This window comes from Dyella lutea (assembly GCF_024158035.1).
Classification (GTDB): Bacteria; Pseudomonadota; Gammaproteobacteria; order Xanthomonadales; family Rhodanobacteraceae; genus Dyella_A; species Dyella_A lutea.
Window position 1 is genome coordinate 112,830 of the sequence record NZ_JAMZEK010000001.1, and the last position, 55,244, is coordinate 168,073.

Annotated in this window: 59 protein-coding genes and 1 tRNA gene (2 of these 60 cut by a window edge); 25 read left to right on the top strand and 35 right to left on the bottom strand. The window is 68.7% G+C overall.

The features are described 5' to 3' along the window. The 8 genes from NC595_RS00500 to NC595_RS00535 form a co-directional block, all read right to left on the bottom strand. On the bottom strand, positions 1–413 hold the 5' portion of the coding sequence (locus NC595_RS00500; RefSeq protein ID WP_253564176.1) for an RNA polymerase sigma factor. 85 nt of this gene lie to the left of the window's left edge; the window shows 413 of its 498 coding nt (coding positions 1–413); its start codon is at positions 411–413; the stop codon falls past the left edge of the window. 6 nt (positions 414–419) lie between these two features. Then, entirely contained in the window at positions 420–1,160 is a 741-nt protein-coding gene (locus tag NC595_RS00505; protein ID WP_253564177.1) for a hypothetical protein, read from the bottom strand. A 101-nt stretch (positions 1,161–1,261) separates the two neighbouring features. Next, positions 1,262–2,290 carry an HlyD family secretion protein gene (locus NC595_RS00510; protein WP_253564178.1) on the bottom strand — a complete coding sequence of 343 codons (1,029 nt, stop codon included), beginning with the start codon at positions 2,288–2,290 and terminating at the stop codon, positions 1,262–1,264. A gap of 11 nt (positions 2,291–2,301) precedes the next feature. Continuing rightward, on the bottom strand, positions 2,302–2,502 hold the full coding sequence (locus NC595_RS00515; RefSeq protein WP_017463341.1) for a DUF1656 domain-containing protein: 201 nt from the start codon (positions 2,500–2,502) through the stop codon (positions 2,302–2,304). Beyond that, positions 2,492–4,600, bottom strand: coding sequence for an FUSC family protein (locus tag NC595_RS00520; protein ID WP_253564179.1), 2,109 nt, complete (start codon positions 4,598–4,600; stop codon positions 2,492–2,494). Before NC595_RS00520 ends, NC595_RS00515 begins: the two co-directional genes overlap by 11 nt. 6 nt (positions 4,601–4,606) lie before the next feature. After that, positions 4,607–5,101, bottom strand: a complete 495-nt coding sequence (locus NC595_RS00525) for a MarR family transcriptional regulator (protein WP_253564180.1) — start codon at positions 5,099–5,101, stop codon at positions 4,607–4,609. 89 nt (positions 5,102–5,190) lie between these two features. Continuing rightward, positions 5,191–6,561 (bottom strand): sigma-54-dependent transcriptional regulator, encoded by a 1,371-nt coding sequence (locus NC595_RS00530; protein ID WP_253564181.1) that lies wholly within the window; start codon positions 6,559–6,561, stop codon positions 5,191–5,193. A 2-nt stretch (positions 6,562–6,563) separates the two neighbouring features. Then, the gene (locus tag NC595_RS00535; RefSeq protein WP_253564182.1) at positions 6,564–8,333 is read right to left on the bottom strand and encodes a sensor histidine kinase; all 1,770 of its coding nucleotides are present in this window, start codon (positions 8,331–8,333) and stop codon (positions 6,564–6,566) included. Between the two features lie 269 nt (positions 8,334–8,602). On the opposite strand from NC595_RS00535, the gene NC595_RS00540 reads away from it, so the two are divergent. The 7 genes from NC595_RS00540 (at position 8,603) to NC595_RS00570 (ending at position 14,736) form a co-directional block, all read left to right on the top strand. Beyond that, a complete protein-coding gene (locus NC595_RS00540) occupies positions 8,603–9,712 on the top strand; it encodes a hypothetical protein (RefSeq protein WP_253564183.1) in 1,110 nt (369 codons plus the stop codon). Positions 9,713–9,721: 9 nt separating this feature from the next. After that, a complete protein-coding gene (locus NC595_RS00545; protein WP_253564184.1) occupies positions 9,722–10,216 on the top strand; it encodes a type 2 periplasmic-binding domain-containing protein in 495 nt (164 codons plus the stop codon). A gap of 167 nt (positions 10,217–10,383) precedes the next feature. Beyond that, the gene (locus NC595_RS00550; protein WP_253564185.1) at positions 10,384–11,118 is read left to right on the top strand and encodes a thermostable hemolysin; all 735 of its coding nucleotides are present in this window, start codon (positions 10,384–10,386) and stop codon (positions 11,116–11,118) included. Beyond that, the gene (locus NC595_RS00555) at positions 11,118–12,608 is read left to right on the top strand and encodes an AMP-binding protein (RefSeq protein ID WP_253564186.1); all 1,491 of its coding nucleotides are present in this window, start codon (positions 11,118–11,120) and stop codon (positions 12,606–12,608) included. Before NC595_RS00550 ends, NC595_RS00555 begins: the two co-directional genes overlap by 1 nt. Then, on the top strand, positions 12,595–13,257 hold the full coding sequence (locus tag NC595_RS00560) for an iron-containing redox enzyme family protein (protein WP_253564187.1): 663 nt from the start codon (positions 12,595–12,597) through the stop codon (positions 13,255–13,257). Before NC595_RS00555 ends, NC595_RS00560 begins: the two co-directional genes overlap by 14 nt. A gap of 3 nt (positions 13,258–13,260) precedes the next feature. After that, positions 13,261–13,914 (top strand): tetratricopeptide repeat protein, encoded by a 654-nt coding sequence (locus NC595_RS00565; protein WP_253564188.1) that lies wholly within the window; start codon positions 13,261–13,263, stop codon positions 13,912–13,914. Positions 13,915–13,932: 18 nt separating this feature from the next. Next, positions 13,933–14,736: an SDR family oxidoreductase gene (locus tag NC595_RS00570; RefSeq protein ID WP_253564189.1), complete on the top strand. Its 804-nt coding sequence runs from the start codon at positions 13,933–13,935 to the stop codon at positions 14,734–14,736. A gap of 28 nt (positions 14,737–14,764) precedes the next feature. Here NC595_RS00570 and NC595_RS00575 read toward each other — a convergent pair whose 3' ends face one another. Together NC595_RS00575 and NC595_RS00580 are read right to left on the bottom strand one after the other, a co-directional pair. Continuing rightward, complete coding sequence (locus tag NC595_RS00575) at positions 14,765–15,175, bottom strand: DUF4156 domain-containing protein (protein WP_253564190.1); 411 nt, start codon at positions 15,173–15,175, stop codon at positions 14,765–14,767. A 95-nt stretch (positions 15,176–15,270) separates the two neighbouring features. Then, complete coding sequence (locus NC595_RS00580) at positions 15,271–18,132, bottom strand: M16 family metallopeptidase (RefSeq protein ID WP_253564191.1); 2,862 nt, start codon at positions 18,130–18,132, stop codon at positions 15,271–15,273. Between the two features lie 261 nt (positions 18,133–18,393). Between NC595_RS00580 and NC595_RS00585 the strand changes: the two genes are divergently transcribed. From NC595_RS00585 to NC595_RS00620, 8 genes are all read left to right on the top strand, one after another. Next, positions 18,394–18,609, top strand: a complete 216-nt coding sequence (locus NC595_RS00585) for a hypothetical protein (RefSeq protein WP_063673216.1) — start codon at positions 18,394–18,396, stop codon at positions 18,607–18,609. Between the two features lie 52 nt (positions 18,610–18,661). After that, positions 18,662–19,135 (top strand): tRNA (cytidine(34)-2'-O)-methyltransferase, encoded by a 474-nt coding sequence (locus NC595_RS00590; RefSeq protein ID WP_253564192.1) that lies wholly within the window; start codon positions 18,662–18,664, stop codon positions 19,133–19,135. Between the two features lie 211 nt (positions 19,136–19,346). Next, positions 19,347–19,994, top strand: coding sequence for a ubiquinone biosynthesis accessory factor UbiJ (locus NC595_RS00595; RefSeq protein WP_253564193.1), 648 nt, complete (start codon positions 19,347–19,349; stop codon positions 19,992–19,994). After that, positions 19,991–21,637 carry a ubiquinone biosynthesis regulatory protein kinase UbiB gene (ubiB, locus tag NC595_RS00600; protein ID WP_253564194.1) on the top strand — a complete coding sequence of 549 codons (1,647 nt, stop codon included), beginning with the start codon at positions 19,991–19,993 and terminating at the stop codon, positions 21,635–21,637. The genes NC595_RS00595 and ubiB overlap by 4 nt, the downstream gene beginning before the upstream one ends. A 44-nt stretch (positions 21,638–21,681) precedes the next feature. Beyond that, complete coding sequence (locus NC595_RS00605) at positions 21,682–22,383, top strand: pseudouridine synthase (protein ID WP_253564195.1); 702 nt, start codon at positions 21,682–21,684, stop codon at positions 22,381–22,383. A 77-nt stretch (positions 22,384–22,460) separates the two neighbouring features. Further along, on the top strand, positions 22,461–22,883 hold the full coding sequence (arfB, locus tag NC595_RS00610; protein WP_253564196.1) for an alternative ribosome rescue aminoacyl-tRNA hydrolase ArfB: 423 nt from the start codon (positions 22,461–22,463) through the stop codon (positions 22,881–22,883). Next, positions 22,880–23,476, top strand: coding sequence for a 1-acyl-sn-glycerol-3-phosphate acyltransferase (locus NC595_RS00615; protein ID WP_253564197.1), 597 nt, complete (start codon positions 22,880–22,882; stop codon positions 23,474–23,476). The genes arfB and NC595_RS00615 overlap by 4 nt, the downstream gene beginning before the upstream one ends. Positions 23,477–23,480: 4 nt before the next feature. Next, the gene (locus tag NC595_RS00620; protein ID WP_253564198.1) at positions 23,481–24,110 is read left to right on the top strand and encodes a LysE family translocator; all 630 of its coding nucleotides are present in this window, start codon (positions 23,481–23,483) and stop codon (positions 24,108–24,110) included. A 12-nt stretch (positions 24,111–24,122) separates the two neighbouring features. Here NC595_RS00620 and NC595_RS00625 read toward each other — a convergent pair whose 3' ends face one another. After that, entirely contained in the window at positions 24,123–25,169 is a 1,047-nt protein-coding gene (locus NC595_RS00625) for a LysR family transcriptional regulator (protein WP_425493035.1), read from the bottom strand. 120 nt (positions 25,170–25,289) lie between these two features. On the opposite strand from NC595_RS00625, the gene aceB reads away from it, so the two are divergent. Then, positions 25,290–26,882, top strand: coding sequence for a malate synthase A (aceB, locus tag NC595_RS00630; protein WP_253564200.1), 1,593 nt, complete (start codon positions 25,290–25,292; stop codon positions 26,880–26,882). A gap of 40 nt (positions 26,883–26,922) precedes the next feature. Further along, positions 26,923–28,212 (top strand): isocitrate lyase, encoded by a 1,290-nt coding sequence (gene aceA / locus NC595_RS00635; protein ID WP_253564201.1) that lies wholly within the window; start codon positions 26,923–26,925, stop codon positions 28,210–28,212. 53 nt (positions 28,213–28,265) lie between these two features. Here aceA and NC595_RS00640 read toward each other — a convergent pair whose 3' ends face one another. The 3 genes from NC595_RS00640 to NC595_RS00650 form a co-directional block, all read right to left on the bottom strand. Beyond that, on the bottom strand, positions 28,266–30,062 hold the full coding sequence (locus NC595_RS00640; RefSeq protein WP_253564202.1) for a cation:proton antiporter: 1,797 nt from the start codon (positions 30,060–30,062) through the stop codon (positions 28,266–28,268). 224 nt (positions 30,063–30,286) lie between these two features. Next, positions 30,287–31,792 (bottom strand): YifB family Mg chelatase-like AAA ATPase, encoded by a 1,506-nt coding sequence (locus tag NC595_RS00645; RefSeq protein ID WP_253564203.1) that lies wholly within the window; start codon positions 31,790–31,792, stop codon positions 30,287–30,289. A 142-nt stretch (positions 31,793–31,934) separates the two neighbouring features. Next, the gene (locus NC595_RS00650; protein WP_253564204.1) at positions 31,935–32,192 is read right to left on the bottom strand and encodes an accessory factor UbiK family protein; all 258 of its coding nucleotides are present in this window, start codon (positions 32,190–32,192) and stop codon (positions 31,935–31,937) included. Between the two features lie 189 nt (positions 32,193–32,381). On the opposite strand from NC595_RS00650, the gene glnK reads away from it, so the two are divergent. Continuing rightward, the gene (gene glnK / locus NC595_RS00655) at positions 32,382–32,720 is read left to right on the top strand and encodes a P-II family nitrogen regulator (protein WP_017463314.1); all 339 of its coding nucleotides are present in this window, start codon (positions 32,382–32,384) and stop codon (positions 32,718–32,720) included. A gap of 7 nt (positions 32,721–32,727) precedes the next feature. Here glnK and NC595_RS00660 read toward each other — a convergent pair whose 3' ends face one another. Further along, positions 32,728–33,264, bottom strand: a complete 537-nt coding sequence (locus NC595_RS00660; protein ID WP_253564205.1) for a CcdC protein domain-containing protein — start codon at positions 33,262–33,264, stop codon at positions 32,728–32,730. Between the two features lie 108 nt (positions 33,265–33,372). Then, the gene (gpmA, locus tag NC595_RS00665; protein ID WP_253564206.1) at positions 33,373–34,116 is read right to left on the bottom strand and encodes a 2,3-diphosphoglycerate-dependent phosphoglycerate mutase; all 744 of its coding nucleotides are present in this window, start codon (positions 34,114–34,116) and stop codon (positions 33,373–33,375) included. 176 nt (positions 34,117–34,292) lie between these two features. On the opposite strand from gpmA, the gene NC595_RS00670 reads away from it, so the two are divergent. Then, on the top strand, positions 34,293–34,955 hold the full coding sequence (locus NC595_RS00670; RefSeq protein ID WP_253564207.1) for a DUF4097 family beta strand repeat-containing protein: 663 nt from the start codon (positions 34,293–34,295) through the stop codon (positions 34,953–34,955). A gap of 90 nt (positions 34,956–35,045) precedes the next feature. Here the strand turns inward: NC595_RS00670 and hemF are convergent, their stop codons facing one another. Continuing rightward, on the bottom strand, positions 35,046–35,948 hold the full coding sequence (hemF, locus tag NC595_RS00675) for an oxygen-dependent coproporphyrinogen oxidase (protein ID WP_253564208.1): 903 nt from the start codon (positions 35,946–35,948) through the stop codon (positions 35,046–35,048). A 52-nt stretch (positions 35,949–36,000) separates the two neighbouring features. Then, positions 36,001–36,702: a YdcF family protein gene (locus NC595_RS00680; protein WP_253564209.1), complete on the bottom strand. Its 702-nt coding sequence runs from the start codon at positions 36,700–36,702 to the stop codon at positions 36,001–36,003. 114 nt (positions 36,703–36,816) lie between these two features. On the opposite strand from NC595_RS00680, the gene NC595_RS00685 reads away from it, so the two are divergent. The 4 genes from NC595_RS00685 (at position 36,817) to NC595_RS00700 (ending at position 41,217) form a co-directional block, all read left to right on the top strand. Then, on the top strand, positions 36,817–38,022 hold the full coding sequence (locus NC595_RS00685) for a beta-ketoacyl-[acyl-carrier-protein] synthase family protein (protein ID WP_253564210.1): 1,206 nt from the start codon (positions 36,817–36,819) through the stop codon (positions 38,020–38,022). Further along, positions 38,019–38,813 carry a beta-ketoacyl synthase chain length factor gene (locus NC595_RS00690; RefSeq protein ID WP_253564211.1) on the top strand — a complete coding sequence of 265 codons (795 nt, stop codon included), beginning with the start codon at positions 38,019–38,021 and terminating at the stop codon, positions 38,811–38,813. The genes NC595_RS00685 and NC595_RS00690 overlap by 4 nt, the downstream gene beginning before the upstream one ends. After that, positions 38,810–39,556 (top strand): glycosyltransferase family 2 protein, encoded by a 747-nt coding sequence (locus NC595_RS00695; protein WP_253564212.1) that lies wholly within the window; start codon positions 38,810–38,812, stop codon positions 39,554–39,556. Before NC595_RS00690 ends, NC595_RS00695 begins: the two co-directional genes overlap by 4 nt. A gap of 71 nt (positions 39,557–39,627) precedes the next feature. Next, on the top strand, positions 39,628–41,217 hold the full coding sequence (locus tag NC595_RS00700; RefSeq protein ID WP_253564213.1) for an NAD(P)/FAD-dependent oxidoreductase: 1,590 nt from the start codon (positions 39,628–39,630) through the stop codon (positions 41,215–41,217). Between the two features lie 17 nt (positions 41,218–41,234). Here NC595_RS00700 and NC595_RS00705 read toward each other — a convergent pair whose 3' ends face one another. The 4 genes from NC595_RS00705 to NC595_RS00720 all read right to left on the bottom strand — a co-directional run bounded on the left by NC595_RS00705 (position 41,235) and on the right by NC595_RS00720 (position 43,593). Further along, on the bottom strand, positions 41,235–41,681 hold the full coding sequence (locus tag NC595_RS00705; protein WP_253564214.1) for a hotdog family protein: 447 nt from the start codon (positions 41,679–41,681) through the stop codon (positions 41,235–41,237). Positions 41,682–41,768: 87 nt separating this feature from the next. Continuing rightward, complete coding sequence (locus tag NC595_RS00710; protein WP_253564215.1) at positions 41,769–42,722, bottom strand: lysophospholipid acyltransferase family protein; 954 nt, start codon at positions 42,720–42,722, stop codon at positions 41,769–41,771. After that, entirely contained in the window at positions 42,719–43,015 is a 297-nt protein-coding gene (locus tag NC595_RS00715; protein WP_253564216.1) for an ApeI family dehydratase, read from the bottom strand. Before NC595_RS00715 ends, NC595_RS00710 begins: the two co-directional genes overlap by 4 nt. Before the next feature lie 308 nt (positions 43,016–43,323). Further along, on the bottom strand, positions 43,324–43,593 hold the full coding sequence (locus NC595_RS00720) for a phosphopantetheine-binding protein (RefSeq protein ID WP_253564217.1): 270 nt from the start codon (positions 43,591–43,593) through the stop codon (positions 43,324–43,326). A gap of 148 nt (positions 43,594–43,741) precedes the next feature. On the opposite strand from NC595_RS00720, the gene NC595_RS00725 reads away from it, so the two are divergent. Next, a complete protein-coding gene (locus tag NC595_RS00725) occupies positions 43,742–44,677 on the top strand; it encodes a chorismate transformation FkbO/Hyg5 family protein (protein ID WP_484489112.1) in 936 nt (311 codons plus the stop codon). Positions 44,678–44,702: 25 nt separating this feature from the next. Here the strand turns inward: NC595_RS00725 and glmU are convergent, their stop codons facing one another. The 13 genes from glmU to NC595_RS00790 all read right to left on the bottom strand — a co-directional run bounded on the left by glmU (position 44,703) and on the right by NC595_RS00790 (position 54,653). After that, entirely contained in the window at positions 44,703–46,073 is a 1,371-nt protein-coding gene (gene glmU / locus NC595_RS00730; protein WP_253564219.1) for a bifunctional UDP-N-acetylglucosamine diphosphorylase/glucosamine-1-phosphate N-acetyltransferase GlmU, read from the bottom strand. A 137-nt stretch (positions 46,074–46,210) separates the two neighbouring features. After that, positions 46,211–46,639, bottom strand: a complete 429-nt coding sequence (locus tag NC595_RS00735; protein ID WP_253564220.1) for a F0F1 ATP synthase subunit epsilon — start codon at positions 46,637–46,639, stop codon at positions 46,211–46,213. Positions 46,640–46,695: 56 nt separating this feature from the next. Then, a complete protein-coding gene (gene atpD, locus NC595_RS00740) occupies positions 46,696–48,108 on the bottom strand; it encodes a F0F1 ATP synthase subunit beta (protein ID WP_253564221.1) in 1,413 nt (470 codons plus the stop codon). A 73-nt stretch (positions 48,109–48,181) separates the two neighbouring features. Further along, the gene (gene atpG / locus NC595_RS00745) at positions 48,182–49,075 is read right to left on the bottom strand and encodes a F0F1 ATP synthase subunit gamma (protein WP_253564222.1); all 894 of its coding nucleotides are present in this window, start codon (positions 49,073–49,075) and stop codon (positions 48,182–48,184) included. Between the two features lie 78 nt (positions 49,076–49,153). Then, entirely contained in the window at positions 49,154–50,704 is a 1,551-nt protein-coding gene (gene atpA / locus NC595_RS00750) for a F0F1 ATP synthase subunit alpha (RefSeq protein ID WP_063673245.1), read from the bottom strand. Positions 50,705–50,763: 59 nt separating this feature from the next. Then, positions 50,764–51,297 carry a F0F1 ATP synthase subunit delta gene (locus NC595_RS00755; protein WP_253564223.1) on the bottom strand — a complete coding sequence of 178 codons (534 nt, stop codon included), beginning with the start codon at positions 51,295–51,297 and terminating at the stop codon, positions 50,764–50,766. A 3-nt stretch (positions 51,298–51,300) separates the two neighbouring features. Continuing rightward, positions 51,301–51,771, bottom strand: coding sequence for a F0F1 ATP synthase subunit B (locus NC595_RS00760; protein ID WP_253564224.1), 471 nt, complete (start codon positions 51,769–51,771; stop codon positions 51,301–51,303). A gap of 95 nt (positions 51,772–51,866) precedes the next feature. Continuing rightward, a complete protein-coding gene (atpE, locus tag NC595_RS00765) occupies positions 51,867–52,160 on the bottom strand; it encodes a F0F1 ATP synthase subunit C (protein ID WP_063673248.1) in 294 nt (97 codons plus the stop codon). Between the two features lie 52 nt (positions 52,161–52,212). Further along, entirely contained in the window at positions 52,213–53,016 is an 804-nt protein-coding gene (gene atpB / locus NC595_RS00770) for a F0F1 ATP synthase subunit A (RefSeq protein WP_253564225.1), read from the bottom strand. Between the two features lie 3 nt (positions 53,017–53,019). After that, positions 53,020–53,385, bottom strand: coding sequence for a hypothetical protein (locus NC595_RS00775; RefSeq protein WP_253564226.1), 366 nt, complete (start codon positions 53,383–53,385; stop codon positions 53,020–53,022). Positions 53,386–53,612: 227 nt separating this feature from the next. Then, a complete protein-coding gene (locus NC595_RS00780) occupies positions 53,613–54,002 on the bottom strand; it encodes a phasin family protein (protein WP_063673250.1) in 390 nt (129 codons plus the stop codon). Positions 54,003–54,156: 154 nt separating this feature from the next. Beyond that, entirely contained in the window at positions 54,157–54,519 is a 363-nt protein-coding gene (gene queD / locus NC595_RS00785) for a 6-carboxytetrahydropterin synthase QueD (protein ID WP_253564227.1), read from the bottom strand. A 57-nt stretch (positions 54,520–54,576) separates the two neighbouring features. Continuing rightward, positions 54,577–54,653: transfer RNA gene (locus NC595_RS00790), tRNA-Met, on the bottom strand. 178 nt (positions 54,654–54,831) lie between these two features. Here NC595_RS00790 and NC595_RS00795 point away from each other — a divergent pair. Continuing rightward, positions 54,832–55,244 carry the 5' portion of an RNA pyrophosphohydrolase gene (locus NC595_RS00795; protein WP_253564228.1) on the top strand. The gene runs 133 nt beyond the window's last position, so only the first 413 of its 546 coding nucleotides appear in the window; the start codon lies at positions 54,832–54,834; its stop codon lies off the right edge, out of view.

Below are 55,244 nucleotides of genomic sequence, written 5' to 3' on the forward strand. Positions count from 1 at the left end.
GCATCGGCGATCTCCGCATGGCTGAAGCCCTCCAGCGCCAGCGTCACCGCCTGTCGCAACGCCAGCGGCAGCGCGCGTACCGCCGCCTGCAGGCGGGCGCCTTCCTGCCGGGCATGGGCGTGCTGCTCCGGCGCGATGCCGGGGTCCGGCAGGTCCTCCGGCAACGCTCCCGGACGCGGCCGGCGCTGCTCGCCCAATACGTGGCTGGCACCGCGGTTGTGCGCGATCCGCGCCACGAAGGTGCGCAGGCCGGCCTCGCCGCGCCAGCCCGGCAACGCCCGCCACAGGGCCAGCGCGATCTCCTGCAGCAGGTCGTCGCGCAGCGCCGGATCGGCCTCGTAGCTGGCTGCGATGCGCGACATCAGGCCGCCGTGGGCCTGGAGCACTTCGGCGAACCGATTGCGTGCGCCCACGCCGCCTCAGCCTGCCGGCGGCGCACCGGCCAGGTCGCGCCAGGCGGCGTAGGCCAGCAGGGTGCCGAGCGGCATCAGCAGAAGCAGCAGCGGCATCGCCCACGGGGAGGACAGGGCCACGGCGAACAGCACAAGCTGCGGCAGCAGCGCCAACGTGAAGGCCACGGCGTGCACCGCCACCCGCCGCAGGCTTCCGGCCAGCGCCGCCAACACACCCTCGCCTCGGAACAGGAACAGCGGCGGCGCCAGCGTCAACAACGTCGCGGGCACCAGTCCGGGCAGCAGCAGCACGAACTCCAGTCGGCGCGTCTGCAATGCGGGGTGATGCAGCAGGTGGCCGAGCACGACGGCATCCCAGACCGCCGGGCCGTACACCGCTGCGGCCGCGGCCACCTGTACGGCAAACACGATCAGCCCCACGGCAGCGGTCAGTCCCCACAGCGCGGGCCAGCGCGGATGGCGCCAACCGGACAGCAGGCAGGCGAAACGCAGCGGTTCGCCGCGCGCGAGCCGGTCCAGTCCGATCCAGACGCCGACCGCCAGCATCGGCACCACGGCCTTGGAGAGAACGGTGCCGGCCAGCGGCACCAGTTGCAGCAGCACCTCGGCGACCATGCAGGCCAGACTCAACCCGACCAGCCGGAACGGCGCACGCCGCCACAGGCGAAAGCCCTCGCGATACCAGCCTGCGGCGCGGGCCAGCGAGGAAGGAGGAGGCAGGGAAACCGAGGATGCTGCGGTCGACATGGTCATTCCTTGAACAGGGTGGCTATCCGGTAGTCCACCGCCGCGGGGAAAACCTTACATGCCATCGGCGAGGCCACCATCCCGACCCGCCAAAGGGCTGCTCAGCGCGCGTCGGCCAGCGCGGCTCCGGTGTCGCGGTGCGGGTGCACCACCAGCGTCGCGGTCATGCCGGCGGACAACACCGTGCCGGATGGCAGGTGGTCGGTATCGATCGCCACGCGCACCGGCACACGCTGGGCCAGGCGCACCCAGTTGAAGGTGGGGTTCACGTCGGCCAGGCCGTCGGCCCCGGCAGGATTGTCGGCGTCGGTAATGCCGCGCGCGATGCCGGTGATGGTGCCCGGCAGGTCGGCGCCACCGGCCATCAGGCGCACCTCGACCGGATCGCCCACGTGCAGCTGCGGCAGCTTGGTCTCCTCGAAGTAGCCGTAGACGTAGTAGCTGTGGCTGTCGACCAGGGCGAGCCGCGCAGCGCCGGCAGCGGCATAGTCGCCCGCGCGCAGATCGAGGTTGGTGACGTAGCCGTCGACCGGCGCGCGCACCTCGGTACGGGCCAGATCCAGCTCGGCACGATCGAGCGCGACCTGTGCCTGCTCGACCGCGGCCGCGGCCTGCTCCTTCGCGGCACTGGCCTGGTGGCCGCTGGCCTGGGCCTGCTGCCAGGTGGCGCGTGCCGCGCTGGCGGTGGCGGCGGCGTCGTTGCGGTCTTCCTGCGAGATCACGTTGCCGATGCGTTGGCGCCGTTCGGCCTGGGCCGCGTACATCTCGTACTCGGCATGGCGCGCGGCGGCGCCGGCCGCCGCGGCGCTGATGCTGGCGCCGGCCGCACGTGCGGCGGCCTCGGCGGCGGCAAGGTTGGCCTGCGCCTGGTCCACCGCATTGCGGAAACGCGCCGGGTCGACCACGAACAGCACGTCGCCCTTGTGGACGAACTGGTTGTCGCGCACGGCGACCGCGCTGACCAGACCGGACACGTCCGGCGCCACGCGCACCACGTCGGCACGCACGCGGCCGTCACGGGTCCACGGCGCATACAGGTAGTGCTTCCACAGCGCGTGGCCGAGCACGAGCGCGAGCACGACGACGACGGAGGTGAGGGCGAAGCGGAACAGGGCGGGGGCGATTTTCATGGCGGCGATACTCAGCGGACCAGCAGCAGCCCCGCGCCGCCGAACAGGCAGACGAACAGGGCCAGACGAAACAGCGAGGCATGCCAGACGTGCCGGTACAGCCCGATCCGGCTGAGCAGCAGGTCCAGCGTCACCATCAGCAGCAGGCAGCCGACGAACACCGGCAACAGGCCGGGCATCAACGTGCCGTAGAAGGCGATTTCACGAGGCATGGGCGGGCTCCTGCGTGGGCATCGCATGCACGGCGGCGAGCAGCGGCGACTCGTCGTCGCGCAGCGCGCTGCGCAACTGGTGGAGGTGGTTGCGGGCGCGGCCGGGGGCCAGCGCGATGGCGGTGTCGACCGCACGGTCGGCCGCTTCCCATGCCGGCAGGCCGGGCTCGCGGTAGAGCGCGCCGACCGCCTGCACGGCGAGCTGGCAGGCGTCGCGTGCGGTGACCGGAAGCTCGCCGGCGGCGACGTCCCGGCGCAGCTCGATCAGCGCGCGACCGGTCTCCTGCACTGCCAGCGACCAGGCCAGCAGGGTGCGCGACTCGGTGCTGCGCGGACGGGTGTTGGCGACCGCCTGCAGCAGCAGGTCGCGGCTGCGGCTCTCGAAGCGCCAGAGCAGGCCGTCCAGCGACTCGGTGGCTGCGGTCCAGACCAGCTCGCGCAACCGACGCAATTGCCGGCGGCGCTGCCAACCGGTGCCGGACAGCCCGGGCAACAGCATGAACGCGGCGCCGGACAGGCCGAGGCCGGCGAGCTGCGCGATGGCGTCGTTGAAGAAGTGCTCCGGCGCGTAGACCATCGGGTTCTTCAGCGCCAGGATGTAGACGAAGCCCAGCGTGTAGCCGGCGCCCACGCCCGGCAGCGTGTCGCGGGTGGACAGGTAAGGACCGATCAGCAGCAGCGGCAGGGTGCTGGCGACCAGCATGGTGAAGCCGTCGCCGCCGGGCATCAGCACGAACACGGTGATCGCCGCACCGAGCATGCCGGCGGCGTAGCCGACCAGGGTGTGCAGCACCGAACCGATCGGGTTCGGCGAGGCCGCCATCAGGCCACTGAAGATCGCCGCCAGCAGCATGGCGTTGGCGCCGAAGGTCCAGCCGCTGGCCAGCCAGAACACGCTGAGCGTGGACATGGTCAGGAAGGTGCGCAACACCGCCACGCCGACGCTGGCCAGGTCGCTGGAGCGGCTGAAGTGCACCTTCTCCACGCCGCCCTTCACCGGGATGCCGGTGCGCAGCGCGTGCTCGGTGGTGACGAAGATCGCCAGTTCGTCGACCAGCCGGGCGAGCAGGGCCGCGCCGGTGTCGAACTCGCGGCAGGCCGCACCGTTGAGCTCCTGGCGCAGCGCCGCCGCACGCCCGGGCAGCGCCCGGGCGCACGCGTCGAGCTGCGGCGGCAGGGCCTGCAGATCGTCATCGCCGGCGTGCCCCGGCGGCGGCGTCAGCGCCGCCGCCAGCGGGCGGTAGAGCGCGATCAGCGCGGTGGCGGCGGCCTCGCGCCCGCCGCGCTGCAGGCGGTTGATCAGGTGGTGCAGCGACTGGAAGCTGGTGGCCGCGGCCATGTAGCGCTGGTTGAGCAGGCGCATCCGGCGGCTGCGCAGGCGCACTTCCGGGTCCTCGAAGATCACCGACGAGCGCAGGTCCTCCAGCTGCACCGCCGCACGCACCGAAGCGAGCTGGGCGTCCTGCATCGCCTGTCGCGGGATCCGCCCGGCGGTGCTGTTGCGCAGGAACGCAATGAATTTCGCAAAGTGCGCGCGGGCCTCGCGGCGCAGGATCGGCCGCAGCCGCTCCGGCAGGACCAGCTCGCTGACCAGCGCCGACACGCCGATGCCGAGCAGCACCTCGCTCACCCGCATCACCGCCGAATCGAACACGCCGTAGGGGTTGGCGATCGCCGGCAGCGCCACGATCGCCGCGGTGTAGCCGGCCAGCACGAAGCCGTAGGCCATGAAGTTGCGGTAACGCAGTGCGCCGCCGGCGCACAGCGCCACCCACAGCGAGAGGCTGAGCAGGAACAGCTCGCGCTGCTGCGGGAACGCCGACATCAGGGCCAGGCCGACCAGGCTGCCGACCAGGGTGCCGATCGTGCGGTAGAAACTCTTCGCCAGCACCATGCCGCTGTGCGGGTGCATCACGATCGCCACCGTGATCATGGTGGTCGACGGCTGTTCCAGCTGCAGCCACATCGCCAGCCAGGCGCCCAGGTAGATCGCCAGCACGCTCTTGCCGACGAACAGCCAGGCGTGCGCCTCGCCGGCCAGCAGCTCACGCAGCCAGGGACGGTCGGCAGTCGATACAGCGGAGGGAACGGCGGCCATGGCGCATCAGCCCTGCTCGAGCCCGTCGAGGAATTTCTTCAGCAGCTTTTCCAGCTGCGCCAGTTCGCGCGGCTGCAATGTGGCGGTCTGGTGCGCCAGCAGATCGCAGATGCCCGGCAGGAAGCTCTTGATCATCGCCAGCCCCGCGTCGGTGAGGGTGAGCGCGACCTTGCGGCGGTCCTCGTCGCTGGTGGTGCGTTCGATCAGCCCTTTCGCACACAGACCGTCGGTGAGCCGGGTGATGTTGGCCGACTTCTCCCCGGCCGCCTCGGCCAGCTGCGAAGGATTGAGCGTATACCCCTCGGTGCCGTACAGCATCATCAGCAGGTTGTACTCGGGATGGTTGATGCCGAACGGCTTGAGCAGCGCATTGGCGTCGTCGTGCACCCGCTTGTGGATGTGCTTGACCAGGCGCACCACCACCGCCGGCTCACGGGGAAACGCCGGGTACTGCCGGCAGGTGACGGCGAGGCGCTGTTCGGTGGGGGCAAAGCTGCTCATGGCGGGCTCCATCGAGGACGACCCGGCAAGTATTACATAAATGTACTATCTATTTATGAATGAAACATCGGCGGCCGGCGGATCCGCCCTCACAGCCCGTAGCGCTTGAGCTTGTACCAGAGCGCCCGCTCGCTGATTTCCAGCAATCGCGCGGCGGCCGCCTTGTTGTTGCCCGAGCGCTCCAGCGCCGCGCGGATCAGCCGGGACTCCAGCGCTTCGACGTGTGATTTCAGCGCGAGGTCGGTGGGAGCCGCGATCGTTTCTTCCGCCCCGGCGACAGGCGCAGCCGGGCGCGCGCCGGCGATCTCGCCAGGCAGGTGCTGCAGCGTGACCTCGTCGCCCCGGCACAGCACCACGGCGCGCTCCATCAGGTTTTCCAGCTCGCGCACGTTGCCCGGCCAGGCGTAACGCTCGAGCCGGGCCAGCGCCGGCTCGCCCAGCCGTGGCGCGGGGCGGCCGAGTTCGCGCGCATATTGCTGCAGGAAATGCGCGGCAAGCAGCGGGATGTCGCCATGCCGGTCGCGCAGCAGTGGTACGTCGATCCGCACCACGTTGAGCCGGAAGTACAGGTCGCGGCGCAGCAGTCCCTCGTCCACCGCCGCCTGCGGGTCGCGGTTGGTCGCTGCGACCACGCGCAGGTCGACCGCGATCGAGGCGTTGCTGCCGAGGCGTTCGATCACGCCCTCCTGCAGCACGCGCAGCAGCTTGGCCTGCAGGGCCAGCGGCATCTCGGTGATCTCGTCGAGGAAGATGGTGCCGCCGGAAGACAGCTCGCACTTGCCGACGCGGTCGCGCAGCGCGCCGGTGAAGGCGCCCCGGGCATGGCCGAAAAGCTCGCTTTCCAGCAGCTCGGCGGGGATCGCCGCGCAATTGATCGGCACGAACAGCCCGCTGCGCCCGGACGCCTCGTGCAATGCCCGCGCGACCAGCTCCTTGCCGGTGCCGGTCTCGCCGACCACGAACACGTTGCTGCGCGCCGGCGCGACCTGGCCGATCAGCTCGTACAGCTGGCGCATCGGCGCACTGATGCCGATGAATTCGCCCCAGCCGCGCGCCAGCTCGTCGCGCAGGAAGCGGTTCTCCAGCTGCACCGCGCGCATCGCCAGCACGCGCGAGACCGCCAGCTCGATCGTCTCGATCTCGAACGGCCGCAGGATGTAGTCGACCGCGCCGAGCTTCATCGCCGCCACCGCGGTCTCGATCGTGCCGTAGGCGGTCAGCACGATCACCGGCACGTCCTCGCCGCGCTCGCGCAGCGCTTCCAGCAGCGCGATGCCGTCCATGTTCGGCATGCGCAGGTCGCTCAGCACCAGGTCGAACGCACCGCGCTCGATCGCCGCCAGCGCCTCGCGGCCGTCGCCGGCCTGCTCCACCTCGTGGCCGAGGTTCTTCAGCGACAACTCGAGGATGCGCCGCATCTTCGGTTCGTTGTCGACCACCAGGATCCGCTTTGCGCTCATGGTCACCTGTTCTGGGGGGAAGGGAATCGGATGTTGAATGCGGCACCGCCCCAGGCGCTTTCGCCCACCGAAATCTCGCCGCCGTGCACGTGCACGATCTGCTGCACGATGGTCAGGCCCAGGCCGATGCCGCCCTCGCGCCGGCTGAAGAACGGATCGAAGATGCGCTCGCGCAGGTCCACCGGCACGCCCGGCCCGTTGTCCGCCACGCTGACCCACACCGAGTCCTCGTCGCGATGGGTGCTGACCACGATGCTGCCGCCATGCGGGACGAAAGACAGGGCGTTGAGCACGAGGTTCAACAGCACCTGCATGATCTGCTCACGGTCGCAGTCGAGCACGATCGCCGGTTCCGGCAGATCCGTTCGCAGGTCGACGCCGGCGCTCCCGGCGCGCGAGGCGAGCAGGCCGAGCACGCCCTCGATGATCGCGTGCAGGTCGTGCGGACGAAACTCCGGCGGCGACGGCCGCGCGCATTCCAGCAGCATCGTCACCAGCCGGTTGAGCCGCTCGGTCTCGCTGAGGATGAAGCCGACCAGCTCGTGCTCGCGCGCACCGAGTCCGGCCTCGCGCTGCAGCAGCTGCGCGGAGCTGCGCAGGATGCCCATCGGCGTGCGCACCTCGTGCGCCATGATCGCCGCCATCTCGCCGACCACCGCCAGCTTGCCGGCCCGCACGATCTGCTCGCGCGAGCGCTCCAGCGCCTCGATCATCTCGACGTAGGCGCGATGCAGCTCCACCACTTCGGTGATCGTGGTCGCCGGCATCGGCGGGGGCTGCGATTCGCCCTGGCGGAAGCCGCGCGCAAACCCGGTCAGCGCCACCACCGGCCGGGCGATGCGGTCGGCCAGCCGGGTGGAGATCCACACGCCGGCCAGCACGGTGAGCGAGAGCACGCCGAGCAGGGTCCAGAACAGCCGCCACACTGGACGGAACGACACCGAGGTCGGCTCGACCATCACCAGGTGCCAGCCCAGCCCGGCAAACTGCTGGTAGCCGGCCGACGTGGCCGCGCCGACCAGCAGGTTGCCCAGCCCGAGTGCGCGGCCGTCGTGCTGGTAGGACGTCGCCTGGCCGGCCGGCGGCAGCGGCCAGCCATCCAGCTGTACCGCGCGGTTGGCCGCCGCGCCGCGCAACGCCCGCGACCGTGCGATCACGGAGCCATCCGCGTCCAGCAGCAGCACGTCGCGCGTGGTGTCGCGGGCCGCCTCGTCCAGCAGGCCCTGGATGGCGCGCCAGTCCAGCCACACGTAGAGGTAGCCGATGTCGCCGCTGCCGAACGCATTGGGAATGCGCGTGCGCAGCAGCGCGCGATGGTCGTCGCCATCGGTATCCACGGCGATCTGGACGTCACCACCCGCCCCGCCCGGCAGCGCCCGCCAGACGACGGTGCGCGGCGCGGGCTGGCCGATCAGCGCCGGGTCGCTCGACGCGATTACCCGGCCGTCCGCTCCGGTACACAGCAGCGCCCGGTAGATCTCGGCCTGACGCGCGTGCAGATCGGAGAGGAAATGGGACAAACGCTTGTCGACGTCATCGACACGGATGTCCTGCATGACCTCCACCGAGCGCCACACGCGGAGGTTCTCCACCCGCGCGGAGAGGAAGGTATCGATGCGTTCCATCACGGTGCTGGCGCCGAACTGCAGGTTGCCCGCGATCTCGTTCTGCAGCGCGCCCCGGAACTCGTGGAAGGACAGCCCACCGACCACCACCACGGTGCCGAACAGCATGCCCAGCAGCAGGCGCAACAGCAGCCGCCGGGTGGTCATGGGCGGCCGGGTCGATCGATGAATAGGGCACCGCAGGGCATGGTTGAGCGGTTCGTACGCTTGGCTTGGCCGTCGTTTTCGAGTGTGGCCGATGGCGCGCGGCAACGGCAAGATCCATGCTGGAACGCTTTGCCGGTGCCGGTGCGGATGGCCCAGAATCGCTGGACACGAACGGGTCCGGGCGGCTGTGAGCCAGGCGAAAGCCTGCCTGCACGATCCTTCGCCACCCTCGGTCCGGTTCGCCGCGACATGCCCACCAGGTGTCCATGATGAAGAACCCAGACATGCCGCCCGCGCGGCGCGCCCCGCTGACAGCCGCCCTGCTCGCCGGCTGCATGCTCGTCGCGACGGCAGGGGCCCATGCCGCCGATACCGACGCCTGGTCCACCGCGCCTTACTCGCTCGGCCAGGGCCTGTATTTCCCGGCCCAGGGCCTGCGCCTGGGCGGATACGCCAACCTGCAGTACTACGACGTGGCCAATGAGCCGCCCACGTTGAACACCCGCGACATCAGCCTGTTCGTCACCAAGGACCTGGGATCGCGCGCGCAGCTGTTCACCGAGCTGGACGCCGGCGACGCGGTCCAGCTCGGCGGATCGCACTCGAACCGGAAGCACGGCGAGCTGGACGTCGAGCGGCTGTACGTGGACTACCGCGCCAATCCGTGGCTGAACCTGCGCTTGGGCAAGTTCCTCACCCCCGTCGGGCAGTGGAACCAGGTGCATGCCGACCCGCTGACCTGGACCGTATCGCGCCCGCTGGCCACCTCGTCCGCGTTTGCGCGCCACGCCGCCGGAGCGATGGCGTTCGGCACCGTGACGACGCACGGCCACGATCTCGACTACTGGCTGTTCGCCGACGACAGCCGCGATTTCGACATCGGCCCCGACCAGGATCGCGCCTACGCCGCCTCCGGCACGGACCTGCCCAACCGCAACAATTTCCGTCATGCCTTCGGCGGGCGAGTGCTGTGGCACGCCCGCGGGGACCGCTTCACGCTCGGCATGTCGGTGCTCGGCTACCGGCTCGATGCGCCTCGCCAGAGCTACCGCCTGGTGGGGCTGGACTTCGGCTGGAGCGGGCGCTACTTCAGCCTGGACGGGGAAGGGATCTACCGTGAAGGCGGCAGCCCGGGACAGCCGGCGGAGACCGGCGGCTTCGTCGAGGCAGAGGTGCCCCTGGTCCGGCGGCTCTATCTGGTCGGCCGGCTGGAGCGCTATCGCACATCGGCGCCGGCGCAGACGGTGACCCTGCGCACGCTGGCGCTCAACTTCCGGCCGGTGCCGGGGCTGGTGTTCAAGCTCGAACATCGCGACGGCAACCGCAGCACCGAACTGGCGCCCCCCGGCTGGTTGGCCTCGTTCGCGGTGCTGTTCTGAGCGATGCGGATGCGTTCGCACCGGCTGGCCTGGATCGCAGCGCTGACCCTGCTGCCGCTGGCCGCGTCGTGTCCGGCAGCCGGCACGGACGCGGTGCACCTGGTGGTCATTGCATCCGCCAGCCAGCCGCTGAAGCTGGCGCCGGACCGAGACGACCTGCGCAACATCTACCTGAAGAAGATCTTCATCGACGACGACGGCCGGCGACTGATCCCGGTGAACCTCCCCCCCGGTACGCCGCTGCGCGCGCTGTTCGCCAGCCGGCTGATCGGCATGGGCGAGGCGCAGCTCGCGGACTACTGGAACCGGCAGTACTTCCAGGGCGTGAGCCCACCCTACGTGCTGGCCTCGCAGCAGGCCGTGGTCCGTTTCGTGGCCACCACGCCGGGGGCGATCGGCTATATCGCCTCATGCCATCTCGACGATCGGGTCCGGGTGCTGCTGGTGGTCGATCCGGCGATCGATCCCGCCGCCGCCGGCTGCGGGGAGCCGGCCGCGCACTAGCGCCGCCCGATCCGACAATCCGTGCAGACATTTTTTGCGCACTGCAAGCTTTGCGCTGTGCGGGAGTCACCCCGAATCGCCGGAAATTCCCTTTTGCATCAGCGGACTGAGCCGATGGCACGGGACTGGCAAAGAAGCACCCGACCGTTCCCCGCCGGCGAGTGCCCATGCCCCGATCCGAGCTCCCCGCTCCTCCCGAACCGTGCATCCTGGACAGCGTCCAGCCGCTCCTGCTCGAACTGAAGACGTCCGTCCGGGCCGAGGTGGTCACCGTCGACCACCCCGGCCGCGCGGCATGCGAGGGCTTCGTGCACGGCGTGTTCGCGGCCCGCTACCGCGCCGACGTGCAGTCGTTCTATCCGGACCTGCTGGAATACCGCGACGACGAACGGCAACGCGCCGTGGTGGGTATGCGGCAGGCCTCCGTCGGGCCGCTCTTCGCCGAACGGTATCTGGGCATGCCGGCCGACGAGGCGATCGGCGAACGCTTCGGCCAGGCCATCGCCCGTGACGGGCTGGTCGAGGTCGGCAACCTGGCGCTGGAGAACCCGGGCGACGCACGCTGGGTGATCGCCGCGACGATCCAGTTCCTGCACGAGGCCGGATACCGCTGGGTGCTGTTCACCGCCACCCGCGTGCTGGTGAACACCTTCCAGCGGCTGGGCATGCGCCCGATGCCGCTGGCCGCCGCCCGTCCGGACAGCCTCGGCCCGCAGGCGCTGCAGTGGGGCGACTACTACCGCACGGCGCCGCTGGTCTGTGCCGGACCGATCGCTTCCGGATTCCGCAAGCTGCATCGGCCCGGTGCCACTTCACAGCCCCGCCTGGACGAGCTGCTGGCCGGCATGACGCGGCTCGCGCGGCGGCGGCGTGACCAGGATCGGCAGCGGGAGGAAGGCTGATGCGCGGGATCCTGCGCCGGATCGGCGAGCACGCGATCGCCCGCCCCCTGCACGTGGCGCTGCAGGACGAGGACACCACCCTCACCTATGCCGAGCTGACCCAGGAGATCGACCTTGCCGTGGAGGCCATCGGTGGCGGGCGGGTCGCGCTGTGGATGGACAACAGCTGCGCATGGGCGGTGATCGATCTCGCCCTGGCCCGCCAGGGCGCGGTGGCCGTGCCGGTACCGCCGTTCTTCTCCGCCGGGCAGGTTGGACATCTGCTGGCCGATGCGCGACCCGACCTGCTGGTGACCAACCAGCCGGACCCGGTCGGCGCGATGCTGGGACGACGACCGGCGCGACGACTGAGCATTGCCGGACAACTGGTCTCCGTCTTCGAGCTGGCCGTGGCAGCGCCTCCCGCGTTGCCGCCGGGCACCGCCAAGATCACCTACACCTCCGGCACCACCGGCCAGCCGAAGGGCGTGTGCCTGTCCGCCGAGGCGATCGGCCGCGTCGCGCAGGCGCTGGGCGAGGCGGTGGGCGGCACGGCGGCGGATCGCGCGCTGTCGCTGCTGCCGCTCTCCACGCTGCTGGAGAACATCGGCGGCCTCTATGTGGCGCTTGCCGCCGGCGGCACGGCCTGCGTGCCGTCGCTGGCCAGCTGCGGCTTCGAGGGCTCCAGCTCGGTGCGGGCGGAACGCTTCGTCGCCGCCCTGCACGGCTACGCGCCCACTGCGACGATCCTGGTGCCGCAGCTGCTCAAGCTGCTGGTCGAGAGCGTCGCCGCTGGTGCGCCCGCGCCCGCCAGCCTGCGCATGCTGGCGGTCGGTGGTGCCCCCTGCGCCCCCCACCTGATCGAGCGGGCATGGGAGCTCCGCCTCCCGGTGCATGAGGGATACGGACTGTCCGAATCGGCCTCGGTGGTGAGCCTCAGTCCGCCGGGCGCGCTGCGGCCGGGCAGCGTCGGCCGGGTGCTGCCGCACGTGCAGGTGCAGCTGGCCGACGACGGCGAGATCCTGGTCGCGGGCAACCTGTTCGAAGGCTACCTGGGAACCGCCGCCACACCGCCGTCGCCCTGGCCCACCGGCGACCTCGGCTACCTCGACGACGACGGCTACCTGTACCTCACCGGGCGCAAGAAGACCGCCTACGCCACCGCCTTCGGCCGCAACGTCGCCCCCGAATGGGTGGAGAGCGAGCTGGTCGCCAGCGGCGAGATCCTGCAGGCCGCGGTGTTCGGCGAGGGCCAGCCGCACAACGTCGCGCTGCTGGTACCGCATCCGGCCACCACCCCCGCCCGCCTCGCCGCAGCCGTGGCCCGCGCCAATACCGCGCTGCCCGACTACGCACGGGTCGCCGGCTGGCGCGCGCTCGATACGCCGTTCACCCCCGCCAACGGCCAGGCCCGCCCCTCCGGCGGCCTGGCCCGCGATGCCATCGCCCGCCATCACGCCCCGCTCCTGGAAGCCCTCTATGCAAGCGAAGCCCGACATGAACGTGCATGACCGCCTGGTGCTGGAGACCGAAACCAGCCGCCAGGCCTTTCTCGCCATCCCGATCATCCGACGCGCGCTGGCCGGCCAGGTCAGCCGCGAGGAGTACCTGCGCTTCCTGCAGCAGGCCTACCACCACGTGCACCACACGGTGCGGCTGATGATGGGCATGGGCTACTTCCTGCCCGAGCGGCTGCACTGGATGCAGCCGGCGATCGCCGAGTACATCGCCGAGGAGATCGGCCACGACCAGTGGATCCTCGACGACATCGACGCCATCGGCGGCGACGGCGAGGCGGCCCGCCGCAGCCCGCCCGGCGCGGCGGTGGAGCTGATGATCGCCTCCGCCCACGACACGCTGCGCCGCGGCAATCCGGTCGGCTTTCTCGGCATGGTGTTCGTGCTGGAAGGCATCAGCGCGGCGCTCGCCAGCCGGGCCGCCGACGCGATCCAGCAGGCGCTCGCGCTGCCCAAACGGGGATTGCGCTACCTGAGCTCGCACGGCGCGCTCGACCAGGAGCACGTCGGCTTCTTCGAGCAGCTGGTGAACCGGCTCGAGGACGCCGCCGACCAGGCTGCGCTGATCCACGCCGCCAACCGCTTCTACGCGCTGTACGGCGCGATGTTCCAGTCCATCGACCAGCCGACCGCCGGGAGCTGAGCCATGACCGCCAAACCCCTGTTCCTGCCTTTCGTGGTGATGCTCGCGCTGGCGATGGTGCCGACCTGCGTCACGGCCGCCCCGCTTCCCGCCGATCTGCGGGACATCGCCCACGCCTGGGCCCACGTGACCTACGAGGTCGCGCCCGGCGCCCAGGACGACGCCTACCAGGCGCTGGAAGCGCGCGCCGAAAAACTGGTGCAGACCAATCCCGGCGACGCCGACGCCAAGGTGTGGCTGGCGATCATCCTCAGCACCCACGCCGGCGAACACGGCGGTCTGGGCGCACTGGGCATGGCCAAGCAGGCGCGCGCGCTGCTCGAGCAGGCGCAGGCGATCCAGCCGGATGCGCTGGACGGCTCGATCTACACCACGCTGGGCAGCCTGTACGACCACGTGCCGGGCTGGCCGCTCGGCTTCGGCGACAAGGACAAGGCCCGCGCACTGCTGCTCAAGGCATTGCAGGTCAATCCCGACGGCATCGACTCGAACTATTTCTACGCCGACTTCCTGTACCGCCACGGCGATCGCGCCGGCGCGCTGGCCGCGGTGAAGAAGGCACTGGCCGCGGCCCCGCGCCCGGACCAGCCGCTGGCCGACCGCGGCCGCCGCGCGCAGGCGGAAAAGCTGCTGCAGACCATCCAGTCACACTCCTAGGCCGACGAGGTTCAGATCATGCAACTGAGGGACAAACGGATCCTGCTGACCGGTGCGGGCGGCGGGATCGGCAGGGAGCTGGCGCCGCTGCTGCTCGACGCCGGCGCCAGGCTCTGCCTGACCAGTCGCAGCGACGCGTCCGCGGCAAGCATGGCCCACCACGTCCACACCCACTGCGATCGCGTGCTGGTGGTGCGGGCGGACGTGACCTTCGCCGCCGATCGCGAACGCCTGGTCGAGCGCATGCGCGCCGAGTTCGGCGGCATCGACATCCTGGTCAACCTGGCCGGCGCGCTGGATTTCGGCCTGTTCGCGGACGCGCAACCGGCGATGATTCCCCGGCTGCTGGCGGTGAACCTGGAAGCGCCCATGCAGCTGGCCCACGCGGTACTCCCCGCGATGCTCGCGCAGGGCAGCGGCCGGATCGTCAACATCGGCTCGATCTTCGGCAGCATCGGCTACCCGGGCTTCGCTTCCTATTCGGCCACCAAGTTCGCCCTGCGCGGGTTCTCCCAGGCGCTTCGCCGCGAACTGCACGGCTCGGGCGTGTCCGTCAGCTATGTCGCACCACGCGCGGTGCGCACCGCCTTCAACCCGGTCGAACTGCACCTGATGGCCGCCGATGGACTCATGCACATGGACGATCCGCTGTGGGTCGCCGAGCAGATCGTGCGCGCCATCGAGTCCGGACGGCCCGAGGTCTACCTGGGCCAGCCGGAGTCTTTCTTCGCCCGGCTCAATGCCCTGCTCCCCGGCATGGTGGACCGGGGCCTGCGCAAGGTCGTGCCGTCGATCGCCAGGTTCGCCCGCGGCGCCGCCTGACGCCGCCTAAGCGATCGCGTCCGCCGGCTCAGTGACTCTTGATCGGGTAGCTCTGGAAGCCGGCGGCGGGGACCGTCTGCGGTGCCGACGCCGCGTTGGCCGGGGCGGTACCGGCCGGCGCGCCTGCGCTGCCGCAGCGGTACGCGCCCCACGGCTGCGAGCCGTCGGCCGGCTCGGCCAGCGGCTTGATCGTGTCGGCGTTCATCTTGGCCGCCTCGTTGCGCGCCATCACCTCGAGCTCGTCACGCACCTTGATGTCGTTACGGTCGATCGGACCGACGTGATCCATCACCGACACGGTGACCTTGCCCAGGTCCTGGCATTGCGAGACATCGCCGTTCCATGCCGTGCGCACGGCCTTGCCGGCGTCGTCGAGGTTGATGCCCCAGGTGCACGCGCTGAGCAGCACGACGGGGACGAGCAGCAGGGTCTTGCGCATGGAGGGCTCCGCGGTGGATGTCGAAAGGGCCGGGCAGTTGCCTGCCCGGCCCCAGATCGTACCGCGGGAATGCCACCGCATTCCCCAACCGCGGCTTACTTGCCGCCGGCGACCGGCTTGCCGTCGGCGTCCAGCACCTGCATCGCGCCCAGATCGAGCTTCTCCAGCGGCCCGCGGATCTTCGACAGGTCGCCGACGATCACCCAGGTGAGCTGGCCCGGGTGGATGACCTCCCTGGCCGCATCGTTCACCTCGGCATCGGTCTGCGCCTGGATACGCGACTTCAGCGTCTGCACGTAGTCGTCCGGACGGTGGTACAGGGCGATGTTCTGCAGCGCCCCCATCACCGCGGCCGTGGTCTGGTAGCTGCCCGGCAGCGAGCGCACGTCACCCACCTTGATCTTGTCGATCTCGGCCTCGGTCAACGGCTTGTCGCCGACCACGCCGCGGGCTTCCTTGAGGATCTCGCCCACCGAATCGGCGGTCTTGTCGGTCTGCACCGGTGCATACATCAGGAACGGGCGCTGGCCCTTGGCTTCGCGCAGGAAACTGAAGGCGCCGTAGGCCCAGTGCTTGTCCTCACGCAGGTTCATGTTCAGACGCGAGGTGAAGGTACCGCCGAACGCGCTGCTCATGGTTTCGATCGGCAGGTTGTTCGGTGCCTCGGTGGACGGCGCCAGCTCGCCGGCCAGGATCAGGCTCTGCTGCGCCCCGGGGCGGTCGACCAGGAACACGCGCGGATGGGCCGGCGGCGCCACCTTGCCGAGATAGCGCGGAGGCACCTTGCCGCTGGCCTTCCAGTCGCCGAACACCACGTCGAGCTGCGGGACGATCTTGTCCAGCGTGGTGTCGCCGGCCACCAGGATGGTGACGTTGTCCGGGCGGATGTAATCGGCCATGAAGGCACGCATGTCGGCGGCGGTCAACGACCTGATCGACGCCTCGGTGCCCGAGCCGGTGAACGGGATCGCATACGGATGGCCCTCGCCGTACAGCAGCGGCGGCAACGTGCGCAGCGCGATGCCGACCGGCTGGCTCTTCTCCTGCGCGATGCCCGCGAGCCACTGGCCGCGCACGCGGGCGACGTCGGCGTCGCGGAACGCCGGATGGCGCACGATGTCGGCGAACAGGTCGAGCGAGGGCTTGAGCTGGTCGTCCAGCGCGTTGAGCGAAGCGGTGCAGGCATCGAGGCTGCAGCCGGTGTTGATCATCGCGCCCAGGCGCTGCTTGCGCTTGGCGATCTCGACCGAATCCAGCGACCGGGTGCCTTCGTCCAGCATGCCCATGGTGAAACTGGAGGTGCCGAGCTTGCGCCCGTGATCGGCGGCATAACCACCGGCGAACTGCATGGCGATCTGCACCGCCGGCACCGCATGTCGCTCGGCCAGCACCACCTCGATGCCGTTGGCCAGCTTGCCGCGCTGCAGGGCCGGGAAGGTCAGATCGGGGAAACGCTCGACCTGCGGCACGCCCTTGGCGCGATCCACATCGCTCTTGACCACGTGGTAGTCGCCCTTCGGGCTCAGCTTCGGCGCCGGCGCACCGGATGCGGCGGGGCGACCGGCGACGGTGGCCATGTCGGCGGCATCGATCTTGCCCGGCACCACGGTGAGCGTGTAATCGCCGTGGCTGATCCACCGGTCCGCCGCGGCCTTCACGCTGGTCGGGGTGGCTGCCATCAGCGTCCTGAAATCCTTCTGGTACTGCCCCGGGTCGCCCGAATAGAGCTGCCCCTGGGCCAGGATCGTGGCCTGCGTGTTCACCCGCTCCAGCCCACGCACGAAGGAGGCGCGAACCTCGGTCTTCACGCGGGCCAGTTCGTCGGCAGTGGGGCCATGGGCCAGGAATTTGCTCCACTCGTCGGCGATCGCCGCTTCCACGCGCGCCGGATCGACGCCCTTCTTCACGTCCACCTGCAACTGGAACATGCTCGCCAGCACGTGCTGGTCGATGTCCACCGACACGCTGTCGGCCAGCTTGTCGCGGTAGACCAGGCGCTGATACAGCCGCGAGGTCTTGCTGCCGCCGAGCACGGACGCTGCCAGCTGCAGCTGGTTGAGTTCGTCGCTGGTGCGCGAAGGCACGTTCCATTCGCGGTAGATGCGTGTCTGCGCCACGTTGTCGGTCATCGTGCCGCGGGTCGACTGCTGACGCGGCGCCACCCACACCTGCGGCCGCGGGACCTGCGGGCCCGGGGCGATGTCCCCGAAATACTTCAGCGCCTTTTCCTTCGCCTGCGCCGCGGTGATGTCGCCGGACAGCACCAGCACGGTGTTGGCCGCGCCGTAGTAGCCGCGGAACCACTGCTTCACGTCGTCCAGCGAGGCGGCGTTGAGGTCGGCCATCGAGCCGATGGTGTCGTGATGGTACGGATGATTGGCGGGAAACGCCTCGGCCTGGATCAGCTCGCCGACGCGACCGTAGGGCTGGTTTTCGCCCTGGCGCTTCTCGTTCTGCACCACGCCGCGCTGCTCATCGAGCTGCGGCTGGCCGATCGCGCCGAGCAGATGGCCCATGCGGTCCGACTCCATCCACAGCGCCATGTCCAGGGCCGTGGTCGGCACCGTCTCGAAATAGTTGGTGCGGTCCAGCCAGGTGGTGCCGTTCATGTCGGTGGCGCCGGCCAGCTCGAACGGTTTGAAGTACTCGTCCTTGTGGTTCTCCGAGCCCTGGAACATCAGGTGCTCGAACAGGTGGGCGAAACCGGTCTTGCCCTTCGGCTCGTAGGAGGAGCCGACGTGGTACCAGATGCTCACCGCCACCACCGGCGCCTTGTGATCCTCGTGTACGACCACGGTCAGACCATTGGGCAGGGTGAAGCGCTGATAGGCGAGCTGCGGGATCTGTTCGGCGGCGGATGCCGCCGCTACGCCATCGGCCGCGGCACGCAGCGGGAAGGCGCCGGCGCTCAGGCTCAGCAGTCCGGCGATCAGCAGGGCAAGCGGGGTTTTCGTCACGGCATCGGCTCCTTGGCGCAGGCGAGCGATCGAAGGTAATTGCGAGGCAACCGGGTCGCAAATGACGAATGGCAGGGGGGTGTCCGCGTCCGCCGCGTTGTCCGCTGCCGGACGGGCGGTGTCCGCGGACAGCGCTACGGATTCGCCGCAACCGTGACAAATGTCAACGCATCAATGGGTTATCCGCGACTGCCGGGATGGCACGCCCCTTGCCACAGTAGGGGCACGGACACTCAACCCTGTCACGCAAGGAGACACCCCATGAAACTCGAATCGCTTCTGCTCCGCGGCCTGTTCGTTGCCTGTCTCACCGTGTGCGGCCTGATCGTCGGCGCCATGCTGCTCAAGGCCCCCGCGGCCGTCCGCCTGGCCAACGACGCCGCCGTCGCCCCGACCGTGGGCACTGCCCTGGTCGTACCGGCGAGCCAGTGTGCGTTGCCGCCGGATGGCGTGGTCTGCCCGCGCCAGGCCAGCTGACCCGATCGCGGGGAATCACCCCGCGGCCGGTTCTGCCGGCGATAATCGCCGGATGCTGCACGTCATCCTGTTCCGCCCCGAAATTCCGCCCAACACCGGCAACGTGATCCGCCTGTGCGCCAATACCGGCGCCGCGCTGCACCTGGTGCGCCCGCTCGGCTTCGAGCTCGACGACACCCGCCTGCGCCGCGCCGGGCTGGACTACCACGAGTACGCCAGTGTGGCGGTGCACGACCACCTGGACGCCTGCCTCGACGCGATCGGCCGCCCGCGCGTGTTCGCCTTCTCCACGCGCGGCCGGGTGAGCCACGTCGGGGCCCGCTTCGAGCGCGGAGACGCCCTGCTGTTCGGCTGCGAGACCGCCGGCCTGCCGGACGAGGTGCTCGACGCGATCCCCGTGCCGCAGCGCCTGCGGCTGCCGATGCGTCCGGACAGCCGCAGTCTCAATCTTTCCAACAGCGTGGCGGTGGCAGTGTTCGAGGCCTGGCGGCAGCTCGGCTTCGAGGGCGCCGCGGCGCTGCCGTAGACCCGCGGCCTGCATGGGGCCGCGTCGCGGCAGGCCTCGCCCGAAATCCACCCTCCAAGGGTAGGAGCCCGCTCGCGGGCGATGCTCCTGGATGTGAATCCCCATCCGAAACGAAAAGCATCGCCCGCGAGCGGGCTACTACCGATCCGGCGGCGGAAGCTTTGTCGCGCGTGGCTGCCGGGGCTCGGGTCGCGACCGCTACAATCGCCGGATGAACGCCTCCACTCCCAATACCTGGCTGCCGCAGCCGCTGCGCAAGCTCGCCGGGCGCGCGCTGGAAACCGCGCTCAACCACACGCTCTCGCTCGATCCCGACACGCAGCAGAAGCTCGTGGCCCTCGACGGCCGTAGCGTGCAACTGCACCTGCGCGGCCCCGAGGTTGCACTGGCGGTGACCGTCGAACAGGGCCAGCTGCGCGTGGGCCCACCGGCGGAGGACAGCCAGCTGCGCGTGGCCGCGACCCCCGGCAGCCTGCTCGGCATGCTGCTGCGCCGCGGCGACGACGGCGTGGCGCCGGGCAAGGTGGAGATCGCCGGCGATGCCGACCTGGCGCGACGACTGGAGAAGCTGGCCAGCACGTTCGCACCGGATTTCGAGGAAGCCTTCGCGCGCACCTTCGGCGACGTGCTCGGCGTGCCGATCGCGCGGGCGGTACGCCAAGGGCTGGCGCATGCGAAGGAGAGCGCCAGCCACCTCACGGAGGACGGCGCCGACTGGATCCGCGACGAGGCGAAGCTGGTGATGGGGCCGGGCGAGGTCGACCGCTTCCTCGACGACGTCGACACCCTGCGCGAACGCACCGAAAGGCTGGAGTCGCGTCTGGCGCGCCTGCAGCAGCGCCTGGGGCGTGGCGCATGAGGTCACTGACTGTGGTGCCGCGCCTGATGCGGGTCGCTTCCGTGCTGCTCGCCTGGCGACTGGATGAGATCGTCGAGACCGCCCACCTGTTCCGCCCGCTCAAGCTGGTCCGGCCGCTGTTCGGCAAGCCGCGTCCGGACGTGCGTTCGATGTCGCGCGGCGCCCGCCTGCGCGGTGCGCTGACCGAACTGGGGCCGATCTTCGTCAAGGCCGGCCAGGTGCTCTCGACCCGGCGCGATCTGGTGCCGGCCGACATCGCCGACGAACTGGCCCTGCTGCAGGACCAGGTGCCGCCGTTCCCCGGCAACGAGGCGCGCGCCCTCGTCGAGCGCGAGCTGAAGCAACCGGTCGTCACGCTGTTCGCCCGCTTCGACGAGACCGCGCTGGCCTCCGCCTCGATCGCCCAGGTGCACGCGGCCACGCTGCACGACGGTCGCGAGGTGGTGGTGAAGGTGCTGCGGCCGGACATCGAGCGGCGCATCGCCCGCGACGTCGCGCTGCTGCGCTCGCTGGGCGAACTGGCCGAACGCTGGCATCCGGCGGCAGACAAGATCCGCCCGATGGAGGTGGTCGCCGAAGTCGAGAAGATGCTGGAGAACGAGCTGGACCTGCAGCGCGAGGGCGCCAGCGCCAGCCTGCTCAAGCGCAATTTCGCCAGTGGCGTGGATCTCTACGTACCGGCGGTGGAGTGGGACTACACCACCGAGCGCGTGCTGGCCCTGGAGCGCGTCTACGGCGTGAGCTGCGACGACGTCGAGGCGATCGACGCGGCCGGCGTCGATCGCAAGGCGCTGGCGGTGAAGGGCGTGCGAGTGTTCTACGAACAGGTCTTCCGCGACAACTTCTTCCATGCCGACGCACACCCGGGCAACGTCTGGGTGGACCTGACGCGCACGCAGGAGCCGCGCTTCATCGCGCTGGACTTCGGCATCATGGGTTCGCTGCCCGAGGCCGACCAGTACTGGCTGGCGCAGAACTTCATCGCGCTGTTCGAGCGCGACTACCAGCGCATCGCCCAGTTGCACGTGGATGCCGGCTGGATGCCGTCCACGGTGCGCGTGGACGAGCTCACCGCGGCGGTGCGCACGGTATGCGAGCCATACTTCACCCGGCCGCTGTCGCAGATCTCGCTGGCCGAGCTGGTGGTGAAGCTGTTCCGCACCGCGCAGAAGTTCCAGCTGACCCTGCAGCCGCAGCTGATCCTTCTGCAGAAGACCCTGCTCAACATCGAGGGTGTCGGTCGCCGGCTCGACCCGGACATCGACATCTGGGCGGTGGCGCACCCGGTGCTCGAACGCATCCTGCGCGAACGGTACAGCGTGCGCCGCACCCTGCGCGACGTGCGCAAGCGATTGCCGGAGTGGATCCACGCCGGCCCGCAGTTTCCCGAGCTGATCCGCGACGCGCTGCGCCAGGTGGCGAGCGGCGAGCGGCGCGAGACGCCCGACCCGGCCGCGCTGGCGTTGCAGGTGGAACTCGCCCGGCGCCATCGCCGCGCGCTGGTCGCCGGCCTGCTCGGTGCCGCCCTGACCTGTTGCGCAACCCTGCTGTGGCTGGGGCGACCGATGTTCGGGCCAGTATGGCCGGCCGCGTTCGTCCTCGCCGGCGCCATCGGCGCTTTTGCCTACGGCGCACGGCGCTGAGTTGTCGCCGGGTGTCCGATGCGGACGCCCGGCCGGATCCCCGCATGCTCGAATTGCTCTACCAGGACGACGCCCTCATCGCGGTGAACAAGCCCGCGGGCCTGGCCGTGCACCGCTCGAAGATGGTCGGCTACGCCGAGAGCTTCCTGATCGACGAGCTGCGCGCGCAGGTCGGCGACACCGTGTTCCTCGCGCACCGGCTCGACCGCGCGACCAGCGGCGTACTGCTGGTGGCGCGCTCCAGCGAGGTGGCCGCCGCGCTCGGCGAGCAGTTCATGGGCCGCGATGTGCACAAGGACTACCTGGCCGTGGTGCGCGGCTGGCCGGAGCCCGCCGAGGGGCTGGTCGACTACCCGTTGCCCGGCTCGCGCGACACCGGGCCGCGCCGCGAGGCGCGCACGCAGTACCGGCGGCTGGCCACGGTCGAGGTGCCGATCCCGCTGGGCCGCTATCCGCAGCAGCGCTACGCGCTGGTCGCCTGCGCGCCGGAGACCGGCCGCTTCCGGCAGATCCGCAAGCACATGGCGCACATCCATCACCCGATCATCGGTGACTGCCAGCACGGCCGCAGCGACCACAATCGCCTCTACAAGCAGTACTTCGGCTGCCACCGCATGCTGCTGCACGCGCACCGCATCACTCTGCGGCACCCGGTCAGCGGCGCGCCACTGGTGATCGAAGCGCCGCTGGACACGGCTTTCTCCGCCCTGCTCGACCGCTTCGGCTGGTCGGTCGAAGGCGCCTGAGCGCCCCGTCACGCCAGGCATCGATCATGCGGCAGCGCGGCTACGCCCGCACGCCGCGGTCGCCTACACTGCGCGCCATGTTGAGCATCAGCCGAACCCTCGCCCTGCCCGAGTCGGAACTCGTCGAGCGCTTCCTGCGCGCCGACGGCCCCGGCGGACAGCACGTCAACCGCACCGAGAGCGCGGTGGAACTGCGCTTCGACGTCGTCCGCTCGCCGTCGCTGCCTGAGGCGGTGCGCGAGCGCCTGCTCGCCCGTCGCGACCGCCGCCTCACCGACGACGGCGTGCTGGTGCTGCAGGGCCGCCGCTTTCGCGACCAGGGCCGCAACCGCGACGACGTGCGCGAGCGGCTGGTCGAGATCATCCGCGGCTGCCTGGCCGCACCGAAGAAGCGGGTGGTGACCAAGCCCTCGCGCGCTTCCAGGGAACGGCGGCTGGCCGGCAAGGCGCAGCGCAGCCGGATCAAGCAGGGACGCGGCAAGCCCGGGAGCTTCGAGTGAACCGGGTCGTCCCGCCGCTGCCGCCCCACGTCCCGCGCATCCGCAACCGCTTCTGGCCCTGGCTCTGCCGTGGCCTGCTGCGCCTCTCCGGCTGGCGCCTGCGCGGCGAATTTCCGGATGTGCCCAAGGCGATCGTGATCGGCGCGCCGCACTCGACCAACTGGGACGGGGTGTGGGGCCTGCTGATGAAGGTCGGGCTGGGCATCGACATCTCGATCATGATCAAGCGCGAGGTGCTGGACAGTCCGCTGGGTATCATCCTTCGCCCGCTTGGCCTGATCCCGATCGATCGCGGTTCGGCGACCGACGTGGTCGGACAGATGGCGCAGCGCTTCGCCCGGCTCGAGCGCATGTGGCTGGGCATCACGCCGGAAGGCACGCGCAAGAAGGTCAAGCACTGGAAGAGCGGCTTCCTGCGCATCGCCCGCGCCGCGGACGTGCCGATCCTGCCGGTGTTCATCGACTACCCCAGCCGCACCTTCACCCTCGGTGTGCCGGTGACGCTCGGCGCGGACGAAAGCGACGAGCAGGCGATGGCGCGCATCCGCTCGCTGTTCAAGGGCTACCGCGGCAAGCACCACGACGTGGACTGAACCCGTGATCGACATCCAGCACTACGGTGCATTCCTCGTCGCATGCATCGCTTTGAACCTCACGCCGGGACTGGACACCTTCTACATCCTTGCGCGCAGCGGACGCGAAGGGCACACCGTCGGCCTGGGTGCGGCACTGGGCATCAACGCGGGCTGCGTGGTCCACACGCTGGCCGCCGTGCTGGGGTTGTCGGCGATCCTGATGACTTCGGCGGTGGCGTTCTCGATCCTGAAGTATCTGGGCGCCGCCTACCTGGTGTGGATCGGCCTGCGCATGCTGCTCGCCCGGCAAACCGCGCGCTCGCCCACCGAAACGCGCGGCCGTGGCTTCGTCGCAGCTTTCCGGCAAGGCATGCTCACCAACGTGCTGAACCCCAAGGTGGCGTTGTTCTACCTGGCCTTCCTGCCACAGTTCATCGTCCCGCATGCCACTCGTCCGCAGCTGGGCCTGTTGCTGCTGGGACTGAGCTTCATCGCTACCGGCCTCACGTGGACACTGGTCCTGGCCATGATGGGCAGCCGCATACATCGCCTGCTGCTGCAGCGGCCGCGTATCGGCACATGGATGGATCGCGTGTGCGGCGGCGTGCTGCTCGGGTTCGGGCTGCGCCTGGCGCTGCAGCGGCGGGGTTGAATCGCCAGTCGCCTAGCGCTCGGAGTGCCCCGATTCATCGTAGTCGCGGTAGGTCAGCAGGCCGGGGCGGATCAGGTCGATGAACGCGCGTGCCTCGGCTCCGAGGAACTTGCCCTTGCGCATCACTACGCCGTACGCGCGCTGCGGGAAGAACTGCTTCATGTTGCGCACCGCCAGCCGCTGGCGGTCGGCCTCGGTGATGCAGATGCCGGTGACGATGGAGATGCCCATGCCCATCGCCACGTACTCCTTGATCACGTCCCAGCCGCCCACTTCGATCGCCACGTGGTACGGCACCTGGCGCTGTTGGAACACCAGGTCGACCAGCCGGTAGGTGGACAGGCGCTGCGGAGGCAGGATCAGGCCGTAGGGCGACAGATCCTCCACGGTGACCTCCGCCTTGGACGCCAGCGGGTGGTCCGGCGGCGTGATCAGCATCGGGTCGTAGTGGTAGACCGGGGCCCAGGCGATGTCGTTGGGCACGTCGAGCATCGAGCCGACGGCGAAGTCGGCCTTGTCCTCGCGCAGCATCGCCATGCCGTCCTTGCCGGTGACGTTGGCCAGCTGCAGCTGCACGGCGGGGAAGCGCTCGCGGTAGCGGCGGACCAGGTCCGGCAGCAGGTACTGGATGGTCGAGGTGCCCGCGGCGATCACCAGCTTGCCGGCCTGCAGCCCCTTCACCTTGGCCTGGAAATCCCGGTCGAGGTTTTCCCAGCCCTCGACCAGCGGCCGGGCCAGCTCGTACAGCGCCTCGCCGGCATCGGTCAGGTTGATGCGCCGACGGCTGCGCTCCATCAGGGTCACGCCCAGCTCCCGCTCCAGCGCCTGCAACTGCAGACTCACCGAGGGCTGGGACAGATACAGCGCCTCGGCGGCGCGGGTCAGGGTCCCAAGCTTCACCGTCGCCACGAAGGCGCGCAGCTGCTTGTGGCGGTTGCCCTTGTAGTAGAAGCGGCCAGCCGCGTCCGCATCGCCGCTCAAACGCCCGGAGCGACTTTTTGCGCTTGCAGCACGTTTTTTGACTGCCGTCGGGGTCGATTCGGGCGATTTTCTTCTCATGTAATCAGTAATTTGCATATGTCATCAATTTTGTCAAAGACAAAAATTGAAACATTTGCTTTGTCAAAGCTAGATGCCAAGGCCTAGTTTGGCGCCCCACCCAAGGCGGAGCGCAATCCCATGGCCGTACCCCAGGAACGCCTGCAGCCGATCCAGGCGCAGATCCACGCCGACACCACCGGTTACGAGGACATCCTCACCCCGGACGCGCTGGCCTTCCTCGCCCGGCTGCACGATGCGGCCGAAGCACGCCGCCAGCAACTGCTGAGGGCGCGGCACGAGCGCCAGGCCCGCTACGACGCCGGCTGCCTGCCGAATTTCCGCAGCGACACCCGTGCCATCCGCGAGGGCGACTGGCGCGTGGCACCGATCCCCGACGCCCTGAGGGACCGCCGTGTGGAGATCACCGGGCCGGTCGAGCGCAAGATGATCATCAACGCCCTGAACTCCGGCGCAAAGGTGTTCATGGCCGACTTCGAGGATTCCTCGGCGCCGAGCTTCCGCAACCAGCTCGATGGCCAGATCAACCTGCGCGACGCGGTGGCCGGCACCATCGAGTACACCTCGCCCGAGGGCAAGCGCTACCGGCTGGCCGAGCAAACCGCGGTGCTGGTGGTCCGCCCGCGCGGCTGGCACCTCCCCGAACGGCACGTCACGGTCAACGGCCAGATCATGGCCGGCGCGCTGGTCGACTTCGGGCTGTTCGCCTACCACAACGCCCACCTCTTGCATGCGATGCAGCGCGGTCCGTACTTCTACCTGCCCAAGCTGGAGGCGATGGAAGAAGCCGCGCTGTGGGACGAGGTGATGGCGCTGGCCGAGGCCGAGCTGGACCTGCCGGCCGGCTGCATGAAAGCCACCGTGCTGATCGAGACGCTGCCGGCCGTGTTCCAGATGCACGAGATCCTGCATGCACTTCGCCATCGCGTGGTCGGCCTGAACTGCGGCCGCTGGGATTACATCTTCTCGTACCTGAAGACCCTGCGCGGCCATCGCGACCGCCTGCTGCCCGAGCGCGGCCAGGTGCAGATGACGGTGCCATTCCTGAAGGCCTACTCCGAGCTGCTGATCCAGACCTGCCATCGCCGCGGAGCATTCGCAATGGGCGGCATGGCCGCACAGATCCCGATCAAGGGCGACGAGGCGGCGAACGAGGCGGCGATGGCGAAGGTCCGCGCCGACAAGCTGCGCGAGGTGACCGCAGGCCACGACGGCACCTGGGTGGCGCACCCGGCACTGGTGCCGGTGGCGAAAGCGATCTTCGACGAGCACATGCCCACGCCGAACCAGCTCGACCGACTGCGCGAGGACGTCTGCGTGAGTCGAGACCAGTTGCTCGCGCCCTGCGCCGGCTCGATCAGCCGCGAGGGTTTCGACAACAACGTCGAGGTAGCCCTGCGCTATACCGCGGCCTGGCTCGATGGCCTGGGCTGCGTGCCGATCCACCACCTGATGGAAGACGCTGCCACCGCCGAGATCGCCCGCGCCCAGCTGTGGCAGTGGCTGCACCACGGCGGCGTCGAGTTCACCGACCACGCACCGATCGATTTCGCCCTTTTCGACCAGGTGCTGGCCAAGCACACGCACCGGCTGCGCGAAAGCACGCATCCGGGCGCCGACAAGGCCGATGCTGCCGCCGACCTGCTGTCGGCACTGACCCACGACGACCAGCTCGCCGACTTCCTGACCCTGCCTGCGTACGAACAGCTCTGACCGACGCACCAAAGCACGTATCTGCTACCCGGAGTCCATCATGAAGAACACCCTGCCCGCCGCCGATCAGATCAAGCTCGACTGGAGCAACAACCCGCGCTGGAGTGGTATCCGGCGCAACTACAGCGCCGAGGACGTGGCGCGCCTGCGCGGCACGGTCGGCATCGAGCACACGCTGGCCAGGCGCGGCGCGGAGCGCCTGTGGAAGTCGCTGCACAGCGAAGATTTCGTCAACGCGCTGGGCGCACTCACCGGCAACCAGGCGATGCAGCAGGTCAAGGCCGGCCTGCAGGCGATCTACCTCTCCGGCTGGCAGGTCGCGGCCGACGCCAACCTGGCCGGCGAGATGTATCCGGACCAGTCGCTGTATCCGGCCAACTCGGTGCCGCAGGTGGTCAAGCGCATCAACAACACCCTGCTGCGCGCCGACCAGCTGCACCATGCCGAAGGCAACGACGGCACCGACTGGATGGTGCCGATCGTGGCCGACGCCGAGGCCGGCTTCGGCGGCGTGCTCAACGCGTTCGAGCTGATGAAGGCGATGATCGAGGCCGGTGCCGCCGGCGTGCACTTCGAGGACCAGCTGGCCTCGGTGAAGAAGTGCGGCCACATGGGCGGCAAGGTGCTGGTGCCGACCCGCGAGGCGGTCGACAAGCTCAACGCCGCGCGCCTCGCCGCCGACGTGATGGGCGTGCCGACGCTGATCGTCGCCCGCACCGACGCCGATGCCGCCGACCTGCTCACCTCCGACATCGACCCGAACGACAAGCCGTTCATTACCGGCGAGCGCACGGTCGAGGGCTTCTTCCGGGTCAAGCCCGGACTGGACCAGGCGATCAGCCGCGGCCTCGCCTATGCGCCGTACGCCGACCTGATCTGGTGCGAGACCAGCAAGCCGAACCTGGAGGACGCGCGCAGGTTCGCCGAGGCGATCCACGCGAAGTTCCCGGGCAAGCTGCTGGCCTACAACTGCTCGCCCAGCTTCAACTGGAAGAAGAACCTGGACGACGCCACCATCGCGAAGTTCCAGAAGGAACTCGGCGCGATGGGCTACAAGTTCCAGTTCATCACCCTGGCCGGCTTCCACAGCCTCAACTACGGCATGTTCGACCTGGCCCACGGCTACGCGCGTCGCCAGATGAGCGCCTTCGTCGAGCTGCAGGAAAAGGAATTCGCCGCCGCCGAGCGCGGCTTCACCGCGGTCAAGCACCAGCGCGAGGTCGGTACCGGCTACTTCGACCAGGTGACCCAGGCGATCCAGCAGGGCCAGTCCTCGACCACGGCACTGACCGGTTCGACCGAAGAAGCGCAGTTCACTCACGCGGCGTGATTCCCCGGGAGCGTTGCTGAAAAAGAGCGCGAGCGTTAGGCCCGCGCTCTTTTTCACGCCTCCGCGGCGGCGGCCGGGGGCACCAGGGCAATCACCGTCCAGCCGGGCCGGGGCTCCAGCTCGCGCTTGGCCGAAGCCACCCGCAATGCCCCTTTCTCCTCGATGCCGAACAGCAGGATCGAGGTCGAGCCGTATTGCTCCACGAAATGCGGCCAGTCGAAAGTTGCCGTAAGGCGCGTCGACTTGACCCTCCACCCCTGCGCCAGCAGATCGGCGAAGCGGCCATGGGTCATGCCCTCCTCGAACAGCGGCGGAGCAAGCAGGCTGTCGGCCAGTGCGGCGCGCCCGGTCGTCTCGTCCGGCCCAAGGTTACGCAGCCGATAGACCTTGCCGCGACCGAACTCCTCGCGGTAGTGCAGGCATGCGAGCGAGTTGCGCTCGCGGTGCGTCGACATCGCCAGCAAGCGGCCGATGCCGGCGAGTTCCAGATGGCGGTCGGCATGGGAGGAGACCGGATTGCCGAAGAACGTGGCCAAGCCATCCATCCTGGCGCGACGGATACCCTCCCAGTCGTCGTCGGCCAGCACCACGCGGATCCCTCCATCGTGCAAGGCCTTGGCCACCGCACGGGGCACTTCGTCGGCACCGAACACCAGCACGCCGCGCGGCTCGGGCTCGGCCAGGCCGAGCCAACGCGCCAGCGGCCGCGCCGTCGCACCCTGGAGTACCACGGTGCCGATGATCAGGATGAACACCAGCGGCACCAGTGCATCCGCTCCGCGCATGCCCAGTGCATCCAACCGCAGGGCGAACAGCGCCGAGACCGCCGCTGCAACGATGCCGCGCGGTGCGACCCAGGCGATCAGCGCGCGTTCCCGCCAGCCCAGCGAACTGCCGGCAGTCGCAATCACCACGGACAGCGGACGGATCAGCACCTGCGACACCAGCAGGATGCCGATACCCGCCATCAGCATGCCGGACGGCAATGGCCAGGGCAGGCGAGCAGCCAGCAGGATGAACAGGCTGGACACCAGCAACGTGGTCAGGTGTTCCTTGAAGTCGAGGATGTCATCGACGTGCAGATTGCGCATGTTGCCCAGCGCGACCCCCATGATGGTGACCGCCAGCAGGCCCGACTCGTGCGCAAGGGCGTTGGACAGGCTGAAAGTCAGCAGCACGGCTGCAAGCGTGCCGAAGTTCTGCAGGTATTCGGGGATCATCTGGCGACGCAGGAGCTGGCCCAGCACAAGCGCCGCCACCGTGCCGGCAACCGCGCCGCTGCCGATGGTGGCGAGAAACACGCCGATGGTGTGTCCCTGCTCGCGCGAAACGATCGCCTCATAGATCAGCACCGCGAACAGCGCCCCCAGCGGATCGATCACGATGCCCTCCCAGCGCAGCGTGCTGGCGATGCGGGCGTTGGGGCGCAAGGTGCGCAGCATCGGCGCGATCACCGTCGGCCCGGTCACGCAGGTCAATGCTCCAAACAGCAGGGCGATATCCCAGCTCAACCCCGCCAGCAGATGCGCTGCCGCTGCCAGCATCAGCAGGGCGGCAATGGCCCCGTAACTGACCAGCCCTCGCACCGCGCCACCGATCCCGCGCAACTCGCCGAAACGCAGGCTCAGGCTGCCCTCGAACAGGATCAGGGCGACCGCGAGCGACACGACGGGAAACAGCAGGGGGCCGAGCAGGCGGTCCGGATGCACCAGCTGCAATACCGGGCCGAACACGATGCCGGCCAGCAGCAGGAACACGATGGCGGGCAGTCGAACCCTCCAGGCCAGCCACTGGGCCGCGAAGCCAACCGCGAGCAGGGCGGTCAACAGGAGGCCGGGTTCCATCGTCATACGTGCTTCCTGTGCGCGTCCGGCGCCCTATCGGAGCACGGCACTCCGCGCGGCGTCCAGCGCGGAAACAGGCAAGGGGAGAAAGAATGGCCCCGGCATCGGGGGGAGGGGGGAGACCGATGCCGGGGCGCGGGGGTCGGGACATTTGCGAACCGACGGGTGCAGATAATAGACCGCCACGGCGGGAAGTCAATACTCCCGAGTTCAAGAATTGACGGTGGCCCCTAGAAGCGCCGGTATTGCAGGGCTTCGGCCAGGTGGGCCCGGTCCAGCAGTCCGGCACCGCCATCGAGGTCCGCGATGGTGCGCGCCACCCGCAGGGTGCGGTGATAGGCACGGGCCGAGAGCCCCAGGCGCTCCAGCGCCGACTCGAACCAACGCCGCTCGGCCGACCCGAGCGCGCAGTCGCGCTCGAGCTCGCGGGTGCTGATATCGGCATTGGGACGCCCGGCCCGCTGAAGCGCATGATCGCGGGCTCGAATCACCCGCTGGCGGACGGTCGCCGAGTCCTCGTCGTGTTCGCTCGGCGGTGCGCCCAAATCGGCCAGCGGCACGCGCGGAACCTCCACACTGAGGTCGATGCGGTCCAGCAGCGGCCCGGAGATTTTTCCGCGGTAGCGCTGGATCTGGTCGGGCGTGCAATGGCAGCGCTGGCGCGGGTCGCCCGCATACCCGCACGGGCACGGATTCATTGCCGCCACGAGCTGGAACTGGGCCGGAAAACTCGATTGCCGGGCAGCGCGGGAAATCATGATCTGGCCCGATTCGAGTGGCTCACGCAGGACATCGAGCACATGTCGGTTGAATTCCGGCAACTCGTCGAGAAACAGGACCCCATGGTGGGCCAGCGAGATCTCGCCCGGCCGCGGGTAGGAGCCACCGCCGACCAGCGCCACCGCCGAGGCCGTGTGGTGCGGCGCGCGGAACGGACGCCGTCGCCACTTCGACGGATCCACCGGCTGGCCGGTCACCGACAGCACGGCGCAAGTTTCCAGTGCCTCGACCTCGGTCAGCGGCGGCAGGATGCCCGGCAGCCGCTCGGCCAGCATGGTCTTGCCGGTCCCGGGCGGCCCCACCAGCAGCAGGTGGTGACCGCCGACAGCGGCGATCTCCAAGGCCCGGCGCGCCTGCAACTGGCCGCGTACGTCACTCATGTCCGGGCCGCGGCCGGGCTGGCCGGTATCCCCGGCCATCTCCGCCTGCGGCGGGGCAAGCGACGAAGCATCGTGCAGCCAGCTGCAGACCTCGGCCAGGCTGTCGGCCACCATTACATCGACATCTGGCACAAGCGCTGCCTCGGCTGCATTGGCCCTGGGGACCACCATGCGCCGGCCGCGAGCGCGGGCCCGCAACAGAGCGGGCACCACGCCCGAGACCCCGCGGATCGCCCCCGAAAGCGCCAACTCTCCGAGGAATTCACAGTCATCCAGCTTGTCGCGCGGCACCTGCCCGCCGGCGGCGAGAATGCCCAGGGCGATCGCCAGGTCGAAACGGCCTCCGTCCTTGGGCAGCTCGGCAGGCGCCAGGTTGACGGTGACCTTGCGGTCCGGATAGTTGAACGCGGTGTTCTGGATGGCCACCCGCACACGGTCCCGAGCCTCTCGCACGGCCGCCTCGGGGAGGCCAACGATATTGGTGCCCGGCAGGCCACCTGAGAGATGCACTTCGACCATCACCTGCGGCGCAGCCACCCCTTCCTGGGCACGGCTGAGGGTGACGGCCAGGCTCATGGGCGCGCGCAGGAACAGGAAGGGAGGACGCCAAAAGCGCGCATGCAAACCACTCCGACCTTTGGGGCGTAAATAACCGCCCCCGACCGTTCTCGGGGTGAGGGTGACAGGTCGGGGGCGGCTCCCGGGAGACTTTCCTGCTTCAGGAACCGCGCGAAGCGGCTATCGTCTCCAGATCGGCGACGCGCCTCTCCAGCTCTTCAACCTTGGCACGGGTACGTGCCAGCAGCTGACTCTGGACATCGAACTCTTCGCGGGTGACCAGATCAAGGCGGCGCAATCCGTGCGCCAGGACATCGCCGAAGTTGGTTCGCAGATCCTGATGCGCGTGCGCCAATCCTGGCGGTACCAACGAAACAAGTCGCAGGGCAAGTTGATCAATGTCCTGCCTGTCCATCATGGATGGCGCCTCGAACTCGTCGAAATGAAGTCTATGTAAACGTGCTTTGGGGGTGCCATCGGTGGGCTCCGTCGGAGTTTGTAGGCATTTTCCTACACAGCCCGATCGAGGGCGACACCGTGCCAAGGAGAGCGCAAAATGCCGGTCCGCGCAGCGAGGTCGCCTGCGCCTTCAGATCCGGGAGCATTCATGAAGCTGGTTTCGGCAGTCATCAAGCCCTTCAAGCTCGACGATGTGCGCGAGGCACTCGCCGACGTAGGTGTCCAGGGCATCACGGTGACCGAGGTGAAGGGGTTCGGTCGCCAGAAGGGCCACACCGAGCTCTACCGGGGGGCCGAGTACGTGGTCGACTTCCTGCCCAAGATCAAGCTGGAGGTGGCGGTCGCTGACGAGCAGCTCGAGCGCGTGGTCGAGGCGATCCAGAACGCCGCGCGCACCGGCAAGATCGGCGACGGCAAGATCTTCGTCAGCCCGCTGGACCAGGTGATCCGCATCCGTACCGGCGAACTGGACAACGACGCGCTGTAGGCACCTGCTACGGGGTTCGAGCGGCCGTCTGGGCCTGTTCGAAGCGACGGTGGTGCACCAGCAGGCCACTGAAGTAGGTGATGTAGTAGCCGATCAGAAGACCGAACACCAGCAGAGTCAGCGGACTGTTGCCGATCGGCGGCGGCGCCCCCGCACCTGTCTGCAGGTGCTCCATCTGCGGCATCACCACCAGAAAGCGCCAAGCCAGCCTGGCAACCAGTAGCGCGGTGAGCAGGCCGCCGATCCAGGGATTGGGGATGTAGCCGTCGCTACCGTCGGGACTGCGCTCGAAACGAGTCAGGCGAAGCCCGAACATGCCCAGCATGGCCCCCAGCACCGCACCTCCGGCCAGACCCTCCAGCAGCCGCGGGTTGAGCATTCCGCCGAGCGCCGCCAGCACCCCGATCACCGCAAACACGGCGATACGCGCGATCATCCGTCCCCGCCGGATCGGCTGACGTCCGAACTGACTGCGAACGCGGCGCCAGACCGCAAAGCCCAGCACGGGGACCATGATGGCAATGGGAGCGAGGTTCGGCGTCATGTCGGGCATCCGTGTCGATAACGGGACAAGACTAGCGAACGGCATCCACCTTGGCGACGTGCGGCTGACAGCCATCGCGGGTGACAGCCGTCACCCCGGCAGCAAGCCTTACTTCGCCTTGCCCTGGTTCGCCACGGCGGCCATCTTGGCGGCAATCGCCTCGGCGTCGCCCAGGTATTCGTGGCGGATCGGCCGCAGCTCGGCGTCGAACTCGTAGACCAGCGGAATGCCATTCGGGATGTTGACCTCGACGATCTTCTCGTCGGAGATGCCATCGAGATATTTCACCAGGGCCCGCATGGAGTTGCCGTGCGCCACCACCACGACGCGCTGGCCGCTGCGGATCGCCGGCGCCAGTACTTCGTGCCAGTACGGCAGGACGCGGGCGACGGTGTCCTTCAGGCACTCGGTGTCGGGGATCAGCGCCGGATCGAGCCCGGCATAGCGGGGATCGGAGAGCGCCTCGTTGTCGGCGCGCTCAAGCGCCGGCGGCGGGGTGTCGTAGCTGCGGCGCCAGATCTTCACCTGATCCTCGCCGTACTTCGCGGCGGTCTCGGCTTTGTTCAGGCCGGTCAGCGCGCCGTAGTGGCGCTCGTTGAGGCGCCAGTCGGTGACCACCGGAATCCACATCTGGTCCAGCGACTCCTGCACGCCCCACAGGGTGCGCACGGCGCGCTTGAGCACCGAGGTGTGCGCCACGTCGAAGCGGTAGCCGGCCTCTTTCAGCAGTGCGCCGGCCTCGCGCGCCTCGGCCACGCCCTGGGCGGTCAGGTCGACGTCGGCCCAGCCGCTGAAACGGTTGTCGAGGTTCCACTGGGACTGGCCGTGACGGATCAGGACGAGCTTGTGCATGGTGGGTTGGCGGTCGGCATGAAAGCCGAAATGGTGAAGCGCCCGGCCGCACCCGTCAAATCCGCCCCGTGCCGAAGGTCACGTAAACCGACCGGGCAGCGCGTGCATCAGAAACGGAGATCGACCCACGGCAGCGCACGCCACGTGCCAGCCCCCTTCCCGCCAAGGAGAACCCCATGCGCCGCACTGCACTCGCCCTCGCCCTCGCCCTCGCCCTCGCTCTCGCCGTGCCGCTGGCCGCGAGCGCCCAGGACAGCATCGACAAGGTCAACGGCAGTGTCCACGTGGAGGCCGGCCAGCAGGTCGGTGACGCCAGCACCGTCAACGGCTCGGTGCACGTCGAGGACGGCGCCTTGGTGCGCAAGGCCAGCACGGTCAACGGCTCGGTGGAGCTCGGCGACAAGGCGCAGGCCAGCGAAGTGGGCACGGTCAACGGTGCCGTCACGCTGGGCACGGGCGCCCGTGTCAGCGGCAAGATCGAGGCGGTCAACGGTGCCATCCGGCTAGCCAAGGACGCCGACGTCGGCGGACGGGTGTCCAACGTCAACGGTGCGATCTCGCTGGACGACGCCCACGTCGCCGGCGGCCTGGGCACGGTGAGCGGCGACATCACCGTCGGTGCCGATTCGCGCGTCGAGGGCGGCATCCTGGTCGACAAGCCCAGCGGCTGGTTCCACTGGAACAATCATCGCCCGCCCCACGTCGTGATCGGCCCGCACGCGGTGGTGCAGGGCACCCTGGAATTCCGCCGCGACGTCGTGCTGCAGGTCAGCGACAGCGCGCAGATCGGCCCGGTGAAGGGCGCCACGCCGGTGAAGTTCGGCGGCGATACGCCCTGAAAGGCGAGAAGTGAGCGAGGAGGAGTGAGGAGCGAGAGAGAGCGGCGATATGCCGAGCTTGGGCCTGCTCTCACTTCTCGCATCTGACTTTCACAGCCAGTCGCGTGGCTTCAGGTAGTCCGCCAGCCGCGCCTCGGCACTGCCCGGCTCGGGCTGGTAGGCGTACTCGAAGCGCACCTGCGGCGGCAGGCTCATCAGGATCGACTCGGTGCGCCCGCCCGACTGCAGCCCGAACAGGGTGCCGCGGTCGTAGACCAGGTTGAACTCCACGTAGCGACCGCGCCGGTACAGCTGGAACTGCCGCTCGCGCTCGCCGTAGGGCGTGTCGCGACGGCGTGCCACGATCGGCAGGTAGGCGTCGAGGAAGCCTTGGCCGACCGCCCGGGTGAATTCGAAGCAGCGCTCGAAACCGCCCTCGTTCAGATCGTCGTAGAACAGCCCGCCGACGCCGCGCGTCTCGCCGCGGTGCCTGAGGAAGAAGTACTCGTCGCACCAGCGCTTGTAGCGGGGATAGACGTCCTCGCCGAACGGTGTACACAGGTCGCGCGCCACCGTGTGCCAGTGCACCACGTCCTCGTCGAACGGGTAGAACGGGGTCAGGTCGAAGCCGCCGCCGAACCACCACACCGGCTCCACGCCAGGTTTGCTGGCCTCGAAGTAGCGCACGTTGGCGTGAGTAGTCGGCACATACGGATTCTTCGGGTGCAGCACCAGCGACACGCCGGTGGCGACGAAGCTGCCGCCGGCCAGTTCCGGCCGGTGTGCGGTGGCGCTGGGCGGCAGACGGTCACCATGCACGCGGGAGAAGTTCACCCCGGCCTGCTCGAACACCGCGCCGTCGCGCAGCACGCGGGTGCGCCCGCCGCCGCCGCCCTCGCGGGTCCAGGCGTCCTCGACGAAGCGCGCGCCGCCGTCGGCAGTCTCCACCGTTGAGCAGATGCGGTCCTGCAGCTCGCGCAGGAAAGCCTCGGCGCGTTCGGCCTGTTCGCTCATCGCTGGGTCACCTCTGCCGGCAAAGCAACGAAGTTTAGCAAGCCTGCCCGGGTCAACCGATGCGTGCGGCCATCCGCCGGTGTCCCACCAGACCGGCCCAGCGCATGCCCAGATCGATCCACATCAGGTAGGCCGACTCCAGCACCAGCAGGCGCAGCAGCCGGGGCGTGAGTCGCAGCCGGGGCTCGGCGGCCAGCGGCTGGCCATCGAAACCGAGCCGATGCGCCAGCCACCGGCAACGCGCCAGGTGGTATCGACTGGTCAGCAAGGCGACCGGCGGCAACCGGTGCGCAGGGTCGCCCGCACTGAGCAGCCGCCGCGCATGGCGAAGGTTTTCCAGCGAGTCGGTCGACTCGTGTTCCAGCTGCACCGGCATGTCCGGCGGCAGCCCGTGAAGAAGCAGCCAGCGGTGGCCGGCAGCCGCCTCGCTCACCTGTCCGCCGCTGAACCCGCCAAGCAACAGCAGGCGCTCGGCGCGCGCCGAGCGCGCCAGCTCCAGCGCGGCGGCCAGGCGCTGGCGGAAGTCCTCGCCTGGCTCGCCTCCCTCCAGTCGCTGACCGAACACCAGCACCACCATCGGCCACGGGACCTGGCGCGGGCTGCGCCAGGCGACGCGCCAGACGTGCGCCAGGTAACCGACGAAGACCAGCCCGCCGCTGAGCACCAGCGCGACCACACTGACGACGGCGGCGTGCCACACGTCGCGATCGGACAGATAACGGCGCGAACGCATCAGGGAGGGCACTGGAGACACGCAGGCAATCCGGGACCGGGAGCGGGAAAGTGTGCGCGGCCCGGCCTGCCCGGGCAATCCAGCAGCCCTTCCGCGCGGCTAGGCAAGTCTCGAGGGCGCAGCTAGGCTTTCGGGATGCCCGACCGGATAGCCCCCCTTGCCGTCTCGGCCTATACCGCCGCCTCGGCCCTCGGCCACGGTCTGACCGCGCACGCCCACGCGCTGGCACTCGGGACAAGCGGGTTGCGTCCGAACGACATCTCCAGCTCCCCGCTACCCTGCTGGATCGGCCGGGTCGAAGGCGTGGAAGACATGCCGCTACCCGCGCATCTGGCCGATTGGGAGTGCCGCAACAACCGACTGGCGTGGCTCGGACTGCGCCAGGACGGCTTCGTTGAGCGTGTCGGATCCGCCCGTGAGCGCTACGGCGCCCACCGCGTCGCACTGATGCTCGGCACCTCCACGTCCAGCATCGGCTCCACCGAGGAGGGCTACCGCCGACTTGACGCCGATGGCCGGCTGCCGGCCGATCTGCGTCGCCCCGACATCCACGCGCCGCACTCGCTGGTCGCCTTCGTGGCCGACGCACTGGACCTGAGAGGCCCCTGCCTCACCGTGTCCACCGCCTGCTCGTCCAGCGCCAAGGTGTTTGCCAGTGCCGAACGCCTTATCCGGCTGGGGCTCGTCGATGCAGCCGTGGTCGGCGGAGTGGACACGCTCTGCGACAGCGTGCTGTTCGGTTTCAACGCGTTGGAGCTGGTGTCGCCCGAACCTTGCCGGCCGTTCGATGCCGAACGCCGCGGCATCTCCATCGGCGAGGCGGCGGGATTCGCGCTGCTGGAGCGCGCGGACGCCGCACCGACTGCGCCCCGCCTGCTCGGATACGGCGAGGCCACCGATGCCCACCATATGTCCACGCCGCACCCGGAGGGCCTCGGCGCCGAGCTGGCCCTTCGCGACGCACTGGCCCGCGCCGGACTCGCCGCAAGCCAGGTCGACTACGTCAACCTGCACGGCACCGCCAGCCTGAAGAACGACGAGGTCGAAGCGGCGCTGCTCGGCCGCACCTTCGCCCCCCGCACCCGCGCCAGCTCGACCAAGGGACTGACCGGTCACACCCTGGGGGCGGCAGGTATCCTCGAGGCCGTGATCGCCCTGCTGGCCATGCGCGACGGCGTCGTACCCGGCAACGTCGGTATCCGCACGCCCGATCCGGCCTGCGGCCCGTCGTTCGCCTGGCAGACCGAGCGACGCGAGTTGCGGGTCGTGATGAGCAATTCGTTCGGGTTCGGCGGCAACAATGCCTGCCTGGTGTTCGCACGGAGCGAAACGGCGGCATGAGCACCTTGTACGCCGCGATCGAGGGGATCGGCCTGTGGGCGCCGCAGGCGACCGGCTTCGACGAGCTGGCCCGATGGCTCGCTGGATCGGCGGCACCCTCGTCCGGCGTGCGGCCTCCCGCGGCCGTGCTGCCGGCCAACGAGCGGCGGCGCGCTCCGGAGAGCGTGCTGCTGGCCGTCGAGGTTGCCGGACAGGCGCTGGCGATGAGTGGCCGGGACGCTGCCGAACTGGCCTGCGTTTTCACCTCGAGCCACGGCGACCAGGGCATCACCGACTACCTGTGCACCACGCTGGCGAAAACGCCGGCCGAGCTGTCGCCGACGAAATTCCACAATTCCGTGCACAACGCGCCGGCGGGATATTGGACCATCGCCACCGGTTGCCACGCCGCCTCCAGCGCAGTCTGTGCGCACCGGCAAAGCTTCGGGGCCGGCCTGCTGGAAGCGGCCAGCCTGATCGCCGCCGAGCGGCGGCCGGTGTTGCTGGTGTGCAGCGACGTCGCCTCGAGCGGTCCGTTGAGCGAGGTGACCGGCTGCACCCTGGCCTTCGGCGCGGCGCTGGTGCTGGCCCCGCCGCCCGGTTCGCAGGCCCTGGCGACACTCGGGTTGACGCTGACGCCCGAACCTTCGAGTCCACCTTCGTGGCCGGAGCCGTTGCCCGCCTGGCTGGCCGGCAATCCCTCTGCCGAGGCCTTGCGCCTGCTGGTTCCGCTGGCGCGTCGCGAGCCACTGGCGAGAGCCGATGCCGCCGCCTCGCTGGGACTGCGGATGGATCTGGAGTACCCCGCTTGAACCTGCCTCGCTGGTGCGTGCTGATCCCCTGCCTCAACGAGGAGAGGGCGATCGATGCGGTGGTGCGCTCGGTGCTGGCACTCGGTGCATCGGTGATCGTCATCGACGACGGTTCGAACGACCGCACGCCGGAGGTCGTTGCCGACCTGCCGGTCACGCTGATCCGGCACGACCAGCGCCGGGGCAAGGGCGAGGCGCTGCGCAGCGGCTTCCACGAGGCCATCCGCCAGGGATACGAGGCCGTGCTGACCATGGATGGCGACGGCCAGCACCTGGCCGCCGATATCCCGCGCATGCTCGCGGCAGCCGCACGGTTTCCGCGTCACATCGTGATCGGCGCGCGCCTGCTGGACCGCGCGCAGCAGCCGAAGGGCCGGCGCCGCGCCAACGCGGTGGCCGACTGGGGCATCTCCTGGGCATGCGCGCAGCCGATCGCCGATACCCAGAGCGGCCAGCGCTGGTATCCGCCCGAGGCTTTGACACTGGCCGGACTGCCGGCCGGGCACTTCGTGCTCGAGGCGGCCCTGCTGATTGCCGCCTGCCGCGAACGGGGGCTGGGTGTCGTCTCGGTGCCGATCGCTTCGCGCTACCACGGTGGCTTCCGGCGCAGTCACTTCCGGCCGGTACGCGACGTCACCCGCATCACCGCCTATACCATCGGGCGGGTGATCCACTATGGCCACATCGTGGCGAGCTACCGAGGCTCGCGCGAACGCCGGCCGCAGGTGCTCGACGACCTGTAGGTTCACACGCACTGAACCCGTAGCCCGCGAACGCCGTGCACAATCGGGATATCGCAACGGATGGAACGGGCATGGACGGCACGACGCACGACGCGGTGATTCTGGGCGGGGGGCTGGCCGGGCTGTGCCTGGCGCTGCAGCTGCAGGACGCCTGCCCCGACCTGGACGTGGTCGTACTCGAGCGCCGCGGGCACCCGGTGCCCGCCGCAGCACACAAGGTCGGTGAATCGACCGTGGAGATCGGCGCCCACTACCTCGCCGAGACGCTTGGTCTGCGCGATCATCTCGAACAGGCCCACCTGCGCAAGTTCGGCTTCCGCTTCTTTTTCTCGCATGGACGGGACGATCTGGACGCCGTTACCGAACTGGGCGTGCGCGAGGTGCTGCCGACGCCGAGCTACCAGATCGACCGCGGCATTTTCGAGAACCTGCTCGGCGAGGAGGCGCGCCGACGCGGCATCGCGTTTCGCGACGGCGTCAGCGTGCGATCGATCGAACTTGGTCAGGGCGATACGCCACACCGCGTGCTCTGCACCGGTGACGGCGAACCGTGGATGCAGGCGCGCTGGCTGCTCGATGCCTCCGGTCGTGCCGGCCTGCTGCGCCGCCAGCTCGACCTGACCCGCGACAACGGCCACCACGCCCATGCCGCCTGGTTCCGCCTCGACGACCGCATCGCCATCGACCAATGGAGCGATGACGCCGAATGGAGCGCCCGCTGCACCCCGCGCGAGCGCTGGCGATCGACCAATCACCTTTGCGGACCGGGCTACTGGTGCTGGCTGATTCCGCTGGCCTGCGGTGCGCACTCGGTCGGCATCGTGGTCGATGCCGCGATGCATCCGGTCGAATCGATCAACCGCTTCCCGCGCGCGCTGGACTGGCTGGCCAGGCACCAGCCCGCGCTGGCGCGGGAAGTGGCTGCGCGAGAGGACAGGCTGATGGACTTCGCCTTCTTCCGCGACTACTCCTACGGCTGTGCGCGCATGTTCAGCACCGACCGCTGGGCGCTCACCGGCGAGGCCGGCGCGTTCCTCGATCCGTTCTATTCGCCCGGCACCGACTTCATCGCCATCGCCAACACCTACATCACCGAACTGGTGCGGCAGGACCTTGCGGGCGAGCAGCTGGCACCGCGCGTGCGGCTGTACGAGCGGCTGTTCCAGTCCTTCTACGACTCGACCCTGGCGCTTTACCGCGGGCAATACCCGTTGCTCGGCGACGCCGAGGTGCTGCCAATCAAGGTGATCTGGGACTATGCCTATTACTGGGGCGTGCTGTGCCAACTGGCATTCCAGCGGAGGCTGACCGACGCGGCGCTGTTCGCCGAGCTGGGCCCGGAGCTGGAGCAGACCCGCGCCCTGAACGAGCGGATGCAGGCGTTCTTCGGCCGCTGGCATGCGCGCTCTCGCGGGCGCAATCCGCGCGCGATGCTCGACCAGCGCGAACTGCCCTGGTTCGCCGCGATGAACGCGACCCTGCACGACGTCCTGGACGACCGCGGCGTGCGCGCGCGCCTGCGCGACAACGTCGCCCTGCTGAGGGCACTGGCAACCACCATCGTCGAGCGCGCCGCGAGTTCCGTCGGCGACACGTTGCGCGAGGGCATGGACGACCTGGCCACGGCCGACCATCGCCCCGTGCTGTTCACGGCGGCCTGAGCGGCCGGGCGAAGGATTCAGCCGGGCGCCGGCTGTGACGGATGGATCACGGCGGCGCGCCCGCTGGCCAGCAACCGGCCGCCCTGCTCGACCCGGAACGCATACTGGGCGCCGGCATCATCGGCGTACAGGCACTCGGCATGCACGTCGACGCTGCCGGCGAGCGGATCGACGAACTCCACCGCGAGCAATACGTCGCGCAGGCTGACCAGCCGACCCGGCTTCACACCGTTGATGCCCTGCGCGCGATCGCGCAACGCGCCATGCACCGCCATCGCCTGTGCCCCGTATTCGGCCAGGTGCACCGCATGCAGCCCGGCCGCGGTGCGCAGCGGATGGTCCGGCAGCGCGTGGCTGCTGCTGCGCGCGTGGAGCGTCGTCGCATCCCAGGCCAGCACCGCATCGAGCAGACACATGCGGCCGGCATGCGGGATCAACGAAGCGAGATCAGTCTCGATGGGCATGGGGCGCCGTCAGCATGGGGAGGCAGACATGAAGGGTCACGCGCCGGCGCGTCACGGCTGGCAAAGGCAACACCGGCCGCACTCGCGTCAGGCGTCGACGCGGCGGCCCGCGTCGGCAGGCCCCGCGCCAGCGGGAGCGCGCAGATCTTGCTGCCAGAAGTCATAGAAGTTGAACCAGTTGGTCGGCGCGATTCGCGCGTAATGTTCCAGCCGCAAGGCGTAATGCGCGATAAGCGCGTCCAGCGCCGCGGCCCGCTCGGCACGCGGAATCGCCACGCGATCGGCCACCGGCTCGAATATCAGCCGATAGCGGTTGCCCCCCAGGTACAGGCCGAAGCACAGCATCACCGGCACCTGCAGCGCATGCGCAAGCAGCCACGGCCCCACCGGGAACGGCGCCGGCCGGCCGAGGAAAGGTACGTGGCGCAACGCCTCGTGCTCGCGCCCGCGGTCAGCCAGCAGCGCGACCAGCGAGCCGGCCTGGCAGGCCTCCGCCATCGCCAGGGTGATCGAGGTGCCATCCCGCGAAGCGTCGATCACCCCGGCACCGATCTGCGGTGCCAGCGCCTCGAGCAGCGCCGTCATCGCCGGAGTCTTCTGCTTGTCCAGCACGACCCGCAGGGAGACCTCCGGGCGGCGCGTGCTCAGTGCACGCAGCGCCTCGAAACTGCCCAGGTGGGAACCGATCAGCAACACGCCCTGGCGATTGGCGATGTGCGCATCCAGCAGGTCGAGCCCTTCGGTCTCGACCTCGAAATCGTCATCGCCCCGCGCCAGCAGGTAGACGCGGTCCAGGGTGATTGCGGCGAAGCACCACAGATGGTCGAACACCTCGCGCCGGCTCGGCGGGCGCCCGAGCACCCGCGTCAGGTACTGCTTCGACGCCTGTCGCTCGGGTGCGCGACGAAGGTAGAAGTAGGCGGTGATCGGATACAGCGACAACCGCGCGAGCCGCCGCCCACAGACCAGCGCGATGCTGCGGATCAGCCAAAGTGCGAAATGTCCGCCTCCCTCGGGACGGCTCCGCCAGTGCCCGCTCACGCCGCGGTTCCCTCGATCACGCCGCGCGCCAGCAGCTCCTCGCCGCGACGGATCTCGAAGCGCAGGCGGCCAGCGGATTCGCTGAGTCGTACCTCGGCGTCCTCGCCCGGCAGCAACGGGGCGGCAAACTTGGCCTCGGCAATTCGCGCCAGCCGCTCGCCACGCCACGCCCGCAGCGCGCCGGCGACCGCCTCGAGCATGACGACCCCGGGCACCAGCGGCGCGCCCGGGAAGTGGCCGGGAAGGGACGGATGCTCGATCGGCACCCGGAACGGAAGAGCGAACGTGCTCATGCGCGCCCACCCACGCAGCGTTCGAGCGGCGACAAGCTGCATGCCGGCCGGGCTTCCACCCCGCGCAGGGCGCCACGTGGCAGGTGGCCCGGGGTGTGTTGGCTGGGCGGCCATGCCACGCCTTCGATCCGGATCATCGAGCCACCGTCGACGTGTGGACAGGGGGATGCACCAAATCACCGGGACGCCGCGTCCGGGAGCGTCGGAGCGTGAGCTTTCCCCATCGGGCCGAAACTGCGGACATGCTGGTCTCGCTCATTGGCCGGAGCGCGATCGCACGCGGGCGGCTGCGGCGCCTCGGCAGCCGCTCAGTGGGCGCGTTGCTGTTCGATGTAGTCCGACAGCGTCCGCAGGCTGGAAAAAATCTGCCGGTTGTCCGGATTGTCCGAGCGCAGCTGGAATCCGTAGCGCTTGGACACTGCCAGGGAAATCTCCAGCGCATCGATCGAATCGAGCCCGAGCTCGCCGCCGAACAACGGCGCGTCGGGATCGATCTGCTCGGGGGTGACGGTTTCGAGATTCAGGCTCTCGACCACCAGGGTGGCCAGTTCGTGTTGTGCGGTGGTCTGCTCTGCCATGCTCGGATCCGTACCCAAAAAGCCGTGCCTCCCCCCGGTGGCAGCGGGTCGGGAGTGTACCATGGGGCCCTCGTCGTTCCCGGTAGATCGCATGGTTCAGGGATGTGAAGGCGCAGTCGCGCGAGCGATGGTCTGCCGCGCGCCACGGGTGTCGTACCGCAACGTGGACGCCGCGCAGGCGCTGGCCGAACCCGGCATGCTCGCGGTCATCGGCTTTGGCGCCGGCCGGGAGGAGACCGACGATCCGCGCTGGCTGCGGTTGCCGCTTGAACCGTTCGACGCTCCCGCGCCACTGGAGTGCTGGGAGGTGGCCGGGCCGGTGAGCTGCGGCCGCACCGGCGATATCCGCTGGTCGCGCGGCGATGGCTGGCTGTTCGCCTCGGTGAGCCTCGATGAGTCGGCGTGCGGCAGCATCGAGACGTGCGCAGCGGAAGCGTATCGGCAGCTGGCGCAATTCCTCGTCGGGCAGGCCGAATCCCAGGTGCTGCGGGTCTGGAACTACCTGCCCGACATCAACCAGGGCGACGGCGACGGCGAACGTTACAAGCGCTTCTGCAGCGGTCGCGCAGGAGGGATGGGCGCGGCGTTCGTCGATGGCTTTCCCGCGGCGACGGCCATCGGCAGCCCGGGCTGCAACGGGCGCCTGCAGGTCTACCTGCTGGCCAGCTCGCAACCCGGCGCCCGGGTGGAGAATCCTCGCCAGGTGAGTGCCTGGCGTTACCCACGCCAGTACGGGCCGACCCCTCCCAGCTTCGCGCGGGCGGTACGGCTGCCGGCCGGCGATGCCCTGGCGATCTCCGGCACCGCCGCGGTGATCGGCCATGCCTCGGCACACCATGGGGATCTGCCCGCGCAATTGGCGGAGACGCTCGCCAACCTCGAAGCCTTGCTGGCCGCCGCCGGCATGCCCCCGGGCTTCGACACCCACTCGCCGCTGAAGGCCTACATCCGGCGTCCGGGCGACGCCCGGACCGTGCGGGACTTCTTCCGCCGGCATTTGTCCGGCGTACCGGCACTGCTGCTGCACGGCGAGGTGTGCCGGCGCGAACTGCTGGTGGAGGTCGACGGCTGGCGCTACGCCTGAGCGCTACGCGGCTCCCGCGCCGGCGTTACTTTTTCTGCGTGGTCGGGCGCTGCCAGCCGGACAAGGTGAGCTGGCGGCCGCGCGCCACCGTGAGCTCATCCGCCGGCGCATCCTTGGTGATCACCGAACCGGCGCCGATGGTGGCGTTCGCACCCACGCTGACCGGCGCTACCAACGCACTGTTCGAGCCGATGAAGGCACCGTCGCCGATGCGGGTCAGGTGCTTGTTCACACCGTCGTAGTTGCAGGTGATGGTGCCTGCGCCGATGTTGACGCCCGCACCGATCTCGGCATCGCCGATATAGCTCAGGTGGTTGGCTTTGCTGCCGTCGCCCAGCTTCGCCTTCTTGATCTCGACGAAATTGCCCACGTGCACGCCGGGCGCCAGCTCCGCCCCCGGGCGCAGGCGGGCGAACGGGCCGATCGTGCAGGGGCCATGCGTCACCAGCCCGTCGAGATCGCAATGGGCCAGCACCACGGTACCGCTGGCCAGACGTGTGTTGCGCACGCGGGTGAACGGGCCGATGCGGACGTCGTCGCCGAGCGCCACGTCACCTTCGAAGATCACGTCGACATCAATCTCCACGTCGCTGCCGGCCTGCACGGTCCCGCGCACGTCGATGCGAAGCGGATCGGCCAGGCGCACACCTGCGAGCATCAGCTCCCCGGCGCGGCGACGGCGGTACTGGGCTTCCAGCTCGGCCAGCTGCAACGGGTTGTTGGCACCGGCCGCTTCCACCGGGTCCGCGCACTCCACCGACCGCGCCGGGCGATGCTCCGCTGCGGCCATCGCGAAGATATCGGTGAGGTAATACTCGCCCTGCGCGTTGTCGCGCCCGAGCCGGCCGATCCAGCTCCGCAGCGACGACGCATCGGCGGCCACGATACCGGTATTCACCAGGTTCACCGCGCGCTCTTCGGGGCTCGCGTCCTTCTCCTCGACCACCGCGATCACGCGCGCAGCCTCGTCGCAAAGCACGCGGCCGTAGCCGAATGGGGCGGCGAGGCGGGTGGTGAGCAGCGCGAGGCCCTCGGCCGTCACCAATGGGCGCAGGGTGTCGGCACGGGTCAACGGCACATCGCCGTACAGCACCAGCACCCGGGCACCATCCGGCACCTGCACCAGCGCCTGCGCCACCGCATGGCCGGTACCCAGCCGCTCGGCCTGCAGCACCCAGCCCAGGTCCGCATCGGCGGCGAACGCTTCGCGCACCTGCTCGCCACCGTGGCCGTAGACCACGTGGATCGCTGCCGGGCCCAGCGCCCGCGCCGTGGCCAGCACATGGCCGAGCAACGGTCGCCCGGCGACCGGCATCAGGACCTTGGCGCGCTTGGACTTCATGCGCTTGCCTTCGCCGGCGGCGAGGACGATGACATGCAGGGCGGTGGCTTCCATGGATCACCTGGTACGTGGGCAAGGCCGCAAGAATATCAGCCGCTTGTGCCCGATCCGACCCGCTGGCGACACGCGGATGCGAAAACGCCGGCACGAGGCCGGCGTTGTGGATCAGCGGCCTCCGGGGAGGCGCGGATTCAGTGCTTGAGCGTGCGGCGCAGGCGCTCGAGGGCCTGCAGCTGGGTGATCGCCGCGGCCAGCTTGGCCTGCGCCTCGGCGACTTCCATCGCGTCGGTGCGATTGGCCAGGGCTTCCTCGGCGCGACGCTTCGCTTCCAGCGCAGCCTGCTCGTCGATGTCGGCCGAGCGGATCGCGCTGTCGGCCAGCACCGTCACCACCTGCGGCTGCACTTCGAGGATGCCGCCGCCGGTGATGGAGATGTCCACCTTCTCGCCGCTGGCCTCGGTCACGACGACCTTGCCGGGCTTGAGGCGGGTGATCAGCGGGGCGTGGCGCGGGGTGATGCCCAGCTCGCCCAGCTCGCCGGTGGCAACGACCATCGTCGCCTCGCCCGAGTAGATCTCGGCTTCGGCACTGACGACGTCGACGCGGATGGTGTGGCTCATGGGAGGTTTCCGGATGCGTGGGGCTGGGGGCGGGCTGGATCACCCGCCCCGATGGATCAGGCGGCCTTCTTGGCGCCCATCTCCTCAGCCTTCTTGATCGCCTCGTCGATGCCGCCGACCATGTAGAACGCCTGCTCCGGCAGGTGGTCGACGTCGCCGTCCACGATCATCTTGAAGCCGCGGATGGTTTCCTTCAGCGGCACGTACTTGCCCGGCGAGCCGGTGAACACCTCGGCCACGTGGAACGGCTGCGAGAAGAAGCGCTCGATCTTGCGGGCGCGCGACACGGCCTGCTTGTCCTCCTCGGAGAGCTCGTCCATGCCCAGGATCGCGATGATGTCCTTCAGCTCCTTGTAGCGCTGCAGGGTGCCCTGCACGCGACGGGCGACGTCGTAGTGCTCGGCGCCGATCACGTTCGGATCGAGCTGGCGGCTGGTCGAGTCCAGCGGATCCACCGCCGGGTAGATGCCGAGCGAGGCGATATTGCGGCTCAGCACCACGGTCGCGTCCAGGTGGGCGAAGGTGGTGGCCGGCGACGGGTCGGTCAGGTCGTCCGCGGGCACGTACACGGCCTGGATCGAGGTGATCGAGCCGGTCTTGGTCGAGGTGATGCGCTCCTGCAGCACGCCCATTTCCTCGGCCAGGGTCGGCTGGTAGCCCACCGCCGACGGCATGCGGCCGAGCAGCGCGGACACCTCGGTACCGGCCAGGGTGTAGCGGTAGATGTTGTCGACGAACAGCAGCACGTCCTTGCCCTTGCCGCTCTCGTCCTTCTCTTCGCGGAAGTACTCGGCCATGGTCAGGCCGGTCAGCGCCACGCGCAGACGGTTGCCCGGCGGCTCGTTCATCTGGCCGTACACCATCGCGACCTTGTCCAGAACGTTGGAGTCCTTCATCTCGTGGTAGAAGTCGTTGCCCTCGCGGGTACGCTCGCCCACGCCGGCGAACACGGACAGACCCGAGTGCGCCTTGGCGATGTTGTTGATCAGCTCCATCATGTTCACGGTCTTGCCCACGCCGGCGCCGCCGAACAGGCCGACCTTGCCGCCCTTGGCGAACGGGCACACCAGGTCGATCACCTTGATACCGGTCTCCAGCAGGTCGGTCGCGGCCGCCTGGTCGGCGTAGCTCGGCGCCTCGCGGTGGATCACCCAGCGATCCTGCTCGCCGATCGGGCCGGCTTCATCGATCGGGTTGCCGAGCACGTCCATGATGCGGCCGAGGGTCGCCTTGCCGACCGGCACCTTGATGCCTTCGCCGGTGTTGCGGGCCTCGAGGCCACGCTTCAGGCCGTCGGTCGAGCCGAGTGCGATGGTGCGCACGATGCCGTCACCCAGCACCTGCTGCACTTCCAGCGTGATCTCGGTGCCGTCGATCTTCAGTGCGTCGTACACCTGCGGCACCTGATCGCGCGGAAACTCCACGTCGATGACCGCGCCGATGATCTGAACAACTTTGCCCTGGCTCATGGAATGCTCCGGATGGATCTCTTAAGTGTCTGTGTGGGCGCCGCTGGGCGTCGCCGTGAATGCTTGCCGGTGATCAGACCGCTGCGGCGCCGCCGACGATCTCCGAGATTTCCTGGGTGATCGCGGCCTGGCGGGCCTTGTTGTAGACCAGCGTCAGGTCGCCGATGACCTTGTTGGCGTTGTCCGACGCGCTCTTCATCGCCACCATGCGCGCGGCATGCTCGCTGGCCAAGTTCTCCAGCGTGGACTGGTACACCACCGACTCGATGTAGCGACCCAGCACGTGCTCCAGCACGGTGGCCGCATCGGGTTCGTAGATGTAGTCCCAGTCGTGGGTCTGCGACAGCGCGATGCCGGCCGAGCCTTCCATCTCCGTGGCGACCAGCGGCAGCGGCAGCAGCGCGTCGACGGTCGGCTTCTGCGTCATCGTGTTGACGAAGTCGTTGTAGGCCAGGAACAGGCGGTCCAGCTTGCCCTCGGTGTAGGCGTCCATCGCCACCTTGATCACGCCGACCAGGCTCTCCAGCTTCGGCTTCTCACCCAGGTGGGTCACGCTGCCGATCAGGTTGACGCCCTTGATGCGACGGAAGAACTGCACCGCCTTCTGGCCGATCGCCACCACGTCGACGGCGACGCCCTTGCCCTGCCATTCCTGGATCGCCGGCAACAGGCGACGGAACAGGTTGGAGTTGAGGCCGCCGCACAGGCCGCGGTCAGTCGAGACCACCACGTAGGCCACCCGCGCCACGTTCTCGCGCTCGGTCAGGAACGGATGATTGAAATCCGTGCTGGCCTGGGCCACGTGGGCGATCATCTTGCGCATCAGCCGCGCATACGGACGCGAGGCCTTCATCAGGTCCTGCGCCTTGCGGATCTTCGAGGCCGAGACCATTTCGAGCGCGCGCGTCACCTTGCGCATGTTCTGCGTGCTCTTGATCTTGGTTTTGATTTCGCGGCCGCTAGCCATGCTCTGTTCGCTCGCTGTGATCGGTGGGTGTGTTCCGTCGCGGGCGCGCGGTCTGCACCGCGCGCGCCGGAGGGCGGATTACCAGCTACCGGTCTTCTTGTACTCGTCCATCGCGGACTTGAAGGTCGCCTCGATCTCGCCGTTCCAGTCACCGGTGGCGACGATCTTCTTCATCAGCTCGCCGTGGTTCTGGTGGAAGAACGCATGCAGGCCCTTCTCGAACGCCAGCACCTTGTTCACCGGCAGGTCGTCGAGATAGCCCTTCTCGGCCGCGTACACCGACAGCGCCAGCTCGGCGATCGACAGCGGCGCGTACTGCGCCTGCTTCATCAGCTCGGTCACGCGCTGGCCGCGGTCCAGCTGGGCGCGGGTGGCCGGATCCAGGTCCGAAGCGAACTGCGCGAACGCGGCCAGCTCGCGGAACTGCGCCAGCGCCAGCTTCACGCCGCCGGACAGCTTCTTGACGATCTTGGTCTGCGCCGCACCACCAACGCGCGACACCGAGATACCGGCGTTCACCGCCGGGCGGATGCCGGCGTTGAACAGGTCGGTCTCGAGGAAGATCTGGCCGTCGGTGATCGAGATCACGTTGGTCGGCACGAACGCGGACACGTCACCGGCCTGGGTCTCGATGATCGGCAGCGCAGTCAGCGAACCGGTCTTGCCCTTGACCTCGCCGTTGGTGAACTTCTCGACGTACTCCTCGTTGACGCGCGCAGCGCGCTCGAGCAGACGCGAGTGCAGGTAGAACACGTCACCCGGATAGGCTTCGCGGCCCGGCGGGCGCTTCAGCAGCAGCGAGATCTGGCGGTAGGCCACGGCCTGCTTGGACAGATCGTCGTACACGATCAGCGCGTCCTGGCCGCGGTCGCGGAAGTACTCGCCCATGGCGCAGCCGGCGTACGGCGCGATGTACTGCAGCGCGGCCGACTCGGAGGCGGAGGCGACCACCACGATGGTGTTGGCCAGCGCGCCGTTCTCTTCCAGCTTGCGCACCACGTTGGCGATCGACGAACGCTTCTGGCCGATCGCGACGTAGATCGAGAAGATGCCCGAATCCTTCTGGTTGATGATCGCGTCGATCGCCAGCGCGGTCTTGCCGGTCTGGCGGTCGCCGATGATCAGCTCGCGCTGGCCACGGCCGATCGGGATCATCGAGTCGACCGACTTGTAGCCGGTCTGCACCGGCTGGTCGACCGACTTGCGCCAGATCACGCCCGGCGCGACCTTCTCGATCGGCGCGTTGACCTTGGCGTTGATCGGGCCCTTGCCGTCGATCGGGTTGCCCAGCGCGTCGACCACGCGACCCAGCAGCTCCGGACCGACCGGCACCTCGAGGATGCGACCGGTGGTGCGGGCGGTATCGCCTTCCTTCAGGTGCTGGTACTCACCCAGCACCACGGCGCCGACGGAGTCGCGCTCGAGGTTGAGGGCCAGGGCGTAGGCATTGCCCGGCAGCTCGATCATTTCGCCCTGCATCACGTCGGCCAGGCCGTGGATGCGCACGATGCCGTCGGACACGCTGATGATCGTGCCCTCGTTGCGGGCCTCCGCGCCGAGCTTGAACTGCTCGATGCGATTTTTGATCAGCTCGCTGATCTCGGACGGGTTCAAGGTGGTGCTGGACATGGTCGTTTCCTTGGGTTCGCGCCGCGTCAGCGGCACCCGATGGTTTTTTGAATCTGGGGTCAGTGAGCCAGCGCGCCGGCCAGCTTCTCGAGGCGTCCGCGGGCGGAGCCGTCAATCACTTCGCTGCCGGTATCGATCACCACGCCGCCCAGCAGCGACGGATCGACCTGGGTTTCCAGTTCGATCTCGCGCTTGAAGCGGCGCTTCAGCGAGGCCTTCAGCTGCTCGGCCTGGGCGGCGTCCAGCGCCATCGCGCTGGTCACCTTCACCAACAGCTGCAACTCGGCCTCGCGCTTGTAGTCCTCGAACAGCTCGGCCACCTCCGGCAGCAGCGCCATGCGACGATGCTCGGCCATCTCGGCGAGGAACTGCCCGAACGGGCTGTCGGACGCCACGCCCTGCGGCAGGTGCAGCACCGCCAGCTGTGCCGGCTGCACGCGCGGATCGTTGCCGAAGCCGGCAACCTGGGGATCCCGGGCGACGGCGGCCGCGAAGGCAAGCGCGTCGGACCAGGTGCCCAGCGCACCCGCCGCGTGGGCCAGCTCGAAAGCGGCGCGGGCGTAGGGGCGGGCGAGAGTGATTGCCTGGGCCATCGCTTAGATCTCGGTCGCGAGCTGGTCGAGCAGGGCCTTGTGCGCGGCCGGATCGATCTCGCGCTGCACGATCTTGCTCGCGCCCTGGACCGCGAGGGCGCCGACGCGCTCACGCAGTTCCTGGCGCGCACGCTGCGCCATCGAAGCGATCTCGTCCTGCGCCACCGCCTTCTGCCGGGTGATCTCGGCGACCGCGTCGGCCTTGGCCTTGTCCAGGATCTGGTTGGCCTGCTGCTGCGCCTTGTCGATGATCTCGGAGGCCTGCTGGCGGGCCTTGCGGATCTCGTCGGCCACCTTGGCGTCGGCGTCCTTGAGTTCGGCGCGCGCCTTCTCGGCGGCATTGAGGCCGTCGGCAATCTTCAACTGGCGCTCTTCGATCGCCTTGGTGAGGTTCGGCCAGATGAACTTGACCGTGAAGGCGATCAAGATGGCGAACGAGAGCATTTCGCCAATCAGAGTGGCGTTGATATCCATCGCTGCTTGCCTGTTAGTGCGGTTTCACAAGCACGGGCGCCGAAGCGCCCCTGCAGGAGAGCGACACCGCCCGGGGCGGTGTCGCAGTGGCGTACTTACTTGCCGGCGCCGGCAGCCGAGAGCACCGCGCCCAGCAGCGGGTTCGCCACGGCGAAGTACATCGCCAGCGCCACGCCGATCAGGAACGCCGCGTCGATCAGGCCGGCCAGCAGGAACATGCGACCCTGCAGCAGCGGCACCAGCTCCGGCTGACGGGCAGCGGCTTCGAGGAACTTCGAGCCCATGATGCCGATACCGATACAGGCACCCAGCGCGCCGAAACCGATGATCAGGCCGAGCGCGATCGCGGTGAAGCCCTGGATTTGTGCAAACTGAACGAGATGTTCCACGGTGGTCTCCTCAAGAAAAGAAAAGCGTAAGAGCGAGCAAGGTCAAACGAAATCAGTGGTGATCGTGCGCCATCGAGATGTACACGACGGTCAGCACCATGAAGATGAAGGCCTGGATCGAGATGATCAGGATGTGGAACAGGCCCCACACCGTGTAGCCGACGACACCCATGCCGAACAGCACCCAGCTGCCCGCGCTGAACAGGCCGGCAATCAGCATGAACACCAGCTCGCCTGCGTACATGTTGCCGAACAGTCGCATTGCCAGACTGACCGGCTTGGACAGCAGCTCGACCATGTTCAGGGCGAAGTTCGGGATCCACAGCAGCGGATGCTTGCCGAACGGTGCGGTGAACAGCTCGTGCATGAAGCCGCCGAAGCCCTTGGCCTTGAAGCTGTAGAAGATCACCAGCACCAGCACCGTCAGCGACATGGCGAAGGTCAGGCTGAGATCGGCGGTCGGCACGGCGCGGAAGTGGCTGATGCCGAACTTCTCGGTGATGAAGGGGAGCAGGTCGACCGGCAGCAGGTCCATGGCGTTCATCAGGAACACCCACAGGAACACGGTCAGCGCCAACGGGCCGAGAAAACGGCGGTCACCGTGGAACACATCCTTGACCTGGCCATCGACGAACTCCAGCACGAGCTCGACGAACGCCTGACCCTTGCCGGGGACGCCGGCGGTGGCGCGGCGCGACTTCAGCCAGAACCAGCCACAGGCCAGGATGCCGAGGACCAGCGAAACAGTGATGGAGTCGAGGTGGAACGACCAGAAACCACCTTCATGCGAGGACTGCAGGAAGGTCAGGTGATGCTGGATGTATTCGGTAAGACCGCCCTGCGGCTCGCTTGCCATGTTTCAACCCTTAAATCTGAACGCCAGCAGATTGACCGCATAAGCCGCCATCAGCCCCGCGATGGCGGCCAACGGCGGCAGCTTGAATTGGATGAGGATCACGAACAGCCCTCCCAGGATCGCGACCCACTTCAGGATCATTCCCGACAGCAACCGCCCCAGCGCTGCACCGCCCGGGCCCAGCTTCGCGAATGCGCGCATCGACAGCAGCGCCGTTCCCAGCGCCACGACTCCCGCCCCCAGTGCTGCAGCCAAGGCCTCGCGAGGCCCCCGCAGCAGGAAGACGAGTCCCGCGGCCATTGCCACGCCAAGCTGCAGCACGACAATTCGCGAAGCGACACGCCGACCGGAGTCTAGACTGTTGAGCACCTGCACTCCCCGCGCGGCCCATACCAGAAAGGGTACTGATCCTGCGAGAAGCCACGATCCTATCCGCTTAATTGTAGCAGTGGCCCGGATCGAGCGACAAGCTCTTGCGCCGGGGTTGGCGGGTGCCGCGACGGCGCCGTGACCGGCGTCGCGAGAGGCCGGGACAACAAAAAAGGGCCGGACCGAAGTCCGACCCTTTGACCATGGACGCCAGGCGCCCCGGTGACTTACTTGGCGGCAGCCTTTTTGGCGGCGGCGACCGGAGCGGCCACCGCCTCGTTGGCGGCCTGCTGCTGCTCCTGCATCACCGCACCGATCGACTCTGCGGTCTTCTGCGTCACCGCGAAGATCTCCTGTCCGACCGACACCGCACGCTCGGCGTTGTCGCGACCCAGGCTGGCGCCCTTTTCCCACAGCGAGCGGAAGCCGTCGACGTCGCGCACTTCCATCGCCTCGGCGAGGAAGTCGGCGGAGATCTTCGCCTGCTTCTCGAAGGTCTTGAACTGGAGGCTGGCAACCGTCTCGATCCCCTTCACCGCAAGGGCATGGACCTTGAACGCGTTGTCGGAGAACTGCTTGGCGTAGCTGAACGCCTGGCTGGTGAACTGCTGATTCATGGCAATCTCCCCTCGGTGGGGTGGCTGGTAGTGGGAACTACCTTAGCAAGCCTTTTGTTGCAGTGCAATATATTTTTCTCTTCATCCCGAAACGTTCATGAAAATTTCATGAAAACCGGGACCTTGTTGCAATTCCGCTACCTGACGCGACGCATCAAAAACTGCTCGACGAGCAGCTCGCGCCAGAGGTGCACGTCTCATGCACCACCACCCGGTCGAGGCCGGGCAGCCGAGGGTCGAGCCGTTGCCAGATCCAGCGCGCCAGCATCTCGCTGGTCGGATTCTCCAGACCCTCGATGTCGTTGAGGTAGTGGTGGTCGAGCTGGTCGTAGAGCGGGGCGAACGCCGTCTTGATGTCGGCGAAGTCCATGACCCAGCCGAGCTGAGGATCGGGCTCGCCCTCGACATGGATTTCGATGCGGAACGAGTGCCCATGCAGCCGCGAGCACTTGTGGCCGGGCGGCACGTTCGGCAGGCGATGCGCCGCCTCGAGCTGGAAGACCTTGAAGATATGCATGATGCGTCGCCGGGTGGGAGTCGTTGCCGAAGGCCGGCAAGATCGGCGCAGTAGAAATGGTGGCTATGGGTGGACTCGAACCACCGACCCCAGCATTATGAGTGCTGTGCTCTAACCGGCTGAGCTACATAGCCATGGGTGACGCCTCCGCCAAGCCGGTTCGCTTCAGCGGGGCGCGGTAGTTTAAAGGCCAGACGACCGCCATTCAAGTCTCGGCTTGCTGCCTGTTTCTGCGCTGTGGTTGAATCAATTCCGGAAACGCCACTCCTGCAGCCATTGCGCAGTGACTCATGGCCCTTTCCTGGAGACGACATGATCGATGTGGATGGCTATCGTCCGAACGTGGGCATCGTGCTATTGAACGGCGATGGCCGGCTGTTCTGGGCGCGTCGCGTCAACCGCGACGGATGGCAGTTTCCACAGGGCGGCATGCGCAGCGACGAAACCCCGCTCGAGGCGATGTTCCGCGAGCTGCAGGAAGAGACCGGCCTGGCGCCCGAGCACGTCGAAGTGGTGGGCTCCACCCGCGGCTGGCTGCGCTACCGCCTGCCCAACCGTTACGTGAGGCATCACCAGCGACCGACCTGTATCGGCCAGAAGCAGGTCTGGTTCCTGCTGCGACTGGTCGGCGGCGAAGATGCGCTGAAGCTCGACGCCTGCGACAAACCCGAGTTCGACCTCTGGCGCTGGGTCGACTTCTGGTATCCCGCCGCCCACGTAGTCAA

Coding starts and splice junctions, on each gene's coding strand:
- NC595_RS00505 (WP_253564177.1), bottom strand. CDS start 1,160: ATGTCGACCGCAGCATCCTCGGTTTCCCTGCCTCCTCCTTCCTCGCTG.
- NC595_RS00510 (WP_253564178.1), bottom strand. CDS start 2,290: ATGAAAATCGCCCCCGCCCTGTTCCGCTTCGCCCTCACCTCCGTCGTC.
- NC595_RS00515 (WP_017463341.1), bottom strand. CDS start 2,502: ATGCCTCGTGAAATCGCCTTCTACGGCACGTTGATGCCCGGCCTGTTG.
- NC595_RS00520 (WP_253564179.1), bottom strand. CDS start 4,600: ATGGCCGCCGTTCCCTCCGCTGTATCGACTGCCGACCGTCCCTGGCTG.
- NC595_RS00525 (WP_253564180.1), bottom strand. CDS start 5,101: ATGAGCAGCTTTGCCCCCACCGAACAGCGCCTCGCCGTCACCTGCCGG.
- NC595_RS00530 (WP_253564181.1), bottom strand. CDS start 6,561: ATGAGCGCAAAGCGGATCCTGGTGGTCGACAACGAACCGAAGATGCGG.
- NC595_RS00535 (WP_253564182.1), bottom strand. CDS start 8,333: ATGACCACCCGGCGGCTGCTGTTGCGCCTGCTGCTGGGCATGCTGTTC.
- NC595_RS00540 (WP_253564183.1), top strand. CDS start 8,603: ATGAAGAACCCAGACATGCCGCCCGCGCGGCGCGCCCCGCTGACAGCC.
- NC595_RS00545 (WP_253564184.1), top strand. CDS start 9,722: ATGCGTTCGCACCGGCTGGCCTGGATCGCAGCGCTGACCCTGCTGCCG.
- NC595_RS00550 (WP_253564185.1), top strand. CDS start 10,384: ATGCCCCGATCCGAGCTCCCCGCTCCTCCCGAACCGTGCATCCTGGAC.
- NC595_RS00555 (WP_253564186.1), top strand. CDS start 11,118: ATGCGCGGGATCCTGCGCCGGATCGGCGAGCACGCGATCGCCCGCCCC.
- NC595_RS00560 (WP_253564187.1), top strand. CDS start 12,595: ATGAACGTGCATGACCGCCTGGTGCTGGAGACCGAAACCAGCCGCCAG.
- NC595_RS00565 (WP_253564188.1), top strand. CDS start 13,261: ATGACCGCCAAACCCCTGTTCCTGCCTTTCGTGGTGATGCTCGCGCTG.
- NC595_RS00570 (WP_253564189.1), top strand. CDS start 13,933: ATGCAACTGAGGGACAAACGGATCCTGCTGACCGGTGCGGGCGGCGGG.
- NC595_RS00575 (WP_253564190.1), bottom strand. CDS start 15,175: ATGCGCAAGACCCTGCTGCTCGTCCCCGTCGTGCTGCTCAGCGCGTGC.
- NC595_RS00585 (WP_063673216.1), top strand. CDS start 18,394: ATGAAACTCGAATCGCTTCTGCTCCGCGGCCTGTTCGTTGCCTGTCTC.
- NC595_RS00590 (WP_253564192.1), top strand. CDS start 18,662: ATGCTGCACGTCATCCTGTTCCGCCCCGAAATTCCGCCCAACACCGGC.
- NC595_RS00595 (WP_253564193.1), top strand. CDS start 19,347: ATGAACGCCTCCACTCCCAATACCTGGCTGCCGCAGCCGCTGCGCAAG.
- ubiB (WP_253564194.1), top strand. CDS start 19,991: ATGAGGTCACTGACTGTGGTGCCGCGCCTGATGCGGGTCGCTTCCGTG.
- NC595_RS00605 (WP_253564195.1), top strand. CDS start 21,682: ATGCTCGAATTGCTCTACCAGGACGACGCCCTCATCGCGGTGAACAAG.
- arfB (WP_253564196.1), top strand. CDS start 22,461: ATGTTGAGCATCAGCCGAACCCTCGCCCTGCCCGAGTCGGAACTCGTC.
- NC595_RS00625 (WP_425493035.1), bottom strand. CDS start 25,169: ATGAGAAGAAAATCGCCCGAATCGACCCCGACGGCAGTCAAAAAACGT.
- aceB (WP_253564200.1), top strand. CDS start 25,290: ATGGCCGTACCCCAGGAACGCCTGCAGCCGATCCAGGCGCAGATCCAC.
- aceA (WP_253564201.1), top strand. CDS start 26,923: ATGAAGAACACCCTGCCCGCCGCCGATCAGATCAAGCTCGACTGGAGC.
- NC595_RS00640 (WP_253564202.1), bottom strand. CDS start 30,062: ATGACGATGGAACCCGGCCTCCTGTTGACCGCCCTGCTCGCGGTTGGC.
- NC595_RS00645 (WP_253564203.1), bottom strand. CDS start 31,792: ATGAGCCTGGCCGTCACCCTCAGCCGTGCCCAGGAAGGGGTGGCTGCG.
- NC595_RS00650 (WP_253564204.1), bottom strand. CDS start 32,192: ATGATGGACAGGCAGGACATTGATCAACTTGCCCTGCGACTTGTTTCG.
- glnK (WP_017463314.1), top strand. CDS start 32,382: ATGAAGCTGGTTTCGGCAGTCATCAAGCCCTTCAAGCTCGACGATGTG.
- NC595_RS00660 (WP_253564205.1), bottom strand. CDS start 33,264: ATGACGCCGAACCTCGCTCCCATTGCCATCATGGTCCCCGTGCTGGGC.
- gpmA (WP_253564206.1), bottom strand. CDS start 34,116: ATGCACAAGCTCGTCCTGATCCGTCACGGCCAGTCCCAGTGGAACCTC.
- NC595_RS00670 (WP_253564207.1), top strand. CDS start 34,293: ATGCGCCGCACTGCACTCGCCCTCGCCCTCGCCCTCGCCCTCGCTCTC.
- hemF (WP_253564208.1), bottom strand. CDS start 35,948: ATGAGCGAACAGGCCGAACGCGCCGAGGCTTTCCTGCGCGAGCTGCAG.
- NC595_RS00685 (WP_253564210.1), top strand. CDS start 36,817: ATGCCCGACCGGATAGCCCCCCTTGCCGTCTCGGCCTATACCGCCGCC.
- NC595_RS00690 (WP_253564211.1), top strand. CDS start 38,019: ATGAGCACCTTGTACGCCGCGATCGAGGGGATCGGCCTGTGGGCGCCG.
- NC595_RS00700 (WP_253564213.1), top strand. CDS start 39,628: ATGGACGGCACGACGCACGACGCGGTGATTCTGGGCGGGGGGCTGGCC.
- NC595_RS00705 (WP_253564214.1), bottom strand. CDS start 41,681: ATGCCCATCGAGACTGATCTCGCTTCGTTGATCCCGCATGCCGGCCGC.
- NC595_RS00715 (WP_253564216.1), bottom strand. CDS start 43,015: ATGAGCACGTTCGCTCTTCCGTTCCGGGTGCCGATCGAGCATCCGTCC.
- NC595_RS00720 (WP_253564217.1), bottom strand. CDS start 43,593: ATGGCAGAGCAGACCACCGCACAACACGAACTGGCCACCCTGGTGGTC.
- glmU (WP_253564219.1), bottom strand. CDS start 46,073: ATGGAAGCCACCGCCCTGCATGTCATCGTCCTCGCCGCCGGCGAAGGC.
- NC595_RS00735 (WP_253564220.1), bottom strand. CDS start 46,639: ATGAGCCACACCATCCGCGTCGACGTCGTCAGTGCCGAAGCCGAGATC.
- atpD (WP_253564221.1), bottom strand. CDS start 48,108: ATGAGCCAGGGCAAAGTTGTTCAGATCATCGGCGCGGTCATCGACGTG.
- atpG (WP_253564222.1), bottom strand. CDS start 49,075: ATGGCTAGCGGCCGCGAAATCAAAACCAAGATCAAGAGCACGCAGAAC.
- atpA (WP_063673245.1), bottom strand. CDS start 50,704: ATGTCCAGCACCACCTTGAACCCGTCCGAGATCAGCGAGCTGATCAAA.
- NC595_RS00755 (WP_253564223.1), bottom strand. CDS start 51,297: ATGGCCCAGGCAATCACTCTCGCCCGCCCCTACGCCCGCGCCGCTTTC.
- NC595_RS00760 (WP_253564224.1), bottom strand. CDS start 51,771: ATGGATATCAACGCCACTCTGATTGGCGAAATGCTCTCGTTCGCCATC.
- atpB (WP_253564225.1), bottom strand. CDS start 53,016: ATGGCAAGCGAGCCGCAGGGCGGTCTTACCGAATACATCCAGCATCAC.
- NC595_RS00780 (WP_063673250.1), bottom strand. CDS start 54,002: ATGAATCAGCAGTTCACCAGCCAGGCGTTCAGCTACGCCAAGCAGTTC.
- queD (WP_253564227.1), bottom strand. CDS start 54,519: ATGCATATCTTCAAGGTCTTCCAGCTCGAGGCGGCGCATCGCCTGCCG.